46 protein-coding genes (1 of these 46 only partly in view) are annotated in these 50,691 nt (G+C 68.0%); 25 read left to right on the forward strand and 21 right to left on the reverse strand.

Annotation, left to right across the window (positions count from 1 at the left end):
- Window positions 1–189, forward strand: partial view of an MFS transporter gene (locus tag ACJ8AN_RS10590; protein ID WP_407755209.1) — the 3' portion only. The gene continues 1,044 nt to the left of window position 1, outside the view; 189 of the gene's 1,233 nt are visible here — the last part of the coding sequence; its start codon lies off the left edge, out of view; its stop codon occupies window positions 187–189.
- A 163-nt stretch (window positions 190–352) separates the two neighbouring features.
- On the forward strand, window positions 353–1,771 hold the full coding sequence (locus tag ACJ8AN_RS10595; protein ID WP_407755163.1) for a protein-disulfide reductase DsbD family protein: 1,419 nt from the start codon (window positions 353–355) through the stop codon (window positions 1,769–1,771).
- Here ACJ8AN_RS10595 and ACJ8AN_RS10600 read toward each other — a convergent pair.
- From ACJ8AN_RS10600 to ACJ8AN_RS10635, 8 genes are all read right to left on the reverse strand, one after another.
- Window positions 1,764–2,459 carry an epimerase gene (locus tag ACJ8AN_RS10600; RefSeq protein WP_407755164.1) on the reverse strand — a complete coding sequence of 232 codons (696 nt, stop codon included), beginning with the start codon at window positions 2,457–2,459 and terminating at the stop codon, window positions 1,764–1,766. The two genes, ACJ8AN_RS10595 and ACJ8AN_RS10600, sit on opposite strands and share 8 nt — an antisense overlap.
- A gap of 32 nt (window positions 2,460–2,491) precedes the next feature.
- A complete protein-coding gene (locus ACJ8AN_RS10605) occupies window positions 2,492–3,649 on the reverse strand; it encodes an MBL fold metallo-hydrolase (RefSeq protein WP_407755210.1) in 1,158 nt (385 codons plus the stop codon).
- A gap of 95 nt (window positions 3,650–3,744) precedes the next feature.
- Window positions 3,745–6,000, reverse strand: coding sequence for a S41 family peptidase (locus ACJ8AN_RS10610; RefSeq protein WP_407755165.1), 2,256 nt, complete (start codon window positions 5,998–6,000; stop codon window positions 3,745–3,747).
- A gap of 596 nt (window positions 6,001–6,596) precedes the next feature.
- Window positions 6,597–7,172, reverse strand: a complete 576-nt coding sequence (locus tag ACJ8AN_RS10615) for a DUF2378 family protein (protein ID WP_407755166.1) — start codon at window positions 7,170–7,172, stop codon at window positions 6,597–6,599.
- Window positions 7,173–7,190: 18 nt separating this feature from the next.
- Window positions 7,191–7,817, reverse strand: a complete 627-nt coding sequence (locus tag ACJ8AN_RS10620) for a hypothetical protein (protein WP_407755167.1) — start codon at window positions 7,815–7,817, stop codon at window positions 7,191–7,193.
- Window positions 7,818–7,828: 11 nt separating this feature from the next.
- Window positions 7,829–9,505 carry a hypothetical protein gene (locus tag ACJ8AN_RS10625; RefSeq protein WP_407755168.1) on the reverse strand — a complete coding sequence of 559 codons (1,677 nt, stop codon included), beginning with the start codon at window positions 9,503–9,505 and terminating at the stop codon, window positions 7,829–7,831.
- A 180-nt stretch (window positions 9,506–9,685) separates the two neighbouring features.
- Window positions 9,686–10,282 (reverse strand): tRNA-uridine aminocarboxypropyltransferase, encoded by a 597-nt coding sequence (locus tag ACJ8AN_RS10630; protein ID WP_407755169.1) that lies wholly within the window; start codon window positions 10,280–10,282, stop codon window positions 9,686–9,688.
- On the reverse strand, window positions 10,279–10,824 hold the full coding sequence (locus tag ACJ8AN_RS10635; protein ID WP_407755170.1) for a hypothetical protein: 546 nt from the start codon (window positions 10,822–10,824) through the stop codon (window positions 10,279–10,281). Before ACJ8AN_RS10635 ends, ACJ8AN_RS10630 begins: the two co-directional genes overlap by 4 nt.
- A gap of 210 nt (window positions 10,825–11,034) precedes the next feature.
- Here ACJ8AN_RS10635 and ACJ8AN_RS10640 point away from each other — a divergent pair, with 210 nt between their 5' ends.
- The gene (locus ACJ8AN_RS10640) at window positions 11,035–11,274 is read left to right on the forward strand and encodes a hypothetical protein (protein ID WP_407755171.1); all 240 of its coding nucleotides are present in this window, start codon (window positions 11,035–11,037) and stop codon (window positions 11,272–11,274) included.
- Between the two features lie 23 nt (window positions 11,275–11,297).
- Here ACJ8AN_RS10640 and ACJ8AN_RS10645 read toward each other — a convergent pair whose 3' ends face one another.
- The 3 genes from ACJ8AN_RS10645 to ACJ8AN_RS10655 all read right to left on the reverse strand — a co-directional run bounded on the left by ACJ8AN_RS10645 (window position 11,298) and on the right by ACJ8AN_RS10655 (window position 15,057).
- Window positions 11,298–12,164: an EamA family transporter gene (locus ACJ8AN_RS10645; protein ID WP_407755172.1), complete on the reverse strand. Its 867-nt coding sequence runs from the start codon at window positions 12,162–12,164 to the stop codon at window positions 11,298–11,300.
- Window positions 12,165–12,296: 132 nt separating this feature from the next.
- Window positions 12,297–13,646 carry a hypothetical protein gene (locus ACJ8AN_RS10650; protein WP_407755173.1) on the reverse strand — a complete coding sequence of 450 codons (1,350 nt, stop codon included), beginning with the start codon at window positions 13,644–13,646 and terminating at the stop codon, window positions 12,297–12,299.
- A 49-nt stretch (window positions 13,647–13,695) separates the two neighbouring features.
- A complete protein-coding gene (locus tag ACJ8AN_RS10655) occupies window positions 13,696–15,057 on the reverse strand; it encodes an MATE family efflux transporter (RefSeq protein WP_407755211.1) in 1,362 nt (453 codons plus the stop codon).
- A gap of 476 nt (window positions 15,058–15,533) precedes the next feature.
- Here ACJ8AN_RS10655 and ACJ8AN_RS10660 point away from each other — a divergent pair, with 476 nt between their 5' ends.
- On the forward strand, window positions 15,534–16,196 hold the full coding sequence (locus ACJ8AN_RS10660) for a DUF6310 domain-containing protein (protein WP_407755174.1): 663 nt from the start codon (window positions 15,534–15,536) through the stop codon (window positions 16,194–16,196).
- A 1-nt stretch (window position 16,197) separates the two neighbouring features.
- Complete coding sequence (locus ACJ8AN_RS10665) at window positions 16,198–16,956, forward strand: DUF5953 family protein (RefSeq protein WP_407755175.1); 759 nt, start codon at window positions 16,198–16,200, stop codon at window positions 16,954–16,956.
- Here the strand turns inward: ACJ8AN_RS10665 and rtcR are convergent.
- Window positions 16,945–18,585, reverse strand: coding sequence for an RNA repair transcriptional activator RtcR (rtcR, locus tag ACJ8AN_RS10670; RefSeq protein WP_407755176.1), 1,641 nt, complete (start codon window positions 18,583–18,585; stop codon window positions 16,945–16,947). The genes ACJ8AN_RS10665 and rtcR overlap by 12 nt on opposite strands.
- Before the next feature lie 141 nt (window positions 18,586–18,726).
- Here rtcR and ACJ8AN_RS10675 point away from each other — a divergent pair, with 141 nt between their 5' ends.
- The 7 genes from ACJ8AN_RS10675 (at window position 18,727) to ACJ8AN_RS10705 (ending at window position 27,949) form a co-directional block, all read left to right on the forward strand.
- Entirely contained in the window at window positions 18,727–19,965 is a 1,239-nt protein-coding gene (locus tag ACJ8AN_RS10675) for an RtcB family protein (RefSeq protein ID WP_407755177.1), read from the forward strand.
- A 216-nt stretch (window positions 19,966–20,181) separates the two neighbouring features.
- Window positions 20,182–21,198, forward strand: a complete 1,017-nt coding sequence (rtcA, locus tag ACJ8AN_RS10680; protein WP_407755178.1) for an RNA 3'-terminal phosphate cyclase — start codon at window positions 20,182–20,184, stop codon at window positions 21,196–21,198.
- 130 nt (window positions 21,199–21,328) lie between these two features.
- The gene (locus ACJ8AN_RS10685; RefSeq protein ID WP_407755179.1) at window positions 21,329–22,843 is read left to right on the forward strand and encodes an Ig-like domain-containing protein; all 1,515 of its coding nucleotides are present in this window, start codon (window positions 21,329–21,331) and stop codon (window positions 22,841–22,843) included.
- Between the two features lie 252 nt (window positions 22,844–23,095).
- Window positions 23,096–23,308: a hypothetical protein gene (locus tag ACJ8AN_RS10690; RefSeq protein WP_407755212.1), complete on the forward strand. Its 213-nt coding sequence runs from the start codon at window positions 23,096–23,098 to the stop codon at window positions 23,306–23,308.
- Between the two features lie 26 nt (window positions 23,309–23,334).
- Window positions 23,335–24,186, forward strand: coding sequence for a hypothetical protein (locus ACJ8AN_RS10695; protein ID WP_407755180.1), 852 nt, complete (start codon window positions 23,335–23,337; stop codon window positions 24,184–24,186).
- Window positions 24,183–25,091 (forward strand): DUF3396 domain-containing protein, encoded by a 909-nt coding sequence (locus ACJ8AN_RS10700; protein ID WP_407755181.1) that lies wholly within the window; start codon window positions 24,183–24,185, stop codon window positions 25,089–25,091. The genes ACJ8AN_RS10695 and ACJ8AN_RS10700 overlap by 4 nt, the downstream gene beginning before the upstream one ends.
- Before the next feature lie 218 nt (window positions 25,092–25,309).
- Window positions 25,310–27,949, forward strand: coding sequence for an ATP-binding protein (locus ACJ8AN_RS10705; RefSeq protein ID WP_407755182.1), 2,640 nt, complete (start codon window positions 25,310–25,312; stop codon window positions 27,947–27,949).
- A gap of 19 nt (window positions 27,950–27,968) precedes the next feature.
- Here ACJ8AN_RS10705 and ACJ8AN_RS10710 read toward each other — a convergent pair whose 3' ends face one another.
- Window positions 27,969–28,649, reverse strand: coding sequence for a hypothetical protein (locus tag ACJ8AN_RS10710; protein WP_407755183.1), 681 nt, complete (start codon window positions 28,647–28,649; stop codon window positions 27,969–27,971).
- Between the two features lie 237 nt (window positions 28,650–28,886).
- On the opposite strand from ACJ8AN_RS10710, the gene ACJ8AN_RS10715 reads away from it, so the two are divergent.
- The 4 genes from ACJ8AN_RS10715 (at window position 28,887) to ruvA (ending at window position 32,120) form a co-directional block, all read left to right on the forward strand.
- Window positions 28,887–30,023, forward strand: coding sequence for a response regulator (locus tag ACJ8AN_RS10715; protein ID WP_407755184.1), 1,137 nt, complete (start codon window positions 28,887–28,889; stop codon window positions 30,021–30,023).
- Window positions 30,024–30,098: 75 nt separating this feature from the next.
- On the forward strand, window positions 30,099–30,848 hold the full coding sequence (locus tag ACJ8AN_RS10720; protein WP_407755185.1) for a YebC/PmpR family DNA-binding transcriptional regulator: 750 nt from the start codon (window positions 30,099–30,101) through the stop codon (window positions 30,846–30,848).
- An 88-nt stretch (window positions 30,849–30,936) separates the two neighbouring features.
- Complete coding sequence (gene ruvC, locus ACJ8AN_RS10725) at window positions 30,937–31,512, forward strand: crossover junction endodeoxyribonuclease RuvC (RefSeq protein WP_407755186.1); 576 nt, start codon at window positions 30,937–30,939, stop codon at window positions 31,510–31,512.
- Window positions 31,509–32,120: a Holliday junction branch migration protein RuvA gene (gene ruvA, locus ACJ8AN_RS10730; protein ID WP_407755187.1), complete on the forward strand. Its 612-nt coding sequence runs from the start codon at window positions 31,509–31,511 to the stop codon at window positions 32,118–32,120. Before ruvC ends, ruvA begins: the two co-directional genes overlap by 4 nt.
- Window positions 32,121–32,218: 98 nt before the next feature.
- On the opposite strand, the gene ACJ8AN_RS10735 is transcribed toward ruvA, so the two are convergent.
- Window positions 32,219–32,374 carry a hypothetical protein gene (locus tag ACJ8AN_RS10735; RefSeq protein ID WP_407755188.1) on the reverse strand — a complete coding sequence of 52 codons (156 nt, stop codon included), beginning with the start codon at window positions 32,372–32,374 and terminating at the stop codon, window positions 32,219–32,221.
- A gap of 79 nt (window positions 32,375–32,453) precedes the next feature.
- Here ACJ8AN_RS10735 and ACJ8AN_RS10740 point away from each other — a divergent pair, with 79 nt between their 5' ends.
- Window positions 32,454–33,404, forward strand: a complete 951-nt coding sequence (locus ACJ8AN_RS10740; protein ID WP_407755189.1) for a RimK family alpha-L-glutamate ligase — start codon at window positions 32,454–32,456, stop codon at window positions 33,402–33,404.
- Here the strand turns inward: ACJ8AN_RS10740 and ACJ8AN_RS10745 are convergent.
- Window positions 33,395–34,042, reverse strand: coding sequence for a TraR/DksA family transcriptional regulator (locus ACJ8AN_RS10745; RefSeq protein ID WP_407755190.1), 648 nt, complete (start codon window positions 34,040–34,042; stop codon window positions 33,395–33,397). The genes ACJ8AN_RS10740 and ACJ8AN_RS10745 overlap by 10 nt on opposite strands.
- Window positions 34,043–34,288: 246 nt before the next feature.
- Here ACJ8AN_RS10745 and ACJ8AN_RS10750 point away from each other — a divergent pair, with 246 nt between their 5' ends.
- Entirely contained in the window at window positions 34,289–34,924 is a 636-nt protein-coding gene (locus ACJ8AN_RS10750) for a hypothetical protein (RefSeq protein ID WP_407755191.1), read from the forward strand.
- Window positions 34,925–35,064: 140 nt separating this feature from the next.
- Here the strand turns inward: ACJ8AN_RS10750 and ACJ8AN_RS10755 are convergent, their stop codons facing one another.
- From ACJ8AN_RS10755 to ACJ8AN_RS10780, 6 genes are all read right to left on the reverse strand, one after another.
- Window positions 35,065–35,616: a hypothetical protein gene (locus ACJ8AN_RS10755; protein ID WP_407755192.1), complete on the reverse strand. Its 552-nt coding sequence runs from the start codon at window positions 35,614–35,616 to the stop codon at window positions 35,065–35,067.
- Between the two features lie 236 nt (window positions 35,617–35,852).
- The gene (locus ACJ8AN_RS10760) at window positions 35,853–37,112 is read right to left on the reverse strand and encodes an IS701 family transposase (RefSeq protein ID WP_407755193.1); all 1,260 of its coding nucleotides are present in this window, start codon (window positions 37,110–37,112) and stop codon (window positions 35,853–35,855) included.
- Window positions 37,113–37,497: 385 nt separating this feature from the next.
- Window positions 37,498–38,187, reverse strand: a complete 690-nt coding sequence (locus ACJ8AN_RS10765; RefSeq protein WP_407755194.1) for a hypothetical protein — start codon at window positions 38,185–38,187, stop codon at window positions 37,498–37,500.
- Between the two features lie 275 nt (window positions 38,188–38,462).
- The gene (locus ACJ8AN_RS10770; protein ID WP_407755195.1) at window positions 38,463–39,941 is read right to left on the reverse strand and encodes an AAA family ATPase; all 1,479 of its coding nucleotides are present in this window, start codon (window positions 39,939–39,941) and stop codon (window positions 38,463–38,465) included.
- Between the two features lie 182 nt (window positions 39,942–40,123).
- A complete protein-coding gene (locus ACJ8AN_RS10775; RefSeq protein ID WP_407755196.1) occupies window positions 40,124–41,197 on the reverse strand; it encodes a hypothetical protein in 1,074 nt (357 codons plus the stop codon).
- Window positions 41,194–42,435 carry a zinc-binding dehydrogenase gene (locus ACJ8AN_RS10780; protein ID WP_407755197.1) on the reverse strand — a complete coding sequence of 414 codons (1,242 nt, stop codon included), beginning with the start codon at window positions 42,433–42,435 and terminating at the stop codon, window positions 41,194–41,196. The genes ACJ8AN_RS10775 and ACJ8AN_RS10780 overlap by 4 nt, the downstream gene beginning before the upstream one ends.
- 115 nt (window positions 42,436–42,550) lie before the next feature.
- Here ACJ8AN_RS10780 and ruvB point away from each other — a divergent pair, with 115 nt between their 5' ends.
- From ruvB to ACJ8AN_RS10815, 7 genes are all read left to right on the forward strand, one after another.
- On the forward strand, window positions 42,551–43,591 hold the full coding sequence (gene ruvB / locus ACJ8AN_RS10785; protein ID WP_407755198.1) for a Holliday junction branch migration DNA helicase RuvB: 1,041 nt from the start codon (window positions 42,551–42,553) through the stop codon (window positions 43,589–43,591).
- Entirely contained in the window at window positions 43,588–45,078 is a 1,491-nt protein-coding gene (locus tag ACJ8AN_RS10790; RefSeq protein WP_407755199.1) for a hypothetical protein, read from the forward strand. Before ruvB ends, ACJ8AN_RS10790 begins: the two co-directional genes overlap by 4 nt.
- A 432-nt stretch (window positions 45,079–45,510) precedes the next feature.
- Entirely contained in the window at window positions 45,511–46,440 is a 930-nt protein-coding gene (gene lpxC, locus ACJ8AN_RS10795) for a UDP-3-O-acyl-N-acetylglucosamine deacetylase (RefSeq protein WP_407755200.1), read from the forward strand.
- A gap of 60 nt (window positions 46,441–46,500) precedes the next feature.
- Window positions 46,501–47,589, forward strand: coding sequence for a thioredoxin domain-containing protein (locus ACJ8AN_RS10800; protein WP_407755201.1), 1,089 nt, complete (start codon window positions 46,501–46,503; stop codon window positions 47,587–47,589).
- 12 nt (window positions 47,590–47,601) lie between these two features.
- Complete coding sequence (locus tag ACJ8AN_RS10805; protein ID WP_407755202.1) at window positions 47,602–48,861, forward strand: DUF4388 domain-containing protein; 1,260 nt, start codon at window positions 47,602–47,604, stop codon at window positions 48,859–48,861.
- Window positions 48,858–49,583, forward strand: a complete 726-nt coding sequence (gene pyrF, locus ACJ8AN_RS10810) for an orotidine-5'-phosphate decarboxylase (protein WP_407755203.1) — start codon at window positions 48,858–48,860, stop codon at window positions 49,581–49,583. Before ACJ8AN_RS10805 ends, pyrF begins: the two co-directional genes overlap by 4 nt.
- Window positions 49,584–49,674: 91 nt before the next feature.
- Entirely contained in the window at window positions 49,675–50,283 is a 609-nt protein-coding gene (locus tag ACJ8AN_RS10815; RefSeq protein ID WP_407755204.1) for a hypothetical protein, read from the forward strand.
- The last annotated feature ends 408 nt before the right edge of the window (window positions 50,284–50,691 follow it).

A 50,691-nucleotide genomic window follows, 5' to 3' on the forward strand; every position in this document is an offset into this window, starting at 1 on the left:
AGCGTGGAGGTGCTGGGCAAGACACCGGGTGGGCCGCTCGGGGGCTTCCTGAAGTCGAGGCTGGGCTGGAGCTATGCGCAGCTGTTCCTGCTCGGCACCGTGCTCTCGGTGGCCTTCATCGGGCTGCTGCTGCCGGTGCGGCGCTCGGCGCCCGCGCCCGAGCCCCAGCCCGCCACCCCTCTGGTGTAGGACGCCTGCCCCCAGGTGGCTCCCCGGCCGCTGGGGGACGGGGCGGACAGAAGCTGGCACGCCGGGCTGGATTCCGTTACCTGCTCGCGTTCCGGGGCGGCCCCGGGTGTAACCGCCCGCCCCTCGCGCGTATATAGGGGCCCCGGCAGTACAGAGGAGTGACATGGACGCGAAGAAGAAGGTCGGAGTCATTGCGGCGGTATTCGGGCTGGCCGTGGCCGTGGTGCCCTGGCTCCTGCCGACGGGCCCGAGCTCGGGGCTGGACGCGGCGCGCTTCCTGGATGCGGGCAACCTCGCGCTCGGCGCGGCGGTGGTGTTCGCCGGGGGCCTGCTCACCGCGATGACTCCGTGCGTCTATCCGCTCATCCCCATCACCGTGTCCGTCTTCGGCGCGCGCAAGGCCGAGGGCCGGGGCAAGGCGCTGGTGCTGACGAGCTCGTACATCGTCGGCATGGGCGTGGTGTTCAGCGGGCTGGGCGTGCTGGCGGCGAAGACGGGGCAGGCCTTCGGCTCCATGTTGGGCAGTCCGGTGGTGGTGACGGGGCTGGCGGTGTTCCTCCTGGCGCTGGCCACGTCCATGTTCGGCGCCTTCGAGCTGGCGCTGCCCCAGGGGTTGCAGCAGCGGCTCAACTCGGTGGGCGGCGCGGGCCTCACGGGCGCCTTCCTCATGGGCAGCGTGTCCGGCTTCCTCGCGGCCCCGTGCACTGGCCCGGTGCTCACCGGCCTGCTGGCCTTCGTGGCGAAGTCGCAGAGCACGGTGCTCGGCGCGGCGCTGCTCTTCATCTACGCGCTTGGCATCGGCGTGCCCTTCTTCCTCATCGGCGTCTTCACCGTGCGCCTGCCCCGGGGCGGCGTGTGGATGGAGTGGGTGAAGAGCGTGCTGGGGATTGTGCTGGTGGCGCTCGCCATCTCCTACCTGAAGGACGGTTTCCCGGCGGTGGGCGGGGTGGTGAAGGGCGTGGCCGAGCAGCTCGGCCGCACGCCGGGCACGGCCATCGCCGTGGTGCTGGCGGTGCTGGGCGTGCTGCTGGGCGCCATCCACCTGTCCTTCAAGGAGGGGGCGCGCGACTTCACCCTCAAGGGATTCGGCGTGGCGCTGGTGGTGGTGGCCCTGGTGATGCGCGGCGGGGCCATGGACACCAAGAGCGTGGGCTCGCTGTGGGTGGCGCTCGGCGTGGTGGACAAGCCGAAGGCGCCCTCCTTCGAGTGGCACGCGGTGCTGCCGGCCAAGGGCAGTGGCTTCTCCGCCGAGTCCTTCGAGCAGGTGCTGGCCCGCGCGAAGAGCGACGGCCGGCCGGTGATGATCGACTTCTTCGCGGACTGGTGTGCGGCCTGCAAGGAGCTGGACCGCGAGACGTACCCGGCCACGGAGGTCATCTCGGAGTCGGGGCGCTTCGTCACCGTGAAGGTGGACGCGACGAACAGCGACGACGCCCTGGACGCGCTGATGGAGCGCTTCGGGGTGGAGGGCCTGCCCACGGTGGCCTTCATCTCCTCCAACGGGGAGGTGCTGCGCGCCCCGAGGGTGACGGGCTTCCTCGAGCCGCGCTCCTTCGTGGTGGAGATGAAGAAGGTCAACTAGCCGCTGGCAGGGAGGCCGTCGCCGCTTGGGCGGCGGCGTTGATGTCCGGGGTCTCCAGCACGCGCTTCGTGGCCCCCTGTCGAGCGACCTGGAGCATGGCCCGCCCGACCTGCTCCGTCGTCGTCACGTGCTTGCGGAAGAGCACCCGCAGGACGGGGTAGAGCCACCCCAGGAAGCGGTAGGTGGTCCTGTACAGGCCCGTCCGCGAGACGATGCCGTGCAGCGGTTGGATGTACCCGGGGCGGAACATGTACGCCGCCTTGAAGGGGAGCTTCAGCAGGGCGTTCTCCGTCTCGCCCTTGACCCGGGCCCACATGGAGAAGGCCTTGCCGGTGCTGTCGGTGCCCTCGCCCGACACGTAGATGAACGTCATGCCGGGGTTGAGCCTGGCCAGACTCCGGCCCGCCGCCAGGGCGATGTCGTACGTCACCGCCCGGTAGTCCTGCTCGCTCATCCCCGCGGCGGACACGCCGAGGCAGAAGAAGCACGTGTCGTAGCCCGTGAGCTCCTTCTCCACGGTGGAGAAGCCGGTGAGCTCCTTGTGCGCGAGCTCGCGCAGCTTCGGGTGCTGCTGTCCCGTCGCGTTGCGCCCCACGGTGAGGACCTGCTCCACGCCCGGGTCGAGCAGGCACTCGCGCAGGACGCCCTGGCCGACCATGCCGGTCGCGCCAAAGAGAATGACCTTCATGGTGTGGCTCCTGGGTTCACGCCGCGGGGGCGTCAGTTCAGCTTCGTGGAGACGATAGGGTCCTGCGCCCCCGTCTTCCAGGGAAGTTGTGGCCACCAGCGCTCGAGAGCTGGAGGGGCCTCGGGCTCGACGCTCTGGCCCGGCTTCGGCACGAGCACCGGCTGCCCGCTCTGCGCGGCCGCCGCGAGCACCCGCTCGATGGGCTCCGTCCAGCCATGGGGGGCGAGGGTGAACAGCCCCCAGTGCACGGGCAGCAGCACGCGCCCGCGCACCCACTGGTGGGCGAGCACCGCCTGCTCGGGGCCGATGTGCCAGTCGGGCCAGGCGCGGTTGTATTGGCCCACCTCGATGAGCGTCACGTCGAAGGGCCCCAGGCGCGCGCCGATGTCCTTCATCGCGGGAAAGAGTCCCGTATCCCCCGAGTAGTACGCGCGGTGCCGGGGGCCGAGCAGCGCGTAGCCGGCCCAGAGCGTGGCGTCCTTGTCGAGGCCGGTCCGCCCCGACGCGTGGCGCGCTGGCGTGGCGACGAGCTCGAGCCCGCCCACCCGCGTGCGCTCCCACCAGTCGAGCTCGGCGATGTGCGCCTCGGGTATCCCCCAGGACGCGAGGTGCGCACCGACTCCGAGCGGCACGACGAAGGTGGTGTCCCAGTCCTTCATGGCCAGCAGGGTCCGGTAGTCCAGATGGTCGTAGTGGTCATGGGAGATGACCACGGCGTCCACCTTGGGCAATTCCTCCAGCGCGATGGGCGGTGCGTACCAGCGGCGCGGGCCGATCCACGTCAGCGGAGAGGCGCGCTCGCTCCACACGGGGTCCGTCAGGACGCGGAAGCCGTCGAGCTCGATGAGCGACGAGGAGTGTCCGAGCCACGTGACGCGCAGGCCGGTGGCCGGGGGCGTCTCCCAGCGCCGGTGGTCGCCCGGGACGGTGGGGACGGGCTCGGAGGGGCTCACGTCGGGGCTCGCGTCGAACATGCCCGTGAAGGAGCCCCAGATGTCGTTGTAGAGCGGCTGGGGGTTCTCGAAGTGGCTGTCCTGCCACTGGGGGGAGTGCTCCATCCGCTCCCGCCGTGCGCCCTCGGCGCGGTGCCCGAACGCCGCGCGGGCCTGGGCCAGGACGAGGGTCAGCGCGAGGGCCAGCAGCGCTCCGGCCCACCAGGCCACGCGGGCCACGCGGCGCCCCAAGCTCATGCTCTTCACGGATGTTCTCCAGCGGGGCCTGGCCCGCGTGCACGTCCAGCGGCAGGCTACCAGCGCCCGCGCCGCCCCGGGGGCCCCTGGGGCCGTTACCGGACGGAGTCGCCGGCCACCGCCGCCGGGGCGTTGTTGCCCTTGAGGAACTCGAGCGCCTTGTCCAGCACCTCGTCCTGCCCGGACTGGAGGCCCTGGAGGGTCGGCCGCACGAAGACCTGGGGCCTCAGGCCCACCCGCTGCAGCTGGCGTCCATCCAGGTGCCGCACGTCGTGGCCGGTGAACACCAGGGAGATGCCGCCCGGCAGCACCAGGTCCGTCACGTCACCGTTGGCGCCCGCGCTGGGGCTGCCGATGAAGGTGGTGCCGTTGGCCGCCTCGAAGAAGAGGCCCGAGTGCTCGGACTGGCTGATGGCCCGCTCGTCGATGAGCATCACCGTGCGGCCGCGGTACAGGGGCACGTCGGCCCGGGGCAGCTCCTGGAAGAACTTGGAGCGCACGTTCGCCTCCTCCTCGGAGACGGCCGTGAGGACGTTGCGCTCGAACACCGCGCCGTAGCGCGCCTTGCGCGTGTTGAGGTACGGCACGATGGCCCAGGCCGTCCCCTTCGGGTAGCCGCGCATGTCGAAGACAATGGCCTTCGTGTTCTTCAGCTTCTCGAACAGGCCCGCCACCTCGGACGTCTGCAGGCGCGTCAGGTCCACGTAGCCGATGTTGTCCGGCAGCAGGCGCCAGGCCTCGCCCTTCGGGGGCTTCTGGAAGGACTTCAGGCTCCGGGTGAAGCGCACCTGCTTGAGCTGGCCCGAGGCGTCGCGCACGCCCAGCGTCCCCTGGGAGCCCTCGGGCCCGGACATGGCCTGCCGCATCAGCTTGTAGCGCAGGTGCGCGGGGTGCGAGGCCGTGACGTAGGGCTTGAGCTCCTCCATCCGCTGCGCCAGCGGCTTGCCGTCGAGTGTCTCGACCACCTGTCCCGGCACCAGGCCCGGGGCGGCCTCCGCGTCCCTCACGCCCGCCACCACCGGCTTGCCCTCGAGCTCCATCACCTCGAAGGGCGCCGGCACGCCCGCCAGGCCCCGCTTCTCCAGCTCGGGGTGGCCGCGCACGCCCGTGTGCCCGTCCTGCACCAGCGTGCTCATCTCCGCCACCGCGAGCGCGTACTCCGCGGCGTCCTTCGCCTTCTCGAACTTCGGCAGGAACGTGGTCAGCGCACCATCCCAGTCCCGGTCCAGCAGGTGCTTGTACGGGTAGAAGAGCTGGATGACGTTCCACATCCGGAAGAGCGCGAGCAGGCGGTACTCGCGCTTGGGGTAGAGCATGTCCGCGTACTGCTCGTCCGGCTGCCACCGGGCCGGGGGCAGCTCGGCCGCCTCGCGCGCCTTGCCCTTCTTCGCCGGCTTCTTCACCAGCTCGAGCGCCTTCTGGAGCGTCTCGTCCTTGCCCTCCGAGCGCGTGCGCCTGGGCAGCACCGCGTCCACGCGCAGGGGCATGCCCAGCTCGCTCAGCCGCACCACCGCCGTCAGCCCGGCGCCGAGCTCCACCTTCGTCGTGTTCACCACCGCGCCGTCGTCCAACCGGCCCTCGCTGACGAGCTGCGCCAGCCCCGCGGCCTTCAGGGTGAGGACGCGCGGGTCCACGGACGACTTGTCATCCAGCAGGAAGACGACGGGGCGCGCCTTGCCCTCGCCCTTGGGGGAGATGCGCTGGCCCGCCGAGGTGAGGAAGGACATGGCGTAGCCGCCGCTCGAGGACATGGACTGCGGGCGGTAGCCCGACTGGTACACCGAGCGCTCCCCCGGGACATCCAGCTCCTGGGTGAGCAGGAACGGCAGCACGTCCCCGAGCACCGTGCTCATGCTCCAGGTGGTGCGCTCGTCCAGCCCGCGGGCGCGCAGGTCGACGATGACGGCCTTGGCCTTGCCGAGGTCCGCGCCCAGGCCCGCGGGATTCTGCGCGGTGCGCAGGTCCAGCACGAGCACGTCCTTGCCCTCCCAGCCGCGGGGCTCGCGCAGCGTGGGCGCCTTCTGCGCGGCTTCCTTCTGCTCGTCCGGGCGCAGCACGCGCGTGGCCGGGTCCCTCAGCGCGTCCAGCATGTCCTGCACGGCCGCGGCGTAGGCGGCGCGGTCCTTCGCGCCCTCCACCTGGGGAATGGCCTTCACGAGGGCGAGGTCCCAGTCGACGTCCTTGTAGGCGAGGTACGGATGGCGGTAACGCACCTGGCCCCACAGGCGGGCCAGCCGGTCCAGACGCTCCTCCCGGGAGGGGAGGGGGGCGGGAGCGGGCTCCGCCGCCGACGCGGTCAGGGCGACGAGGCCGAGGGCCAGGGCGAGACTCGTGACAAGGGTACGCAGCATGTACCTTCCAGGGGGAAGAAGAGCCCAGGGGGGAAGAAGAGCGCGGAGCCTCAAGGGTAACGCACCACCCCACGTCTCCCGAAGCGGGGAGTGGGGCTTGGAGTGTGGGCGGCACGCCCGAAGCCCTGCCTGCCCGCACCCGGTGTACGTGCGGGCGGCGGGGGTGTGAACCATTTCACAGCAACGCAGTGAGCCGGCTCACAGCGCTGGGAGCCGGCTGGTGAGAAGGTGCTTTCAGAACACGGGGGACCGGTTCGGCGAGGCGAGGGGGACTTGCACCGCGAACCGATCAACCCTCGGGAGGCGCCTTTGCAGTCGAGGGGGGAGGCGCCTCCAGTTTCCGCGAGGTCCGGGGGGGCACGCGGGATTCTACGTGGCCCGCTTCTTGATGCCGGGGGGCATCGGGGAGCGGGCCGCGCTTTTTTCCGAGGGGGGCAGTCATGAGGATGCGCTGGAGGCCGCGCGTGAGGCGGCTGCGCTCCACGGCCCGTTGGCGCAGGTCGAATTCAAGGCCTGAAGCCCGGTCGCCGGGTCTCCGTCACTCCAGTGAGCCGTAGGCGCACGAGTCCGGCCGGAGAGCCCCGCCCGGCGGGGGCCTACTCCTTCCACGTGATGCGGAACGTGGCCTCGCCCGAGGCGCTGGAGGCGAGCGTCACCGAGAGCCCCGGGGTGCCCACCTTGTCCAGCGCCTCGGTGAGCAGGCCCCGGAAGTAGCCGGTGCTCAGCGCGTGGTTGAACCACAGCTCGTAGGTGCTCGGCCCCACCTTGCGCAGGCGCGTCTCGGTGTAGTTGTTCGCGCTGCGGAAGTTGCGGCTCATCCGCTCGAGCGTGCGGTGCGGCCCGATGACGCGCGTCACCGAGTACACCGCCTTGCCCATCAGCGTCTCCCGGTAGGCGCTCATGAAGGCCCGGCCCAGCTCGAAGCCGGCCTCGTCCCGCGACAGGCCCGGCCAGCGCTGCCCGGTGATGAAGCCCATGACCGCGGAGTACGTCTCGATCGGGTACGCCGGCAGCAGCGCCTGGCCCGGGTCGACGCCCAGTGCCGCCAGCCCGGTGCGGTGTCCGGGCGAGATCGGCTGTCCCAGCACCCGGAGCAGGCTCTGCATCGTGTAGTCGAAAACCAGCTTCTGCTTCACGGCGAGCAACCTACCACTGCCCGCGCGGGGGCTCATCGCGCGCCGCGCCTTGTGTCAGTAGACGATGCAGTCGAACTTTTCGATGACGGCCCGGAGCTGAGCCTCCGTGGTCCCCAGTCGCTTGGCCACCGAAGGGGCATGGTACGTCAGCGCCCTGGTCGAAGGAGGGTGGGTGTGCAACTCCTCGATAACGACGCTACCAAAGCGCTCCGGCCACTTGACGCTGCGTAGTTCAGGAGCCCGTTCTATGGGATCCAGGAAGGTGAAGCACGGCCATCGAGGAAATTTGAGAGTGCGGGTGTCACAGCCATGGACGCGGCACCCATCCAGGCGCGCTTCGGAGAAATCGCAAGCCTCAATGCCGCCGTGCTCCCTGCCGGGCGTTTGTGGGTACCGATGACCGAAATCGCACCCCGACAGCCGCCCGATAAACCGGCAGCCCACCAAGAACGCACGCGACCAGTCATGGTTGTTCAGCTCCTGCTTCACCTCGAAGGTGCAGTCGACAAACCGTGATCCTGCAAGGATATGGAGGCGCTTGGAGGACACCTTCAGGACGACGGTGCAGTGGCTCAGCGTCAGGTTTGGACCAAGAAAATAGAGGGAGCCTTTGTCGGTTAGTTCCAGCCGCTCGTTGTCGATTTCCTTGTCCTCGATCAGGACGTTCTCAAGCCACTCCATCTGCGCGCCTCTCAGAAGGTGATCATCCGGAAGAACTCGCTCGCCATGCGCCTGCCATGTCGCGCCAGATTCGACTCGGTGCCGGAAAGAATCTCGTACTGACGGCCTGTCTTCAGGTCAACCACGTCGACGCCTTGGTGGTTCCATTTGAGAATCCCGCGGAATTGTTCTTCCACCTTGCTGTGGACAAACCGCCCTCGAGCCTCGCGCTCCAAGAGGCGCGCTAGCCAGTGTCTCCCCCTGTTCGTCGCGTCTTTGATGGCGGCCCTCTCATTGGGGGAAAGTTCGTGCGGCCCCCATTCCTTCGCCGCCTTGGCGACCACCTCTTGGATCTGGTCCCCCACCTTGTCCTGGGCGGGGATGTCCGCGAGTGATTGGCCTCGTCGCAAGTGCCATCTTTGGCTATCATTGAGTTCCACCTGCTGGTTGCCGCCCCGGTGGCGGATGACCGTACGGGCCGAGCGGCCTCCCGGGGCCTGTCCCGCCGCACTGCCTGGCGCCTTCTTGAACATCACCACGGCCAGGGGGCCCTGGGGCGAGGTGGCCACCGTCTCCGCCACCGCCACGGCTCGAGCCAGCGCACTCTCCTGCGCCAGGGCCGTCTCCTCGGCCACGTCGGGCGCCAGGGCTGCGGCTCCGCCCTGCGCCTCCCACTGCGCCCCGGCCAGATTGTAGCCCGGCAATGACTTCACCCGCGCCACCACCTCGCCCAGCGTGCGCCCCGCGAGCGTGGACACCGCCAGAATCAGCGTCCGCGCCGCGTCCTCCCCCAGCACCCGGCCGAACTCCTCGCCCGCCGCGCGCAACTCCTCGAAGGTGGTGGCCTCATGGGCAGCGTTTGCCATGCGGGCCCAGCCGTCCATCAGCCCGTACACCGTCTCCAGCCCCAGCCAGCCCATCAGAATCACCGTCAGGCTGGCGGCCAGCAGCTTGGTCGTGGGCTCGGGCACTACCCACAGCATGCAGTACAAGGCCACCGTCCAGACGGCCATGGACACGAGCGCCTGGGCGTTGAGCTGGCGACCCAGAGCCTGCTGCGTCTCCTCCAGCACGCGGCCAAAGGCCAGGGCCAGGGCGAAGGTGCGCCGATCATCCGTGCGCAGGTACGGCCCATCGTCCAGCAAGCCCAGGCAATCGCCTCCGCCTTGGGACTCGCACCAGTGCAGGTACTGCTGCTTGAGGGCTTCCTCCGCCTCGGGAGTGAGGGACACCGGGCCCTCCTGTTTCGCCGGCACCAGGGTGTAGCCCCGGCCGGCGTACGTCTCCAGGTTCCACTCTCCCGCGCTCTCCACCGTCTCCACCTCCTGCGCCTGCTGCTTGGACATGTGCAGCAGCTCCAGGGCGGCCTGGCGTGGAGTACGACGCCCCAAACGCACATCCTCACTGAGGCGTTGGAAGGCCCGCTGGAACTCCGCCGTGCGGATGGGCACCGGGCGGGGGGCGACGGCACCGGGCTCCAGGAAGCCCACCTCGTACACGGTGGCCGCCCCGAGGTCGGGCTCCGTCGTGCGCTCCCTGGGTGCCGGTGGGGGAGTGGGCGACGAATAGCGGTAGCCCGGTGTGAGGCCTCCCCACGGGGCCCTCGTGGCGCAGGCGGCCTGAACGAAGAAGAAGAGGAGGAACCAGGCCCCCAGCGCGGGGCGCCACTGCGCGCCGGGGAGGCGTGGGCGGGGAAGACGAGGGAACACAGCACACCTCCAGCGGACCACACAGACCCCACTCCGGTTTTGCTGGATTCAACGGGAGTACGGGGGGCGGGTCAAGCTGTGAGGTTGGGAACCGCGGGGGGACTTGATAGGTTTCCTGGAGGCGCGAGCAGCGCGCTACGGGAACGTCACGCGAAAGCGGGAAGGCGGCTCAAAGGCGGTTCAGTCATCCTCGTCGTCGGGCAGCCGGCCCCGCGCGGCCATGACGCGATCGATCATCAGCTCGTGCAGCGCATGGAGCGGACGCGCGACGTGCTCGCCCTCGAGGAGGGAGAGGGCCGCGGCGATGGCCTCCACGGTGGACATGGCGTGGGGGTGGGGCGAGCGGCGCAGGCGCCGGGCATCCGGAGGGGGCGGCGGCAGGGCGAGCCCCGGCAGACGGCTGAGCGCGGGCAGGCGGTGGTACATGCGCCGCGCCTGCGCCCAGTTGCCATCCAGCACCACCACCCGCTCGGGCGGGGGCGTGCCGGGCGGAGGCGGCTGGGCATCCGGGAAGAGCAGCCAGGTGCCCGGGGCCTCGAGCACGGAGGGCTCGAAGGGCTGACCCGGGGCGCCATAGGTGAGGATGCGGCAGTGGGTGAGCGCGAGCCCCGCCAGCCGGGCGGTGTTGGTGGACTTGCTCGCCTCCTTGCTGTGGCGGATGACGAGGAAGTGGGTGCGCGTCTCGAGCCGAGGCACCTCGGCGCACAGGCACAGCGCGGTGGGCAGGTAGCAACCGGGACAGCGGCCGGCGAGATCCGCCGGGGTACGAGACCTCATTTGCCCTGACGATAACGCTGCATCAGCTCGCGGGCTTCGCGCAGCTTCGTCTCGACGAAGCGGTCCTCCGCGTCCATCTCCTCGTCCGTCTCCAGGGCGAGGTGGAAGAGGGCCGACAGGCTGGCCGGGTTGACGTCGAGCCACTCGGCGGTGCGATCCAACACGTTGCGGCGGCGGCCGGCGAAGGTCTCGGGGCTCTCGTCGGGCATGCAGCGGCACACGCGCGCCGAGTCACTGCCCACGTCCACGTAGAGCCCGAGCACCTCGGTGTCCAGCTCGGTGGCGATGGCGGCGGCGGCCTCGGAGACATGGGCGGCGAGCGCGTGCGCGGCGGAGCGCTCGGTCATGGAGCGCACCAGGTACACGCGCCAGCCCGCCTCGCCGAGCGTCCCGGCGGCCTCGAGCGGAGCGAGCTCCGCGGGAGGGGCGGAGATGCGCGTGAGCACGCGGCGCACGGGTGCCTCGATGTGCTCGAGCTGGGCGCTCGAGGTCGGGCAGAAGAAGACGACGCGGTACTCACGGCTATCGACGGAGGGTTCCATTCGGGGACTGCTCCCGTGGACGCGAACGGGGTCAAGAAAGAGGACCACTCCCCCAGCCCCGAGCGCAAGCGGGTATTTGAGGGGGGGCGGGCGGACTGCTACACGGGAGGCATGTCCATCACGCTCTATATCAAGAACGGTTGAACGGGTTGTAAGTCAGCGCGGGAGTTTCTCGCGCAAAAGCAGGTGCGGGCGGAAGTGCGGGAGTTGGTGAAGAAGCCGCTGAGTGAGGCGGAGGTGCGGGCGCTGGCGGCGAAGCTGGGGGGAGTCCACCCGCTGATAGCGCCCAAGAAGAAGGGAGAGCTGGGGGGGATGGGGGAGGAGGAGCTGGTGAAGCACCTGGCGGCGAACCCGAACCACGTGCGGCGGCCGCTCTTCGACACGGGGAGTCAGGTGCTGGGAGGCTTCACCGCGGAAACAAGGGCCGCCCTCGAAAAACAACTGAAGTAGGCCCCAGGCCTCCGTTCCATGGGTCACCCCGTACCCGTGGGCACTGGAGTCACCTGTGCAGGCGCGCGGGGCGCACTGGCGACCCAGACGCCGGAGACGAGGACGATCACCCCGCCGAGCAGGCTGAGGGAGCCGAGGGCCTCGCCGAAGACGAGCAGGCCGGCGAGGGCGGCGGTGAGGGGCTCGAGGTAGGTGAGGGCGCCGGCGGCGGCGGTGGGGATGCGGCGCAGTCCGGCATTGAACAGCGTGTTGCCGACGAGTCCGCACAGGACGGCGCCCGCGGCGACGAAGAGGAGGCGGGAGTCGAGGGCGGGGGGCAGGGCCGAGCGTCCGAAGACGAGCAGGAGGGCGAGGGCGGAGAAGGGGGAGTGGAGGGCGGTGATGGCCAGGGGCGAGTACGCGCGGGCGGCTTGCTTCGAGGCGAGCACGTTGACCATGAAGAACAGGGCACTGGCACCGCCGAGCACCGCGGTCCAGGGGTCCGCCATGCCCTGGGGCGCGCCGAGCAGGAGCGCGAGCCCGGCGAGAGTGAGGGGCGCGCCGAGGATGGCGCGGGAGGAGCGGGGCTCGCGCAACACCCACGGGGCGGCGAGGGCGATGAGGAGGGGGGCGAGGTAGTGGGTGAGGACGGCGACGGCGACGGGGCCGCGCTGGACGGCGGCGAAGAAGAGGGCGCAGTTGGCGGCGTCGCACAGGGCGAGGACGGCGAGCGCGAGGGTGGCGCGGCGGTCGCGGAGGGCCTCCCGGCGCCAGACGAAGGGGGCGGGGAGGGAGGTGAAGGCCATGGCGAGGAACGCGCACTGGATGCCGGAGAGCCCGGCGGGCCGCAAGAACAGGGACCAGCACCCCCAGAGGGTGGCCCCGAGCGCGACCATGACGAAGGACCTCACGTGGACTCCCGGCGGGCCAGGGCACCCGGGCCCCAGCGAGGGCGCGCAGAGTAACCGAGAGCCGCCGGGGCCGCGCGGAAGAGTCTCCGGAGCGCCCGCCGGCCTGCCTGGCGGAGGAGCGGGCGGAGCCGCTCAGCCGATGCGGCCGATTTCGGCGCCGCGCTCGTAGACGGTGATGGGGCCGTCCTCGGAGACGTTGATGGCGACGCCTCGGAAGCTGGCGCGCCAGGCGGCGAGCATGCGGGAGCCGGGCATGCTGGGCTCGCGCACGCCGAGCCGGGCGATCTCCTTGGGGCTGGAGATCATGCAGGCGATGTCCACCACGGCGCCGTCCTTGTCGAGCACGACGGCGCCATCGGTGGCGGCGGCGGCGGTGATGACCTGGCGCTGGGCCCAGACGGAGATGTTCTGGCCGCGGAGGCTGCGGCGCAGGTGGGAGTTGGCGGCGAGCGGGTGGCCGTGGTCGGGGATGAGGTCGGTGAGCTCCTGGCGGGACTCGAGCAGGCAGAAGAGGGCGCCGACGCGCTCGTAGGACAGATCGATGGCGGCGCGGAGCACGCCGATGACGACGTCCTCGCGGAAGCGGGCGGAGAGCCGCTCGTGGAGGGCCTCGTAGTCGAGCACGCGCCAGTGGCCGTGGCTCTTCTGGAAGACGGAGCCCTTGCCGCTGAGGATGAAGAGATCGCCCTCCGGGGAGGCCACGAGCGCGACGTCATGGGGGGCGTTGGCGAGCACGGCCTGCACGGGGACGAGCGTCTCGTGGGGGGCGTAGCGCAGGGCGGCGTCGTTGCGGTCCACCTCGGTGAGGGAGATGAAGCCGACGATGCTGCCGGAGTTCATGCTGCCGAGCAGGGCGACGCGGCGGCCGTCGACGACGGTGCGGATCCACTTCTCGCGCAGCAGGGCGTTCTCGATGGAGATGCCGCCGGGCAGGGGGATGAACTTGCTCTGCAGCTTCTGGACGAGCTTGGACGTCTTTCGGGCGATGACGAGGCAGTGGCGGATGTTGCGGCCCTCGTAGGTGAGGGCCATGGAGTCCTCCATGGCGCGCACCCAGTTGGACATTTTATGGGGCCGGTAATTGAGGAAGCGGGCGACGGCGCGGCGCAGGCGGGTCTGCTCGAGCGAGGCCCAGTGCTCATCCAGCGGCCAGGCGGCGGTGACGTGGGTCAGGTCGTCGTTGAAGACGCGGCAGAAGGAGCGGGCGAAGTGGCTGTCGCTGGTGCGCACGGGGCGGCGCAGATCGACGAGGAGGCCGGCCTGGGGGGCGGGCTGGCCGAAGTAGAGGAGGGCGGCGAAGCGGCGCTCGTCGAGCGGGAGCACCTTGGGCGAGAGGGCGGCGCGGGGGCCGAGCTCCTCCACGAGCGAGGCGAGCTCGGCCGAGGACAGCGAGGTGGTGGTGCTGCCCGGGAAGATGTCCTTGAAGGCGGTGGCCAGCGAGGCGAGTGCATCGACGATGACCAGGGGCCTGCGCGTTCGCATCGAGGCCATTGTAGTCAGGTCGCGAGACCGTCCCTCAAGGAGATTGGCCTCACCCGCCGAGCGCGACGGCTGCGGGGGCGGGCTGCTCGGGCTCGGGGGAGACGAGCGACTTGCCCTCCCAGGCGCGGCTGCGCCAGCGGAACCAGAAGACGATGCCCCGGGTCCACTCGTCCGCGGCGACGGCGAGCCACACGCCAGCCAGGCCCAGGTTCAGCTTGAAGACGAAGAGGTAGCCCAGGGACAGGCTGAGGCAGACCATGGACAGGAAGCCCATGTAGACGGTGAAGGTGGCATCCCCGGTGGCCCGCAGGGCGTTGACGAAGACGAGGTTGAAGGAGCGCCCGGACTCGAGGAGCAGTCCCAGGACGATGACCTGGGAGGCCATGCGGATGATGTCGCCATTGTCCGTGAACAGCGAGACGAGCGGCTGGCGGAACAGGATGGTGACCACGTCCACGAGCACGGTGATTGCCACGGCCCACTTCAAGCTTCCGAGCACCTGACGGTACGCCTCGTCCGTGCGGCGCGCGCCCACCAGGCGCCCGACGATGATGGAGGTGCCGATGCCGATGGCGAGGCTGAAGAGGAAGACATACTGGGAGATGGCCATCGCGTACTGCCGGGAGGCGAGGGCCTCGGTGCCGAGGTAGGTGACGTAGTACAGGAACACCGTCTGGCAGCAGTGGTAGGTCATCTGCTCGACGGCGGAGGGGACGCCCATCTTGAGGATTTTGAGGACGTACTCCTTGGAGAACGTCACGTAGTCCCGAGGCGCCATGCGGACGCTCATCACGCGGTAGAGCATCCAGATGAAGACGGCGAGCGCGAGGCAGCGGCTCATCACGGTGGAGATGGCGGCCCCGGCCACGCCCAGCTTCGGGGCGCCGAGCAGGCCGAAGATGAGCACGGCGTTGCCGAGGATGTGCACCACGTTCATTCCCAGCGACACGTACATGGATTGCTGGGTGAACCCATACGTGCGGATGAGGCTGGAGAAGACGTTGATGAGGGCCTGGACGAAGATGAATCCACCCGCGATGCCCATGTACGTCCGGGCATGGGCGAGCACGGGGCCCTGCAGGTTCATGTGGGTCAGGATGGTGTCGCCGAGGAGCAGCAGGCCCGCGCTGACCACGAGGCCGAGCAGGAAGTTCAACGTGATGGCGAGGGCGGCGATGCGGGCGGCCTCCTGGAATCGCCGGGCACCGATGTACTGGGCGACGACGATGGAGGCGCCGTTGCTGAGCACCTCCATGATGAGGATGCAGATGAAGATGTACTGATTGACGACGCCCACGGCGGAGACGGCATCATCGGACACGCCGCTGAGCATGAGCGTGTCCGCGGTGCCCATCAGCATGAACAGCAGGAACTCCAAGAAGATGGGCCAGGTGAGCCGCCACAGCCCCATCGCGGGGGCGCCCTGCGTACTCCCGGAGTCCACGGCAGCCTCTTCCAGATTCGTCACGCAGGGGCGTCTCTCATGCTCGCGCGCCGACGTCGAGCGCTCAATCAGCTACGGGCCCGCCTGCCTCCCTGCTTCAACCGGTACGCAGGCGGACTTGGTGGACCGGCGCCTCGTTCCTGCCTTGACCCTTCGCTCCCTGGCTTGCTTGAAAGGGCGTTCCCATGCGTCTTCGAGCCAGCATCGCCCTTCTTCTCCTGCTTCTCCCGGCCTGCGCTACGCCGGTGCCGAGCCAGAGTGAGCCAGTGACCCGGAGCCCGAGGCTCACCAACCTCCAGCGAGCGGCGGCGCTGCCCTGGAAGGACGAGGGACGGTGCGTCGTCCAGGAGGCGTCCCAGCCCTGGCCCGTGGTGGTGGAGCGGTGCTTTCACGCGCTCGACACCCGGAAGGTCCGCTTTCGCGATACCGGGCGGCGTTGTCCCGTGGCTTCGACGGATGTGGCCAGCCTGGAAACCATGGTGGGCATCTGCCTCTTGTCGCAGCCAGAGCTCGTCGTAGGGGCGGTGGTCATCATCGGCGTGGTGGTGGTGGCGGTCGCCATCAAGGAGGAACTGGATGCGTATGAGCTGAGAGGGGTCCGTCCCGAGGAGGTGAGGCCCGAGTCAGAGACGACGCCTGTCCCGATGGACGTGGCGAAGCGAAGGCCCAAGCCGGATCAGTCCCCCTCGGGCGAGGACTGGCCACCTCCGGCACCACCCGACCCCACGGGGAGGGAGCGCCGTCCGGAGTGCGAGCCCATCCCCGTGCCGCACCTGGGCGGGAATGGCACGCACAACGAATGCGCCGACAAGATTCCGCGAAACAGCTTTCCCGGCTGGGATGTGTTCGTCAATGGGAAGAACTTCGACGCGCTGCAACTCACTACGCGCACGCTCTGGGATGTCAAGACGGATGATTTTGAAAAACAACCGCCTCGTTCTCAGAAGTTCTTTGTCAGGATGAAGCTGCCCGAGCTGAGACGCGAAGCCAGGCTCGCTGAGGAATGCGGGTACGACTTCGTCATCGGAGTGCGAAGCGCCACGCATAAAAATGTGCTGTTCGAAGAGGAGCCCACCCTCAAAGTCGTCGTCATGGATTGGTGTTGAAATGACAGCCGCTCAAAAATACCTCGTCATCATCGCACACGCGCCTGCGCTCACGGTTCATGACGACCGCCCGACCGCCGTCATCCATTCCATGGAACGTACGCTGCCGGGTTTGCGCCTGGAGTGGACGACTTCGGAAAAGGAAGACCTCATCGCATTGTCTCACCGCGACGAATGGATGGTGGCCAATATGAGAGACGGAGGGTTTCCGTTCCTCTGCAACGATGACGACGACCACCTCGTGACGGTTGCCGGAATGGAAAACCCAAACGGTCTTGCGGCGGGGAGTCCGCCGCATTTTGAGGTTCATGCTGACATGCCACTCGATGCTGCCGGCATCGCGGCGGCTGTCGATGTACTTGAGGGCATAGGAGAGGGGGCTCGCGCCGTATGGGCGCATGCGTCACCAAATGGTTATGGTGGAGTCGTGGCGCAACAGTTTCGCCACCGCGGCGATTGGCCGCACTCTCCGCCCCATGGGCTGCCATCGCTCAGGCTCCCATGGGATTGCTCCATGCCCGAGGTTCCGCATTTCCTCGGGTGGCTGAACTACTGGTCGGCCGCGGCCGCACGGGCCATCGGGTTCCCAGATCCGGCCCGCGACGCGGACCTGCTCTCACGGGCACGGCGTACCGCGACGGGCGGGTGGGTCGTCCGGCTCACGGACGCGCCGCTCGACCTGGACAACCCCGCGCACCTGGACACGCTCCTGCGTGCCTACGAGCGTTTCCCAGAGATCGGTGGGCGCTCAGCTCCTTGATTCGTCGATTCCCTGCGTCGTCACGTCGGCCCAGTTCAGCTCGAAGCGGGCGAGGTACTTCCGCAGCCGGTCCGCGTCGTTGACGCTCTTCTTCTGCGCGCGTGACTGCGCGAAGAGGGCCCGCCCCGCGTCGGACAGCGTGCGCGCCTGCCGGCACACGGCGAGCACCTCCGCGAGTTGTGCCCGGTCGAAGCGGTCCAGGGCCTCGGCCCGCTCCTCCCCGAGCACCTCCACCACGAGGTCCACCATCGCCTGCTGTTTCGGCCCGCTCCTCGCCCAGGCGGCACGCAGTCGCTCCAACTCCTCGTCCACGCCCTCGCGGGTGATGCGTCCTCCGGGGGCGAGCGTCGCCATGCGCAGCACCGCCGCGTTGAGGTCGCGGAAGTTGCCGCTCCAGCGCGCCTCGGGCGAGGTGGCGAAGCGCAGGAAGTGCTCCTGCGCCTCCTTGTTCATCGTCACCCGCGTCCCGAGCGCCTGCGACGCCTGGTCCAGCTCGTAGAGGAGGTTGGGAGGAATGTCCTCGGGGCGCTCGCGCAGGGGCGGCAGGCGGAAGGTCCACAGGTTGATGCGCGCGAGCAGATCCTCTCGGAAGCGCCCGCGCTCCACGTCGGCCTGCAAATCCCGATTGGTGCCCGCGATGAGCTGGAAATCACTCTCCGCCTCCTTGTCCGAGCCCACCGGCAGGAAGCGCTTGTCCTCGAGCGCCCGCAGCAGCATGGCCTGCTCATCGGCGCCGAGCTCGCCAATCTCATCCAGGAACAGCACGCCCCCGTTCGCCTGGCGCAGCAGCCCCGGTCGATCCGCCAGCGCTCCGGTGAACGAGCCCTTCACGTGTCCGAACAGCGCGGACATGGCCCCATCCCCGCGCAGGGTGGCGCAGTTGAGGTCCACGAAGGGGCCGCTCACGTGCCGCCGCGTCTTCTTGAGCTGGTAGATGCGTTTGGCGAGCTGCGACTTGCCCGCCCCCGTGGGCCCGGTGAGCAGCAGCGGCGCGCGCGAGCCCGTGGCCACCTGTTCAATCCGCTCGATGAGCCGGTTGAAGGCCGCGTTGCGCGTGTCGATGCCGGCCTTGAGGAAGGACAGGCCCTCGCGCTGCTCCTGCTGGAAGCGCCGCGCCAACGTGTCGTACTTCGACAAATCCAGGTCGATGATGGTGTGCGCGCCCGGGCCGCCGTAGTCCTTGCCGCCCGCGGGCGGGGACGTCTGGATGAGCCGCGCGGGGAGGTGGCGGCTCTCGGCCAGGAGGAACATGGTGATCTGGGCGATGTGCGTCCCGGTGGTGATGTGGACGAGGTAGTCCTCCTGCTCGGGCTGGAAGGGGTAGGCCTTCGCGTAGTCGAGCAGCGCCGTGTAGGTCTCCTCCAAATCCCACGGGTTCTGGATGTCCATGGCCGTGAGGCGCACGCGCGTCTCGGGTGACACCTGGGCGATGTCCTCGGCCACCTGGCGCGCCATTTCGGCATGAGCGCTCTGATGGAGCAGCTCCAGCCGGTGCACGAGCAGGTCCTCCTGCTGACAGAGGGCCACCGTGGGGCGCCACTTCTCCCAGCGCTTGGGGCCCCGCCCCGTGTCGAGGATGGAGCCCAGCATCCCGATGACCACCATCTCGCGCGCCTGTGCCTTCGCCATGGGGATAGGACTTTATCCTGAGGGATAGGCGAACGGGCAGGGGATTCGAGCGCTCCCTCGGGGAGGAGGCTGGCACGGCGCCTGCTCTACCCCCTCGCGTGCCCGGCACGGACCGGGCGAACGATTCCGAAGGAGCAGGTCATGCAGACGACGCCGCGCAACTACGAAGTGCTGTCGAACGAGTCGGGTGGAGTGCCCATCAAGGCGTGGACGGTGGGGGTGCCCTTCGAGGACGAGGCGAAGAAGCAGCTGAAGGCGATGGCGGCGCTGCCCTTCATCCACAAGTGGGTGGCGGTGATGCCGGACGTGCACCGCGGCACCGGCGCGACGGTGGGGAGCGTGGTGGCGACGGCGGGCGCGGTGATTCCGGCCGCGGTGGGCGTGGACATCGGCTGCGGAATGATTGCCGTGCGCACCACGCTGCGCGCCGGGCAGCTCCCGGACTCGCTCGGGAAGGTGCGCTCGGCCATCGAGCAGGCGGTGCCGCACGGCCGCACGGATAACGGTGGCCGCAACGACCGTGGCGCGTGGCAGGACGCGCCCGCCCTGCACCGCGAGGCGTGGGCGCGCCTGAAGCCCGGCTACGACGCCATCATCGCGAAGCACCCGCGCATCGACCGCGGCCCGGACCTCGGGCACCTCGGGACGCTCGGCACGGGCAACCACTTCATCGAGGTGTGCCTGGATGAGGCGGGCCACGTGTGGCTGATGTTGCACAGCGGCTCGCGCGGGGTGGGTAACCGGATTGGAAGCCACTTCATCGAGCTGGCGAAGGAGGACATGCGCCGCTTCTTCATCCACCTGCCCGAGCAGGACCTGGCGTACCTGCCCGAGGGGACGGAGCGCTTCGAGGAGTACATCCACGCGGTGAGCTGGGCGCAGGAGTACGCGGCGATGAACCGCGAGCTGATGCTGCGCTCGGTGGTGGAGGCGCTGAAGGCGAGCGGTGAGCTGCCGGACTTCAGCCTGATGGAGGCGGCGGTGAACTGCCACCACAACTACGTGGCGCGCGAGCACCACTACGGGAAGAACGTCCTGGTGACGCGCAAGGGCGCGGTGCGGGCGCGCGAGGGGGACCTCGGCATCATCCCCGGCAGCATGGGGGCGCGCTCGTACATCGTGCGAGGGAAGGGGAACGCGGAGGCGTTCCACTCGTGCAGCCACGGTGCGGGGCGGGTGATGTCGCGCGAGGCGGCGAAGCGGCGCTTCACGCTGGATGACCACGCGAAGGCGACGGAGGGCATCGAGTGCCGCAAGGACGCGGAGGTGATCGACGAGACGCCGGGTGCGTACAAGCCGATCGACGCGGTGATGGCGGCGCAGGCGGACCTGGTGGACGTGGTGCACACGCTGCGGCAGGTGGTGTGCGTGAAGGGCTGAAGAGAAACGGGGGGACCCCGAGCATGGGAGGAGACACATGAGGGGATAGAGACATCGAGATGCCCGCTCTCTCCGAGGCTTCGGCCGCTAGGATGAGGGAGCGGGCATCGCTACGTGCGGGAACCCCTCGAGGGCCACTCCCTCTCCCCCGGGAGAGGGTCGGGGTGAGGGTATCGAGGGCCCCGTTTCATCACCGACTGTGTGGGAGTACTGGGAATGATTCGCATCGATGGTTCGAAGGGAGAGGGCGGGGGACAGGTGCTGCGCACGTCGCTGGCGCTGTCGCTGGTGACGGGGCAGCCCTTCGAGATGGTGAACATCCGGGCGGGGCGCTCGAAGCCGGGGCTGTTGCGGCAGCACCTCACGGCGGTGAAGGCGGCGGCGGCGGTGGGAGACGCGGAGCTGGAGGGAGCGGAGCTGCACTCGAAGGAGCTGACGTTCCGGCCGAAGAGCCTGAAGTCGGGGGAGTACCACTTCGCGGTGGGGACGGCGGGGAGCGCGACGCTGGTGTTGCAGACGGTGCTGCCGGCGCTGCTGAGCGCGAGCGGGCCGTCGATGCTGGTGCTCGAGGGAGGGACGCACAACCCGGCGGCGCCGCCGTTCGACTTCCTGACGAAGGCGTACCTGCCGTTGGTGCGCCAGATGGGGCCGAGCGTGGAGGCGACGCTGGAGCGGCCCGGTTTCTTCCCGGCGGGAGGAGGGAAGTTCCTGGTGAGCGTGGAGCCCGCGCCGCTGAAGCCGCTGCACCTGCCCGAGCGGGGGAAGGTGCTGCGTCGTCAGGCGACGGCGATGATTTCGCAGGTGCCGTTCGAGGTGGCGAAGCGGGAGTTGGAGACGGTGGGGAGGAAGCTCGGGTGGTTCCCGGACGAGAGGAAGGTGGAGGAGGTGAAGCACGCGGTGGGGCCGGGGAACGCGCTGTACCTGGAGGTCGAGAGCGAGCACGTGACGGAGGTCTTCACGGCCTTCGGGGAGAAGGGCGTGCGAGCGGAGTCGGTGGCCGAGGCGGTGGCGGAGGAGGCGCGGGTCTACCTGGAGGCGGGAGTGCCGGTAGGGGAGCACCTGTGTGACCAGTTGATGCTGTTGCTCGCGCTGGCGCGAGGGGGCTCGTTCCGGACGCTGCCGCTCGACGGACATGCGCAGACGCAGTTGGAGACGTTCGCGCACTTCCTGGATGTGAAGGTTTCGGTGAACGAGGTGTCACCGCAGGTGCGCGAGGTGCGGGTTTCATGTTGAGCGCTGGGTTCGTTCGGGCCTCGGGGGTTTTACGAGCAGACATGAAAATATTGGCCTCGCGTTGGATGCGCCTCCAAGCTGACCGGTTGTCATTACACCGTGTCCCTGTCGCATCCCCGAGGAGATGTACATGACTCATCCGCTGCAATCCGCTCGTTCAGTATCCCCTTCACGTCGGCGCTTCCACGTCGCCGCATTATTGCTCGGCATACTGGCGTCGGGTTGCGGCGATCCGGCCGACCCGGTGGCGAGCGTGTCGATCGCCAATAGCGTCACGCAGCCGATGGAGCGCACGTTGACGACGTCGCTGGTCGCGACCACGCGTGACGCCTCGAACAACGTGCTCACCGGCCGGGTCGTGACCTGGAGCAGCTCGGCCCCGGCCATCGCTTCGGTCGATGCCGCGACTGGCGTCGTCACCGCGCTCGATCGCGGCAAGGCGACGATCACCGCGACGTCGGAGAGCAAGACCGCGACGACCGAAATCGAGGTCATCATTCTCTACCGGTCCATCACGGCCGGCGCGGGGTTCAGCTGCGATCTCGGCAGCACCGGCATCGCGACCTGCTGGGGCACGAACGGCGGGCAGGATGGACGGCTCGGCAACGGCGCGCTCGACAATGCCTCGCTCGCGGACAGCCCGATTCAGGTCAACGTCCTCGGCACGCAGCGGTTCACCGCCATCACGTCCGGTGAGCGGCACAGCTGCGGACTGACCGCGGCGGGAGCGGCTTACTGCTGGGGAAGCAACGGCGACGGGCAGCTCGGCGCGCCGAGCATTCCGTCGTGGGCGCACCAGCCGGTGGCCGTGGCGGGTAATCTCGTCTTCACGCAGATCAGCGCCGGCGATGCGCACACCTGCGCGTTGACCGCCGCGGGCGCGGCGTACTGCTGGGGCGACAATGGCGTCGGACAGCTCGGCAACGGCACGCAGACCGATGCGACGTCACCCGTGGCGGTCTCTGGCGGCATCGTTTTCACGCAGATCAGCGCCGGCACGAGCACCGGCGGTACATCGAAGACCTGCGGCGTCGCGACGGACGGCCGCGCCTACTGCTGGGGCAGCGATACGAATGGCGAGCTCGGCGACGGCGGCACGATCTCGTACCTGACGAGCGACTTCAAGAACACACCGACGCAGGTGTCCGGTCCGACGAATTTCAAATCGATCGCGGTCGGCACGTCGCACGTCTGCGGCGTGCTGACGACGGGCGCCGGCTACTGCTGGGGCGACAACGGCAGCGGCAAGCTGGGCATCGACAGCGACGCCACCGGCGTCAGCTCGCCGACCGCGCTGGTGACCTCGCAGTCGTTCCTGCAGATCGAGGCCGGCTATCAGCATTCGTGCGGCGTGACGACCACGTTCGCGCTGTACTGCTGGGGCGCCAACGCCAACGGCGAATCCGGAAGCGCGAGCATGGTCGGGCAGATCTCGAAGGTGCCAGCAGTCGCCGCACCGGGCGAATGGATCGAGGTGAACCTGGGCGGAGCGGCGGCGCATACCTGCGGCATCCTGCGGACCCGCCTGAGCGTGCGTTGCATGGGGCGCAACGACGTCGGCCAGCTGGGCAACAATACGACGACGGCCTCGACCGCCGCGAATGAGACTCCAGTTCTGGTCACGAAGCAGCAGCCGCTTCCCTGACCGTCCGACGGGCTGAATGAAAACGGCGCCAGTCATTGCCACTGGCGCCGTTCCGTTTTCCGCCAGGCTCAATCAGGACCGTCTGCCTGATGCCGCACCGCGGCGCTCTCCGCGCCACGGCGTCACCGTCCAAGGACTCGGAGTTTCCGCGAAGGGAGCGAGAAGGTCCGCTTCGTTGGAGACGGCAGGGGGGCGGACGTCGCGCCCCGCTCCTGCTTGAATGGGGCCGTGGCCGACCTGACCGAAGAGCAGATGAACTCCGCGCTCCGCCGCGCCAGCGAGGAGCTGTCCTTCCCCGACTACTACGAGGCCTGCGTGCGGCCTCTGCTGCGCAACCCCGAGGGGCACTGGCCCCGGTGCTGTGCCGGCGGTTGCGAGCCGTGCGCGCAGACGCTCATCAAGGTGGCGCTGCGCACCCTGGAGATCCTCGGGACTCCGCGCGTGACGCCGATCCCGGAATGGTGAGCTCGGAGGAGGGGCAGGTGAGGTGCGTGGCCACCCGTCTCATGGGCTTGCGCCCCGGCCGCGCGCGGTCGCGGCCAGGGTTGGGCGTGTTCTCCATCGCGGTGCTCGTCGCCCAATCTGCATGCGTGACCGCCGCGCCGGGCGGGCCCCACAGTACCTCGCCTGGGCACTATGCTTACAGCACCGCCCCTGTGGGTATCGACTCCCCTTCGGCGACCTGCCGCAACAGCCTCTCCGCGTGTGCTGCCCTCTACGGGAAGGAGGCGGCTACCACTGCCGCCGTCCTGAAGGTGGTGCTCGACGAGACCGCCAGGAAGTCCATCGAGGAAGCGCTGTCCAAATGCGCCGACTCAGCCCGCACCGAGGTGCTCCTGCGGCATGAGGGGCAGTTCGAGCGCGTGTTTCCAAGTGCCGACGAGTGCAGGCAGATGACCCAGAACAAGGGCCGGAAGATGTCGTGGGCCCAGCGGCTCGGCGAACAGATGCACGAGGTGGCCGAGGCGTGCGCAGACAAGGCGCTGGGCGCGCTCCGGAAGGGACGCTACAGCCTGGAGCAGCGCTATCGCATCCTCGACCCGGAGACGGGGGAGAAGAAGCTGGTCAGCGCGGAGGCGGCGGAGGCCTTGGTGGAATCTGGCAATGCCGGGGAGTTGACCGGGACGCTGGTACCGGACGTCGTCATTCACGAGGGCGACCCGCTCACTGCCCAGGCTGTTTATGACTTCAAGTTCCCTTGCGTGAACACCGATAGGGCGCCGGATTGGAACTGGTATCCCGACGAACATCCTTTCGAGGGTAAGACCCAGAAAACCGTCTACCAGAAGTACATCGCGCCGATTGTCGCGCGCGTCGTCCCCTGGCTCGGAATCGTCCCATGAGCACCCCCTACCCGCGAATCCGCATTCACGCCAGGAATGGATATCTCCTGGTCAGAGACGGCCTGATCCTGACCTTCTATCTCCGCCGCTCTCATCACGAGATTTCGAAGTCCATCGGCCATGCGCTCGATGCCTACGTACGTGCGGTGGGAACAGCCGCACTCGGCCTGTACTCCGATCAGGAGGGCAACTGGCAATCGCTCGACGAGGCGGGCTGGGCGGCTGTCCGCGATGAATTACACAAGCCACGCAGCGCCCATGTTCACCTGACTGATGCATCGACGCAGGAGCAGCGCTACGATTTCCTCTACCAAGGCAGACGTCTGGATGCTCCGTTTCTCGTGAAGGACGCGGTGGCGACTTCAGCTGTCTCCTTCTGGCTGCCCACGGAGTTCCTCGAGCAGCACGGGCCCGGGCGGGTTCGGGACCTGGCGGTGGAAGTGGCTTCGCTCTTGCCCTTCTGCTCTGGCAACGCGGGTTTGTCCTTCAATTGCGACACGTCCCTGCTTGGCGTTCGGGACGCTGTTCACGAACTGCGCTTCCGCTACCCGGGCATGGACGTTCCCAATATGGATTGGGACTCGTTGCACATCGGTACTCGGGTACGGGGTCCCTCCTGGATGACCTTCCTCGGGCAGCCGGTGCTGGGCGAGTTGGGCGGAGCCTGTGGACTGCGTGCTCGGTTGCACCATCCAGAGAGTTCGGTCCACGAGTTGGAGGGCGATCGCGCCGTCGTCACTCTGGGCCCGTGGCCCGAAGCGGGCGACACCGAGCAGGGCTACAACCTGCCTGCGTATCGGGAATTGGCGCGCGTGCTGGAGCCCTGCCTCTACCAGGAGCCACAGTTCCATGTGTCCGCGCCCATCGAGGACACACGCCGCTGGGAGCGCCGGTTCCTCGATTGATCCACAGCGCGTAGGCGAGGGCCCTGCGGCTCTCCCGCTGCCCGCTCTCCCGGGCCCACGGTTGTTGCTCGCCTGCCCGGTGGGCATGGCGCAATCAGGCCGCTCCTCTTCGCCTCCCCGGCTCCTGAGCGTAGCTGGCTGCTCGGGCCACAGCGGAAGGGACGGACGCTGCGCGCATCCGTCTGGTCGCTGTCCGGCTGCGGTCTTATCCAGGAGGGATGGACGAGCATGCGAACTCCAGCGGAGAGCGCCAGGAGTCCTTCTGGCGAGCACGGCAGCCCTCCGACCGCACGTTCCGGCGCCTCTTCGAGGCCGTCCCGGGCCTCTATCTGGTCCTGGACCCAGACCTGACCGTCGTCGCGGCCAGTGACGCCTATCTCCACGCCACGATGACCCGGCGTGAGGACCTCCTGGGACGCCCGCTCTTCGAGGCCCTGACGGATGATCCGGACGATCCCCATGCCACGGGGCCTCAGAACCTTGGCGCTTCGCTGCGGCGGGTCCTGGCGAACAAGCTCCCGGACACCATGGCGGTGCAGAAGTACTCCGTCCGCCGACCCGCGCCGGAGGGGGGTGGCTTCGAGGAGAGGTATTGGTCCCCGGTGAATTCCCCGGTGCTGGATGAGTCAGGCAACGTCTCCTTCATCATCCACCGGGTCGAGGATGTGACCGACTACGTCCGGCTCAAGGAGCGGGGAATCGAGCAGCACAGGGTCACGGATGAGCTCCAGAGCCGCGCGGAGCGGATGGACGTGGAGATCTACCGTCGAGCCCAGGAGCTCCAGCGGACGAATGAGCAGCTCGAGCGCCGCACCCGGCAGCTGGAGATCCTCACGACCGCCGCGCAGGACATCAACTCGAGTCTTCAAATCCCAGACATCATGCGGCGCCTGGTCCGGCTGTCGTTGGAGCTGGTGGATGCGTCCGAGGGGACCTGGGGACGGATGCTCGATGGCCGCATGACCTTCACGGAGTACCTGCGGCGCGAGGGCCAGACCCTCGAACCGCACTTCATCGTCTTCGAGCGGGAGATGGGGGTTCCTGGCCATGTGATGGTCACGAAGCAGCCGTACATCTCGAACGACGCGGCGAACGATCCCCATGTCCTGCCGTATCTCCAGAAGGCGATGGGCTTCTACAACCTGATCGACCTGCCCATCTTCAGCCGCTCCGGGGAGTTGCTGGGCTGTTTCGAGCTCCACAACAAGCGGGGGCGCCAACCCTTCACCCAGGAGGACCTGGAGCTGCTCAAGGCGCTGCGCGCCTCGGCCGCGGTGGCGCTGGAGAACGCGCAGCTCTACCAGGCGGTCCAGGCCGAGCGCAGGACGCTGGATGCGATCGTGCAACAGATGCCCGCGGGCCTCACTCTCGCCGAGGCACCATCAGGCCGGCTCATCTATTACAACTCGGAAATGGAGCGCATGCTCGGGCATCAGGCGCTCCTGCTCGAGCACCATGAACAGTATGCGCTGGCGGGGGCCGTCCATGAGGACCTCTCCCCGTACAGGTCGGACGAGTACCCGATCGTGCGGGCCCTCCTCCGCGGAGAGATCGTCCAGGACGAGGAGATGCTGTACCGGAGGGGGGACGGAAGAGTCGTGCACCTGTCTGTCACGGCCGCGCCCATTCGCGATGCGGAGGGACGCATCACCCAGGCCGTGAGTCTCTTCATCGACATCTCCGCGCGAAAGGCGGCGGAGGCGGCGTTGCATGACGAGCGCATGTGGTTGGAGGCGCTGCTGGATCACCTCCCGGTGCCCTTGACATTGATTGATCCATCCTCGGGAGCGGTGACCTTCCGGAACGAAGAGGCCAAGCGCTTGGGGTTCGCCATCCCGAGAGACCTCATCCAGGTGGATCAAGACCAATACTTCGCGACCGATGCGCAAGGCAGGCGGATCCCCCTCCTGGAGATGCCGAGATTCAGGGCCGCTCGAGGCGAGACATTCTCGGGGGTCGAGCTGACCTGGCACTCGCCGGACGGCTCCAGGCCGCTCATCATGAATGGCGGGTTGATGCCCGCGCTCCACGGGCGGGCCTCCCTGGCGATGATGATCATCCAGGACATCTCGGAGCTGAAGCGGGTCGAGGAGGCGCTCGCCCGGAGTCTCTCCAGTGAGCAGGTGGCCCGGGAAGAGGCGGAGACGGCGCTGATGCAATTGCGGCTCGAGAGGGATTTGCGCGAGCAATTCGTGTCGGCCCTCAGCCATGATTTGAGGACGCCGCTGACGGCGGCGAAGATGAGTGCCCAGCTCATTCCCAGACAGACCCATCTGCCCGACAAGGTCTACTCGCTGGCGGCGCGGGTGAAACAGAACATCGACCGGGCGGACCAGATGATCACCGACCTGCTGGACGCGAGCCGGATCCGCGCGGGACAGGGATTGCCCATCGCGGTGGCGCCATGCGAGCTGCGCGAGGTGGTGGCCGGCACGTTGGAGGATCTCGCGACGGTCCACGGTGAGCGGTTTTCCCTACGAGGGGAGGGGCCGCTTCACGGCCACTGGGATGCGGATGCGCTGCGCCGGCTCACCGAGAACCTTTGCAACAATGCCATCAAGTATGGAGCTCCCACGGGCCGGGTGACGGTGACGCTGAGCCAGGACGGCTGCCAGGTGGAGCTGGCCGTCCACAACCGGGGAGTACCCATCCCCGAGGCGGAGCAGGCGGGGCTCTTCCAGCATTTCGGCCGCACGAAGAGCGCGGAGGACAGTGGGAAGAAGGGCTGGGGAATCGGGCTCACCCTGGTGAAGGGCGTCGCCGAGGCGCACGGAGGCAGCGTTCAGGTGGAGAGCACCCCGGAGCACGGGACGACCTTCCGGGTGCGTCTTCCCAGGCACGCGAAGCCCCCCTCGTGAGGCGGCCCGAGGCGGGGCGTCAGAACAGGCGCACGCCCAGGCCCAGGCGCACCCCGTAGCCCAGCCGCGTCTGCGTCACCCCGCGCAGCTCCTTGAACACGTCCACCCCGAGCTCGCCCACCGCCGACAGCGACAGGTCCTCGCCCAGGTAGACCTCCGCGCCGCCTCCCGCCATCGGCTTCACCCGCCACGTCCCGCCCGGGCTCAGCCCCACGTCGTACGGCACCTCCACCAGCCCCACCGCCGTCACCGTCTCCGCCACCTTCCAGCTCGCCACCAGCGCCGGGTTCACCCGCAGGAACCAGCCCTCCAGGTTCTGCTCGTCGAAGTACCGGCTCCCCGTGTTGCCCGTGATTCCCAGCCCCAGCTCCGGCGCCACCGCCCACGCTCCGCTCGTCCACAGCTGCCGCCGGGCCACGCCCTCGCCCGTCACCGACAGCCGCAGATAGTCGAAGCGCGCTCGCGCCCCCACCTCCCAGCCCCCCATGCCCTGGCGGTACGCCACCCCGAGCTCCGGCACCCCCACCCACCCGGACACCGCCGTCGCCCCGTCCGGCAGCGCCGCCGGCGCCACCACCGCCCCGAAGTTCTCCCGCTTCGCCTCCTGCCGCACCGCCTCGGTCAGCGGCGCCGGCTGCGTCTCCTGCGCCTTCGTCCCCTGCGCCACCGCCACCCACGGCATCAGCACTCCAACGAGCATCCATCGCGTCATAGGCCGCGCACTCTGGCTCCCCGCCCCCCGGCCCGTCGAGCGTTTCCTTGTCCTTCCGCCTGCCACTTGCCCAACAATTTCAGGTGCTTGGCTTCCAGTGCTACCCTCCTATCGGATATACCGGGGGGAACTCGCATTTCCTGGTAGTCTTTTTTCTCTGAATCTCGTAGTTTTTCACGTGTAGTGGATTCCCGGTACCCCGGAACCCCGCTCCAGGAGTTTCGCATGGCCCTCAACACGCCCCGCGCCACCGTCCTCGAGCCCGCCGCCTCGTCCGCCTCGGCCGACGTCAGCCCGCGGCAGCGTTCCAAGCGTTTCCGCCCCCGCGTCCTGCTCGTCGAGGCCGACAAGGACGCCCGTGCCGCGCTGGCCCTGGAGTTGGTGGGCGCCGGCTTCGAGGTGCTCGCCGCCCCGGCCCTCGAGGATCTCCTCGGGGAGCTGGGCGAGGGCCGCCCGTTGCCCCACCTCGTCATCGTCCCCGCGGAGGCCTCCGGGGAGGGCATGGACGGCTTCACCTTCTGCGAGCGGCTGCGCGCCGACGCCCGCACCGAGCACCTCCCGGTGTACCTGCTCTCGCGCCACGAGGCGCCCGGCCACCGCGCCCGTGCCGACGCCGTGCGCGCCGATGACTACCTCCTGTGGCCCGTGCCCGCGCAGGTGCTGGTGTCGCTCGCGCGCCTGAAGGCGGGCCGCAGCGCCTTCGCCCCCGCCTACGAGGCCCATACCGTCCGCATGCCCCTGGCCCAGGTGCTCCACGCGCTGCTGTGCGGCTCGCGCGCCGGCCGCATCGAGCTGCGCGACAACGAGGGCTGGCTCTCCTTCCGCCAGGGCCACGTGGTGGACGCCTCCTTCGAGGGCGAGCGGGGGCTCACCGCCATCCGCCGCCTGCTGCTGTTCGGCTCGGGGGCGTACGCCGTGTCGTTCGCGGAGGAGCTCGCCGGGGGCAAGCTGCTGCTCAACCTGAAAATCTACGCCTCGCTGTTGATGCCGGCCGCCGAGCGCTTCGCGGCCCTGTGTGCCCGGGGCATTCCGCTCTCCGCGCGCCTCACGGCGGATTTCAAGCGGCTGGCGGACGTGCTCCAGTCGCTGCCGGACGACGTGGGCCAGGTCATCCGCCTCTTCGATGGCCAGCGCACCGTGCACGTGGCCCTGCTGGAGTGCCGCCTGCCCGAGGTGACGACGTTGGAGGTGGTGACGTGCCTGTACGCCCAGGGCGTGCTGGTGCCCGCCAACCTCATCGCCGAGCGCGAGCCGCCTCCCCAGTCCATTCCGCCCTTCTTCGAGCCGGTGCTCGGCGCCGGGGAAGAGGAGGAGCCGTTCTCCGACGCCTTCGAGGACTCGGAGCCCTCGCGAGCGGCCTGAGCCAACATCGGGTGTTTGACTCCGCCGCCTCGTCCGAGGCACAAGGCGCGCATCCTCCAGGAGCGGGAGTCCTCCATGTCTGGTCACAACCGATGGTCGAAGCTCAAGCGCTACAAGGCCGTTCAGGGCGCGAGCAAGGGCAAGCTCTACTCCAAGCTGATCAAGGAGCTCACCGTGGCGGCGCGGCTGGGGGGCGGCAACCCGGAGGGCAATGCCCGGTTGCGCGTGGCCATCCTCGCGGCGCGCGAGGCCAACATGCCCAACGACAACATCCAGCGCGCCATCAAGAAGGGCACCGGCGAGCTGGAGGGCGAGAGCTACGAGGAGATCGTCTACGAGGGCTATGGCCCCGGCGGCGTGGCGGTGGTGGTGGAGTGCCTCACGGACAACCGCAACCGCACCGCCAGTGACATGCGCAACATGTTCTCCAAGGAGGGCGGGAACCTGGGCGCCGAGGGCTCGGTGAGCTGGATGTTCCACAAGAAGGGCGTCATCACCGTGAAGCCGGGCCCCAGCGAGGACCAGGTGATGGAGAAGGCGCTCGAGGCGGGGGCCGAGGACGTGCTCAACCACGGCACGGACGGCTTCGAGGTGCGCACCACGCCGGCGGACCTGCACGCGGTGGCGGCCAGCCTGGAGCAGGCGGGCCTGGCGCTGGGCGAGCAGAAGTGGACGTACATTCCGCAGAACAGCGTGCGCCTCGAGGGCGACACCGCGAAGAGGATGCTCAAGCTGATGGAGCTGCTCGAGGACAACGACGACGTGCAGAACGTGCACGCCAACTTCGAGATGGACGACGCGCTGATGGAGTCGCTCTCCGCGTAGTGGGGGAGACGGGCACATCGACACGGGGGCGGCCCGCGCGTTATAGGGCTGGCTGAACCCCTGTTCCGTTGTCCCTCGGAGAGGAACCTTGCGCGTCCTAGGCATCGACCCCGGCAGCCGCTTCATGGGGTATGGCGTGGTGGAGGAGCGGCGCGGCCGGCTGGTGCACGTGGGCCACGGCGTCATCAAGGTGGACCCCGAGGCCCCGCTGGAGCTGCGGCTCAAGGAGCTGCACGCCGGGCTGCTCACGGCGGTGAAGCTCTACAAGCCCCAGGCGGTGGCGGTGGAGGGCGTCTTCACCTTCCGCAACGCGCGCAGTGCGCTGATTCTGGGACATGCCCGCGGGGTGGCGCTGTTGGCCGCGGCCCAGGCGGGGCTCGGCGTGCACGAGTACCCGCCCGCCCGGGTGAAGCGCGCGGTGGGCGCTGGCGGGGCCGCCGACAAGGACGCGGTGGCGCGCATGGTGTGCACCTTCCTCGAGGTCGAGGTGCTCGAGCGCGCGGACGCCAGCGACGCGCTCGCGGTGGCCATCTGCCACCTCAATCATGGCCGGGCCGCCATTCCGGTGACGGGTGGCAAGACGTCCAAGACGCGCCGCAAGTCGGCGCAGGCCCAGCTCACCGACAGGTTGACGCCGTCCTACCGGCGGCCGGAGGCGCGATGATCGCGGCACTGCGCGGTACCCTTCAGGAGAAGAGCCTCGACGAGGCCATCATCGACGTGGGCGGCGTGGGCTACCGCGTCTTCTTCTCCTCGCTCACGCTGGGGAAGCTGCCTCCCGAGGGCGAGGGCGTGCAGGTGCGCGTGCGCACGGTGGTGCGCGAGGACGCCTTCGAGCTGTTCGGCTTCCTCTCGCGCGCCGAGGAGGAGCTGTTCCTGCTGCTCAACTCGGTGTCGCACGTGGGGCCGAGGCTCGCGCTGGCGGTGCTCTCCGGCATGGAGGTGCCGGAGCTGGTGGCCGCGCTGAGCCGGGGCGAGGTGGCGCGCCTCACCAAGATTCACGGGGTGGGGAAGAAGACGGCCGAGCGGCTCGTGCTGGAGCTCAAGGAGAAGGTGAACACGCTGCACCTGGAGCAGGTGGCCGCGCAGGCCAGGCCGGCCACGTCCGTGTCCGGGCACATGGCGGACCTCATCTCGGCGCTCGTCAACCTCGGCTACAAGCAGCCCCAGGCGGAGAAGGCCGCGGAGTCCGTCACCGAGCGGCTCGGCGGCGAGGCCACCTTCCAGGTCCTCTTCCGCGAGGCCCTCAAGGTGCTGCGCACCACCCCCTGACCTCCCGGCTCGTTTCCGCGCCGACTGGTACGACCATCGGACCAGTTGCGGGAAGAAGTGCCCGGGAGGGTCTCCGTCGCGGCGCCTGCTCCGGCGGCTCAGCGGGGGCTGCCTCCCTCCTCGCCCACGGCCATGCTCGTCAACCGGTCCTCCGGTTTGGGCTTGTCGGGCTTGCTCGCCTGCTTGTCGGCGGGCTTCTTCGGTCTGGGCAGCTCGAATTTGATGAAGGGCAGGCCCTTTCGCGTCTTCGTCACATCTGCCTCCGTGGATGTTCATCCTCAAGGTAGCCACGGACGGACCCCGTAGGCGGGTCCCATTCCCGAGGGGAGTGCGTTGAGGATTGGCATCTTGGGCGGTGCGTCGGATGTGCAGTGCCAGGCAGTGGCGCGCGAGGCGGCGGTGCTCGGCGCGGACTCGCTGTTCATCGAGCCCGATGCGCTGGAGCGGGGCCTGCCGCTGTCCCAGCTCGACGGGCGGAGCTTCTACCGGGGCGAGCCGGTGGACGACCTCCGGGGCTTCTACCTGCGCTCCATCCCCGCGCCCTATGCGCCCTGCGTGGAGCGCGATGGCGAATGGGTGCTCTACGAGGACTGGTTCACCACCTTCATGCACACGCGCGAGCGGGCCTCGTACTTCGTGGCGTGGTTGCTCCAGCTCGCGCACCAGGGCGTCACGCTGGTCAACGGCCCGCATGCCGCGAGCGTCATGCAGTACAAGCCCTTCCAGCTCCATGCGCTGCGGAGCCTCGGGGCGCGGGTGCCCCGTACGCTCATCTCCAACGACCCCACCGCCATCCGCGCCTTCCACGCGAGCGTGAAGGACGTCATCTACAAGCCCATCATGGGCGGGGCCATCACCCGGGTGCTGGATGACGAGGCGCTGGAGCGGCTCGAGGACGTGACGGCCTCGCCCGTCATCTTCCAGGAGCGCGTGCCGGGAGAGGACCTGCGCATCATGCTGGTGGGCGACGAGCTCGTCTCGTGCGTGGCCATCGAGACGCCCGAGCAGCACCTCGACTTCCGGGCGGACCCCGTCTACAGCGGGGGAGGGGCCGCGTACCGCGAGGTGTCCCTGCCCGAGCCCGTCCAGCGCTTCTGCCGCGAGGCGGCGCGCGCGTGCGGCCTCACCTTCGCGGGCATCGACATCAAGCACCAGGGAGACGCGTGGGTGTTCCTGGAGCTCAACAGCTCACCCATCTACCTGGATGTCGAGCTGAAGCTGGGGCACCCCATCAGCCGCGCCATCGCCCGGCGCGTGGTGGAGGGGGCGCGCGCTCAGAAGTAGGTGACGTTCACCTGGGGCTCGGGAGTCTCGGCCGGCGTGCCCTCGCGCTTGCGCTGGCAGGCGGCACAGCACTCGGCCCAGGGGACGACCTGGAGGCGCTCCAGGATGATGGGGGTGCCGCAGTCCTCGCACTGCCCGTACTTCGTGGGGTCCGTGGCCAGCTTCTGGAGGGCCCGCTGGACGCGCGGATGGAGCACGGGGTCTCTCTCCTCACCCGAATCGGCGGCGTCCCGGAGCTGCGTCTGCTGCTCCTCGTCGAGCGACGTCCACACCCAGTCCGGGGGCCGCTGGCCGGAGAGGACGTAGTTGAGCACGTGGAGCTGGTGGTGGGCCTCGCGGCGCTGGGCCTCGCGGCGCATGCTCAACAGGCCCGGGTGCTCCATCAGGCGCGCCAGGCGCTTCTGGACCTCGCGCCGCATCCCGGTGTCCTGGGTGATGAGCGCGATGTAGGCCTGGGGGGTGACGCCGTGCGGCTCGCACACCTGCTTGAGCACGCGTTCGAAGAGAGGTTCGATGCCGACCGTCGCGGCGGTGGGAATCCAGCCCGTGGACGAAGCCAGTGCATCGAGCGTGGAGAGGACCGTGCGGTGGATGTCCTGCCACGGCGGCGGGGGACCTTCTGGGGAACCGATCGTCATGCCTGGAAGCATTTAATCACAGCGGAGCCGGGGGGCCTACGGTGGCTTCCCGTTCAGTGCGCGGGCTCGGGGCCGGGCGTCCTGGCCTGGACGCTCCTCCTCCCGGGAAGGAGGCCGGGGAGGGGGGATGACGCGGCATGGAAGCGCCTCACGCGCGGCGTTGGAAGGCCGGGGGACGGCTTCGCTTGAATCCCGGTGGGCTCCCGGGCCAGATACGGGCAGGGAGTGCCAGGAGGGAGTGCTGCGATGTCCGGTGCTGCGCGGTGGTGGGAGAGCGCGAAGGAGTGGGTGGGGAAGTTGCCCTCGGGGTTGTCCGGCGAGGTGTCGGTGGACGTGTCCCGGCGGCGGGTGCGGCTGTCGCACGCCCGGGTGGAGGCCCTCACGCGCAGGGCGCTCCAGAACGTGCGCGCGCTCACGCTGGGGGACTGGGTCAACCTGCCTCAGGTGTATGACGTGCGGCTGGCCGTCGCCGGCTGGAAGCTGCGCGTGGAGGTGGCCCTCGAGCGGGTGGAGCTCGCCTCGGGCCGCTACCACCTGACGCTGCTCACCCCGGGCCGGGTGGACCTGGAGGAGTCGCGGGCGGCCTCCATGCTGGTGCAGGGCGTCATGCGCATGGGTGGTGGCAAGGCCGCGCTGCGCTCGATGCTGGATCCGGTGATGCCCAAGGGGATGAGCTGGGACGGGCAGCGCCTGCGGGTATCCGGGCCGCTGCCGAAGGAGGGTGTGGTGCCGGCGCGCCTCTTCGAGTCCTCCTCGCTGACCATCAACGCCGAGCACACCTCGGAAGGGCTGTGGTTGTCGGCCGAGGCGTGGCCGGGCCTGATGGACTTGGTGCAGGCCGCGCTCTACCTGGATCTGCCGCGCAAGCCGCCGGGCACCTGACGGGCGGGCGCTCCGAGGTGGCGCCCCCCCGCCGCGGTGGAGGGCAAGGAGGGCAAGGTCCCGCGCCCGGCGCCGGTGATGGAGCGGGTGGACCGCACGCCGCGAACGAGCCTCGCTGACGCCCGCACCGGGCGCTCCGCTCAGGTCCTGTCGATCGTGGCGCGCCCGCACGTGGGTCCGCATTCAGGACCGTTGGGCTGGAAGAGCTCGTACGAGACCGTGTCGTGCTCGTCGACGAACCTCGCCCCCTGCGCGTCCGTGACGGTCACGTCGTACACGTCCCCGTCGTGGAACTCCTCCGTGAACCACGGCTCATACGAGAACTGGAGCTGGTAGCCGCCGCTCGCGAGACGCTCGGCCAGGATCTGGATCAGCGGCGTGTGCTGCATGTCGCGCTGCGACAGGTCGGGGAAGCGGACGGAGCCGCTCGTATCCGGAGGGTGAGACTCCTGGAGGGTCGCCAGGCTGCTCGAGTAGCAGACGCCGTTGCGGCACACGGACACAGTGCTGGCCCGCAGCACCTCGAAGCTCACGGTGAGGGGAGCCTTCAGCGTGAAGCGGGAGAAGCAGCCCACCAGCGTGCACATGCGGCCCGAGTCGTCGGGCCCTGGCCCATCGAAGAAGTCGGCGTAGAGGCACGCCGAGAGGAGCAGGGACAGCATCACCGGGAACACGAGAACGCGTCGCTTCATGGCAGGTCCTCCCGCAGCGGGTGCCGCACCGTTGTGGCACCAACCACTTCGGGCTTCAGCGCCGGGGTTCAGGGGTTCGTGTTCTCCACGACCGCGGGCCTAGTACTACAGTTGGACTTTAAGGCGAGGGTCTCTGCGCCGGTAATGGCAGAGTTTGGCGATGGCTTGATGGCGGCGTCGCCAGCGGCTCCAGTGCAGGATAAAGTCCAGGGTCGGCCGCATCACCCATGCGATTTTCAGCAACAGGCGCCGGAGCTCCTGGATGGAGAAGCGGATGAGTCCAGGCCCTGGCGCCGACGAAACCGGAGCATCCGGCGAGGGCGACGCGTCAGGCCCAGCACTTTTGGGAGCAGTGCGGCCTCCTCGTTGTTAGCCAATACCCGCGAGGCAGCCAGAAACGCATGCGCCACCATGCACAATGTCATATGGCGATACCAGCCTGTGTAGCTGCGCACTTCGTACTCGTCCAGGCCCACCTCGCCCTTGGCCGATTCGAAGCATTCCTCCACGGGCCAGCGGCTACCGGCGGCCTTCACCATCGCATCCAACGAAGCGTTGGCTGGCGCATGCACCAGATAATGCGCTACCTCGTCGGCATCCGTCAGGCTCCGGCGAAACAACAGCCAGCGTGTCAGGGTTCCTGTGTGCGAATTGACTTGCACACGAGCCCACTCATACAGCCGGGGGCCCTTGGTACCCTTACCGGCTGACAGGACTGTCCAGTCCTTCGGCTTCAACTCCTGGAGGACTTCACCCGCCGTCACCTGAGCCATTCCCCGCCACACGTAGGTATTGGAAGCCACCGCCAACACGTAGCGCTGGTGGCGCTGCTCCAGGAAGTGTCGCAGCGTCCCATCCCGGCCGTACACCTCGTCGCCAGCCACCCAGGAGGGCGTCAATCCCGCTTCGAAGGCACGCTCGAGCATGGCACGGGCCAGCTCGGGCTTGGTGCGAAAGGCCACCGTGTCCTCAATCCCAGCTCGGCGACACCTGTCCCTGTCCTGCGTCCATTCCTGAGGCAGGTACAGCTCTCTATCCACCAGGGTATGTCCACGAGGCGTCACGTAGGCCAGGAACACGCCTATCTGGCAATTTTCAATCCGGCCCGCTGTTCCCGAATACTGGCGCGCCACCCCCGCTGACTTGTTCCCCTTCTTGAGAAAACCCGTCTCGTCCAGCACCAGCGCGCCTCCCTCGCCCAAACGCTGGCGTGCGTAGGCCAGCACGTCATCGCGCACCTCATTCGCTTCCCACCGAGCCCCAAGCAGTAGATGCTGGAAGGCGTAGGGGTCCTGCTTGCCCGCCTCTTCTGCCAACCCCCAGGAATTCTTGCGCTCGGCACGCGAGAGCAGCGCTCGCACGAAGGCCCCGGCGGAGCTCTGTGTCTCCGGACGGCAGAAGTGGGGCTTGAGCCAGGTCAACACCTCCTCCCACTCCGCGGAGAGCTTCTGGATGATGCTGACCTCCCTCTTGTCGAACGCGGCTGTGACGGACATGCTCTCCCCGCTGGGCGTGCTACTTCTCCCATTGGGTTCAACCACTCCACCTCCGCAGTCACTCCCTGCGTCCTCCCCCCTGGTTGTCCCCCAGTCAGGTAGCAGCGTTGGCTTACTCCGGGAAGTTGCGCGTCAAGGCGGCGCCGTTACTCCTACGAGTGACGAGGTCCGCCTGCCGGAAGGCGCGGTTCCGCCATGATGTCGAGGCCAGCACGACGCCTCTCAATCTGTTTTGGAAGTACAACTGTAGTACTAGACTGCGCGGGAGGGGGGCTCTGCGGTAGTGTGCACGAACTCGGCTCCGAGCAGCACGGCACTCGTCCAGGCCCCCATGGTTCGTGCGCTGAGGGACTTGTCGGTGTTCCTCTTTCGTAGACGAACCCGATTACTTCAGCTTGTGAGTCGTAGAGACCGAACGTAGTTGGCTCTCGCCGTCTTGTGTTTGAGCGTCGAATTGTCGCATCGAAAATGGACACTCCCTGAAGACTTCGTCCCCTTCGAAAACTTCTAGGCCAACATCTAGCAAGCAGACGAAGTTTCCGAAGCGGACATATCTGTAGTGCGCAACTCTGGAGAAATCAGCATTTTGTGAGATATGTATTTTTATTTCGCTAATTCCTCCTTGGCGCAGGTTGCTTGCTAGTGCTTGTGCGGACGCAAGAATATCGGCAGCGGAGCGGTTAACACTGGCCGTGAATATTTCCACGATACGCCCCGTCATGCCAGCATCCACTCCCGTGAGGAATTTTCTTAGTCCGCTAAACCCGTCACGTCTCTCGAGATGACGCTCCCCTGCATAACGATCGACAATCGTTACGTTTCCATCGGCATGTTTCGCCAGATGTAAGAAGCGCTCTCTCCAGAGTAAGGATACTTTCTGATTGGCTCGGATTGGCTCAGAGGAAAGTCGTTTTGAGAGATTGAAAGATTCGCTCTGATCCACGCAATCGAAACGGCACAATTCTACGGTTGGATTTCCCAATCGGATGGAGCACTCGTCCGTTGGAACCCCTACCTCCATTGCACGAACTTCATCCAAAGCCAGCAGATCGGTTTTTCCGAAATAATGGTGCAACTGTGATGGAGCGCTCAATTGGTTTAGTGGAAGCCAGTTAGGGCTTCCAGATCGAAATTTCCTTTTTTGGAGGACAAGCTCCCATCGCTTTCTGAGCTCTTGGGGGAGGCGCTCAATTGCAGATACCAGTTCTGGTAGGTCCTTGTCTTTGTCTGCAATGAGAACGCCAGATCGTAACCAAAAGTCAAGAAATCGCCTGTGAATGGCGCGATGGGTTACTATGTCCGCGTAACTTGTTCCCAATGCGTCAGGATCGATACTGAAGAGCACAAGCATTAGTCGCCCAGGTCGAATTGCTCTCGATAGCCCTCTTCAAAGAACCCATGGGGCCACTCGTCGATAAACTCACCATCCTCATTGAGTCTCAACGGTATTATTCGGCTTCCTCCTTCTCCAGCGGGGTCAACATAAATCACGGAAACATCGGTGTTTTTGATTGCTTTTTGCCGAATGCGTCGCTGGATGCGAAGCATCAGTGCTTCGCTATGGGTTTCTATGATCCACTGGTTGTCTCGGCTCTGAAGATGGCGGTCTTGTTCGCGGTCTGTAATCCCAGCCGTTTTTATTAGAAGATCTGCCACTGATGCTTGCAACCTGGGATGGAGATGAATCTCAGGCTGCTCGACGCAAAGAATTCTATTTCGAGATACGACTCCCTCGACAATGATGGGCAGGAGTTGGCCAATCCCGAAGCCCACGTCTGCGGGAGCGACTTCCACATTGGTTCTTCTATCGAGAAGCGACATTGCAATTAGTTCGCCGGTAACTTCATTCCCGATAGAACTCACCCTTAAGTGGTACGGAATCCCAAACTGCTCAAACCACTCGTTTACCCTTTTTTCTATTTGGCGCCTGTATTGAAATATCACTTGTGGAGCGTATTCTCCCTTGGCACCTACGGTGTCTGCCTTCCCCCCGATTGACAGGTAGTGGCGAGCAGGGTGGCTTCTCAGTGGTCCTAGGTAGTAGATTGAACCTAGTAGCGAGTAGTATTCGGCTGTTATGCCAGTCAGGATTCTCTCGGCCTGAAATTGCACATAGTATGATTCTTGGGTATTCACGTCCCTTCGGTTGGAAAGGCGTGAAGGAAGGCCTTCTGGTGCAAGAAGAACGCTTTTGGTGATGATATTTTCGTAATTTTGTGCTGTAAACCGTCTTTCTCTTGCGAGTAGTTGATATTCATAGCTGTCTGTGTTCTGCGTGAGATAGTGAGCTAGTGAGCGCACTGATGCCGAGTTGTCCCAATGAAAAATTACGGCATCAGAAGGCCAATTCAGATCCTCTTGGGTTTGCTGTTTTGCCTTGTGAAGGTGGAGGTCGAGATTCTTTGAACCGGAGAGTTTGTATGTTACGTGAGCGAGTTCAGAATCGTGCTCTGTGCGTAGGCTTCGGCTTCGGGCCGCACGATATGTTGTGGTGATCTCCCTGGTGATGTCTGCATCTGGAGGCTGCGGAATGATTTGTTTTCGAGTTTCGAGTGCGTCATATTTTAGGGATATTTTGAATAATCTTTGATTTTCATGTTTATGTAGTATTGAATTGACGCTCCCTAGATCAATATAGGGCCCGCGCGTCATGAGGCCATGTCCCAGGAAGCCGAGAGGGTCAAGTGACTGCTTCATTAGGACCAGTGCTTGAATGATGGAGCTTTTGCCCCCTGAGTTGGGACCGTAGATTAAAGTGATTTTTGATAGGGGAAACCTTTGTTTTGAGCTGAATGGCTTGAAGTTCTCTAGTTCTATTTCTCTAAGCATTGGGGCGTTCGCCGCTTTGTGGGAAGCGTGATGGGTAGTTACATTCTCTTCATCTCGAATACGTGGGCGGGTTGTTCCTCCGAAGTTTCTTTGAAGTACTTACGCGCTTGTTCGATTTTTGAGGGACTAGTGAAGTGTTGTTAAGGCTTTGCTCTAGAGGGACAATGGCTCGTGAGCCTCCTTCACGCCGCTCGGCGGGCGGCCGTGGTCCGACGGATGTCGCCGTGGTTCGGCGAGGGCAGGGTGATGGTGGGCGACAGGCCCGGCGCCACCAGCGCGCTCGTCAGCAGCGACGAGGGATGGAAGTTCACGAACGCGCCCTCGACTCGCGACGGGCCCGCGAACACCTTCTCGACAATCATTGACGTGTACTGCTCCAGCGAGCTCTCGCGGGTGTTGCCATTGAGCACCACCTCCCAGCCCATCTGCTCGGCCCAGGCGCGCACGCCGGGGATGCTCGACTGCAGCGGCGTGTAGCTCTCCGTCGCCACGCCGTTCTCGCTCACCACGAACACCTCCTTGTCCGTGGCCACCGCGAGCGACATGTTCCCCATCGTGTGCCCCGGCGTCGACAGGATGGCCGCGCCCCGGCCCAGCCACGCGTCTCCGTCCAGCAGCACCACGCGCTCCTCGGGCACGCCCTCCGTCCCGCCCGGCACGTACCAGACCTTCTCGAACGGGTGCAGGTTCTTCACCGACTCCCATTCGGCCCGCTGCACCAGCAGCTTTGCCCTCGGGAAGTACGCCGGCTCGCCGTCTCCGCCCAGCCACCGCCGCACGTCCTGCACGTGCAGATGGTCGAACGCGATGTAGTCCACGTCCTCGGGCACCAGCCCCAGCGCCGCCAGGTGGCTCTGCACCGTGGCCAGTCTGCGCGTCATCAGCTTGTCGGAGATGAAGTCGCCGTACTTCTCGCGCAGCGACGCGTAGAAGGGCGCCGCCTGGCCGCGCTCGTAGTCGCTCGGGTTGAAGAGCAGGGTGCGCGTCGCCCCGTCCTCCATGTACTGCACCACCTGCATCCGGTTCGTCATCATCACGTAGGGCGCCGGAGACAGCGCTCCTCCGCTGAAGGCGAACTGCGTGGGGTAGGGGAACGTCACCAGGTCGCACGTGGCCAGCGCCGCCACCGGGCCCCCGGCGGTGAAGGCCTCGCGCGCCTCCTGCGCGGCCCGGCGGAGCTTCTGCAGGCGCGGTCCGGACACCGGTTCGGCGCGGGCCTCGGCGAGGAAGGGGAGGGGACGGAACGAGGAGTTCATGGGTTCACCCTGAGGTCGAAGACGGTCTTCACGGACTGGTAGCGGCCACGCGCCAGGTTGGCCTCGATGGCCTCCTGGTAACGCGCGAGCGGAAAGGTATGTGTCACCAGCATGCTCGGGTCCGGACCTTCCCGGCGGGCGAGCAGTCCCAGCACCAGGTCGAAGGTGTGCTTTCGCTCGCCCCGGAAGCTCTCCGGGCCGTACACGTAGGAGCCGAGCACCGTCAGCTCATTGCGCCACACCGTCGTCCAGTCGACGCGCTCGAGAATCCCCGCGGCCCCCACCAGCACCACCTTCCCCAGCGAGCGCGTGTAGCGCAGCGCGTCCCGCACCGAGGCCCCGCTGCCAATGCAGTCGAACGTCACCTCGAAGCCGCCCATGAGCGCCGGCGGGCCGAGGATGGGGCGGTACACCTTCGCACCCGTGCGCCGCGCCACCTCCTCGGCCTCGGCGGTGTCGTCGCGCATCACCCGGAAGGCCTCGTCCGCCCCGAGCCGTTTCGCCAGCGCGAGTTGGTAGTCCTCGGCCGCGAGCAGCGTCACGTGGCAGCGCGAGCCCAGCGCGCGAATCGCCCACAGGCACGCGAAGGCCACCGGCCCTCCGCCAATCACCAGCACCCGGTCGTCGTCCTTCAGCGGCACCTTCAGCACCGCGTGGAGGCTCACCGCCAGCGGCTCCACGAGCACGCCCGCCGTGTCGCCCACCCCCTCCGGCAGCGGGTGGAGCTGCGAGGGGTGCGCCACCATCTCCGTCCCCATGCCCCCGGGCAGGTCCTTCTGGAAGCCCAGCATCTGCCCCGGCGCGAGGCAGCCCTCGGCGGTATTCTCGCAGCCGTTCTCCTGGCCGGACGCGCACGGCTTGCAGGGCGGTTGGATGCCCCGCAGGCGGCAGGGCAGCAGTGGATTGACGGCCACCTTCTGGCCCACCTCCACGCCTCGGGCCTGGGGGCCCAGCTCCGTCACCTCGGCGAGCACCTCGTGGCCCAGCACGGCGGGGAAACTGTTGAAGGGCTCACTCTGGGGGCTCATCTTGAAGAAGAGCGTCCCCATGTCCGAGCCGCACAGTCCGCTCAGCAGGGGGCGCAGCCGCACCCAGTCCGGCCCGGGCAGGGTGGGGGAGGCCAGCTCGCGCAGGGAGAGGCAGCTGCCGCGCCCATAGTGCACCTTCGGGTACATGCCCCCAATCCCCTTGGCGAGGACGTACTTGGGGATGGAGAGTTCGAAGACGAGTCCCTTCACGGGGGCAAGCTCCCTGGGCAGGCGGGCTGACGGCGGGGGGCCGGAGTCTAGCGCCGCGAGAGGAGCCGCGACACCGGGTCCGTTCTGGTAGGGTGATGACAGAGGGTTGAGAGGTATGGCGAAGGCGAAGCGGAAGTCCGACGACACACTTTCCGGAGAGGCGCTCAACGACGAGGTGCGCGTCGAGGCGTCGCTGCGCCCGCGCACCTTCGACGAGTACGTGGGGCAGAGCGCCGTCGTCGAGAAGCTCAAGGTGTACGTCCAGGCGGCCAAGAGCCGCGGGGAGGCGCTCGACCACTGCCTCTTCTCCGGGCCTCCGGGTCTGGGCAAGACGTCGCTGGCCTACCTCATGGCCACCGAGCTGGGCGTGGGCATCCACGTCACCAGCGGCCCCGCGCTCGAGCGCAAGGGCGACCTGGCCGGCCTGCTCACCAACCTCAACGAGCGCGACATCCTCTTCATCGACGAGGTCCACCGCCTCAACGCCGCCATCGAGGAGTACCTCTACCCGGCCATGGAGGACTTCCGGCTGGACATCACCATCGACACCGGCCCCGCCGCCCGGGCGATGAAGATTGATCTGCCGCCCTTCACCCTCATCGGCGCCACCACCCGCACGGGCCTGCTCACCTCGCCGCTGCGCGACCGCTTCCAGATTCAGGAGCGGCTCGAGTACTACGAGCCCAAGCACCTGGAGCTCATCCTCAACCGCTCGGCGCGCATCCTCGGGGTGCAGCTGGAGCGGGAGGGCGCCAGGGAGATCGCCACCCGCGCCCGCGGCACGCCCCGCATCGCCAACCGGCTGCTGCGCCGGCTGCGCGACTTCGCCCAGGTGGAGGGCGATGGCCGCATCACCCAGGCGCTCGCCGCCCAGGCGCTCACCCGGCTCGGCGTGGATGCCTCGGGCCTGGACGCCATGGACCGCAAAATCCTGCTCACCATCCTCGACAAGTTCGGCGGGGGCCCGGTGGGCGTGGAGACGATCGCCGCCGCGGTGGGCGAGCAGCGCGATACCATCGAGGACGTGTACGAGCCGTACCTCCTCCAGGAAGGCTTCCTTCAGCGCACGCCGCGGGGCCGCACGGCCACGCACCTGGCGTACAGCTATTTCAACAAGAAGGCGCCCACCTCGGGTGGGCAGGGGTCCCTCTGGTGAGCACCTCCGCCACCGCCGTCCCGCCGCCTCGCGTGTCTCGCGTCCCCCGTGACTTCTACGAGGAGCTCGTCCGCTCCACGCAGGGCAACCGCGGCGGCTTCCTCGCCGAGCGCGAGCGCTGGTTGCGCGCCCTGCCCGTGGAGGCCCGCGAGGAGCTCCTCTTCGAGTTCGAGATGCTCCTGCGCGCCGTGGAGCGCTACGTCCACCTGCACGACAACGGCGTCATCGACTCGCAGGAGCAGCCGCTCGTCACCCGCGACTTCCGCGAGGAGCTCAAGGACGTGCGCGCCACGCTCAGCCAGGCCATCCGGCTGGCGCGCCACCTGCTCGACCCGGACTCCACCCAGAAGCTCCAGTTCCGCCGCTACGTGGAGACGCAGCTCGCGGACGACAACATGCGCCGCTCGCGCATCGAAGGCGAGCGCGACCAGGAGACGCCCCAGGAGAGCCTCTTCGTCCTGCGCCAGTCCTTCGAGTCGCTGCGCAACCTCATCGACCACCTGCTGCAGCTGCCGGTGTGCGGGCTGAGCCTCTTCAACGACGTGGGCAACCTCGTCCTGCGGGAGATCGTCCTCAACCGCTACTTCCGGCCCTTCCGCCTCACCGAGTTCCGCCTGGAGTATGACCGGCTGCGCTCGGTGCGCCTGCTGACGCTGCTGTCCACGGTGCCGGCCGAGACGCGGCCGCTCTACACCACCGCCTACCTGGGCCTGTTCCGTCTGCTGCACTACCTGGCCTACGTGAGCCAGGACGCACAGGGCCCCATTCCCCGCCGCGTGCGCGTGGTGCTCGCGCTGGTGCGCAGCGAGGCGCTCGGGCTCGTGGGCTACCTGAAGAACGAGCTCGCGCCCAAGGCCGGGCCCAAGCCCCTCCAGGCCGCGTGCCTGCGCGCCGCCCGCGACATCGCCCGCGAGACGGAGCGCATCGCCCGCGACATCCTCGTGGAGCTGGACCGCGACCGCGCCGCCGCCGCCCGCGCCTCCTACGCCTTCACCCAGGTCCTCCAGGCCCAGGTGGTGGCCCTCACCGAGGCGCTCGCGCCCGGCTCCGCCTCCGGCGAGGCCCCCTTCGAGCAGCTCGCCTCCCCCATGGAGGCCGCCGAGCGGCTGCGCAAGGACCTGTGGGTCTTCTCCCAGCTGTGCCGCGGCGCCGAGGGGCACCTACGCAACGACGACGTGGCGTCCGCCGAGGCCGTCATCTCCAGCATCGTGGCCTTCCTCGGCTACTTCCAGGACGGCAGCTACCAGCTCTTGCGCTACGTGGACTACGAGGCCTTCGACCGTTTCAGCGCGCTGCTCACCGAGCTGCCCTGGCCGCCCGAGGGCCCCGCCGTGCGCACCCGCCTCATCGAGGACCTGCGCGGCTTCTCCATGGTGCTGGAGAACACCTTCGCCGCCGTCAGCCGGCGCGCCCAGCTCCGGGGCTTCAACTTCGACCGGGCCGAGGCCGAGCTGCTCCGCGATCGCTTCCTGGCTGCTACCCGCTAGGCACCCGCCAGGCACCCGCCAGGCGGGGCCGCGAGGGATGCATCTGTAAGGAATCCGTCACCGCAAGTACGCGGCATGTCACGGATTCGTCCGTCAACCGTTTGATTCCGGGCAGCCGCCTGCGTTATTGGGTCGCTCCATGACGCGCCCGGACGACGAAGGGCGGCATGTGGAAGTCCGGACACATTTGTCACGGTGGTGGGGTAGGTGCACAGCGAGTCGAGGGGGAAGGGGGGGACCGGACGCTTCGGTGCCCCGCGCAGGCCAGCCAGAAACCCGAGGGATTCCGAGCGGTTGGGACTCCCTGGAGGCCTCGGAGGTCCCCCTCCCAGGTGGGGTCTTCATGGCGTGTGGTTTGCATCGATACGCGGCGCGTCAGATGGGCAGTGAACATTGACGGAAGTACCCGCATCGAAGAGGCGACACGGAACCATGGCTCACACCTCCTACAACCAGCGCACCCTCTCCCAACCCGTTCGTTGCCAGGGCGTGGGGCTCCATTCCGGCGCGCCGGTGAACCTCTCGCTGCTGCCCGCGCCGGTGAACCACGGCATCGTCTTCGTGCGCACGGACACGTCCCGCCCGGTGGCCATCCCCGCGCTGACGGAGTTCGTGGTGGACACCTCCCTGGCCACCACCCTGGGGAAGGACGGCGTCAAGGTGAGCACCGTGGAGCACCTGATGTCCGCCCTGGCCGGCATGGGGCTGGACAACGTGCGCGTGGAGCTGGACGGCCCCGAGGTGCCCATCATGGATGGCAGCGCCGCGCCCTTCGCCGCCCTCATCGCCGAGGTGGGCGTGCGCGAGCAGGAGGAGCCCCGCCGCCTGCTCGTCATGAAGAAGACGGTGTCCGTGGTGGACGGGGACAAGGAGGCGAGCCTCTCTCCCTCCAGCCGCTTCCGCATCTCCTGCACCATCGACTTCAAGCACCCGCTCATCACCGAGCAGTCCTTCGAGCTGGAGTTCTCCGACCGCTGCTTCGCCAAGGAAATCTCCCGCGCGCGCACCTTCGGCTTCCTGCGCGACGTGGAGATGCTCAAGAAGATGGGCCTGGCGCGCGGCGGCTCGCTGGACAACGCCATCGTCGTGGACGAGTTCTCCATCCTCAACCCCGACGGCCTGCGCTTCCCCGACGAGTTCGTGCGCCACAAGATTCTGGACGCCGTGGGTGACATCTCCCTCTTCGGCCGCCCTGTCGTCGGCCACCTCAAGGCCTTCAAGACGGGCCACGCACTCAACCAGAAGCTGGTGAAGGCCGTCCTGGCGGATCCCACCAGCTACGAGCTCGTCCCGGCGCGCAAGCTGCTGGAGCTGCCCGAGCTGCGTCTGCCGGAGCTCGGCCTCGAGCCGCTGGTGGCCTGAGACGTGGCCTGAGAAATTTCTTTGCGGGTCCGGGGTTTTCTCGACTAAGGACCCCTTTCCATGCTCATGCGCTCTACTTCCACCCTCCTGGCCGCGCTGCTGGCGGTCTCCCTCTTCTCTGGCTGCAACAAGGGCCAGTCTCCGGCCACCAACCCCAACCCCTCGCCCACCTCCGCCACCCCGGCCGAGCCCACGCCGGACACGGTCGTGGCCACCTACGGGGACGGCCAGAAGGTCACCTACGGCGAGGTCAACGAGCGCATCAAGGATCAGCTCGCCAACCTCGACAAGCAGCGCTACGAGATGCGCAAGCGCGGCGTCGACAACGTCGTGACGGAGAAGATCGTCGAGGCCGAGGCCAAGAAGCGCAACATGACGCAGGAGCAGCTGTTCAAGGCCGAGGTCGACGACAAGGTCCCGCAGCCGCCCGAGGCGGAGATCAAGAAGCTGTACGACGAGGCCAAGGAGCGGCTGCCCCCGGGCACCACCTTCGAGCAGGTGAAGCCGCAGATCGTCGACTTCCTCACCGGCTCCAAGAAGCAGGAGCGCGCGCGCGAGTTCGTCGGCGAGCTGAAGAAGAACGCCAACGTGCAGATCACCCTGCCCGAGCCGCCCAAGGCCCCCGTGGAGCGCAAGCAGGTGGCCGCCACCGGCCCGGCCAAGGGCCCCGAGGGCGCGCCCGTCACCATCGTGGAGTTCAGCGACTTCCAGTGCCCGTTCTGCAGCCGCGCCATCGGCACGGTCGAGGAGGTCCTGAAGGCCTATCCCGACAAGGTGCGCCTGGTGTTCCGCCAGTTCCCCCTGGAGTTCCACAAGCAGGCGCCCAAGGCCGCCGAGGCCGCGCTGTGCGCCAATGACCAGGGCAAGTTCTGGCAGATGCACGACACGCTCTTCGCCAACCAGAAGGAGCTCGAGGTCCCCAAGCTCAAGGAGTACGCCAAGAAGGCGGGCCTGGACTCGGCGAAGTTCGACAAGTGCCTGGACTCGGGTGAGAAGGCCGCCGCCGTGCAGGCCGACATGGCCGACGGACAGAAGGCGGGCGTGAACGGCACCCCGGCCTTCTTCATCAACGGCATCCTGATCTCGGGCGCCCAGCCCTTCGATGAGTTCAAGAACATCATCGACGACGAGCTGAAGGGGAAGAAGTAGGAGCCCGCGCGCGTGGCGACACGGCCCAAGGCCACGCCTCGCCTGGGGTTGAGCGGTGAGCCGGGCACGCTCGAGCTGGAGCGCCCGCTCGCCGCCAACCTCTCCCCCCACCATCCCCTCGCGGCGCACTTCCATTCGCCCGAGGGGATGGTGCTGTTGCGGGAGTCCTCCTCCCTCTCCGGCTTCTTCGCCGGCAGCCTCAGCTCGCTGGCGGTGGAGGAGGTGCTCGGCCACATCCTCTCGGGCATCCGCAGCGGCCAGCTCGTCGTGCAGAGCGGCCTGGTGCAGCGCACCGTCTCCTTCCGCGACGGGCAGCCCGTCTTCGCCGTCTCCAGCGTCCCCCACGAGCGGCTCGGCGCCGTGGTGGTGCGGCTGGGGCTCGTCACCCCCGAGCAGCTCCACCATGCGCTCGGCAAGGTGACGCCCACCCTGCGCATCGGCGCGGTGCTCACCCGCGAGGGCTTCCTCTCCGAGGCCAACCTCTACAGCGCCATGACGTACCTGGTGCGCGAGGTGATGCTCAACCTCTTCGAGATGTCCGAGGGCAGCTTCCTCTTCCTCGAGGGCCGCCCGCCCGAGGCCGACGCGGTGAAGCTCCAGGAGCGCGGCAAGGACCTCGTCCTCCAGGGCATCAAACGCGGCGAGGGGGTGGCGCGGCTGCGCAGGCACTTCCCCGACGAGACGCCCGTGGTGGCCGGCTCCGAGCTTCCACCCCCCGGCGAGGAGGCGCTGCTCGCCCGGGCCGCCCACGGCACCACGCTGGGCGCGCTGCGCTCCTTCTGGGAGGGCAGCCTCTTCTCCTTCCTCACCTGGGTGGAGGAGCGCTCGCGCGATGGGTCGCTCGTGCTCCAGCAGAAGGCCGGGCCCCCCATGCCCCGGCGCGCCTCCGGCACCTTCCTCGCCGTGCCCCCGCCCCCCGTGGCCCCCCTCAGCCCCGAGGAGCGCTTCAACGTGCTGCTCGCTCAAATCCACACCGCCATCCGTCTGGCCGGCGCCAACCCGGACCTGCTGCGCGGCTTCCTCGAGTCGCCCCAGCCCGGACTGGAGACGGCCTACGAGGGCGTGACGCTCGGCCCGGACGGCCGGGTGGACGTGGCGCGCATCCGCCAGAATGTCTCCGGCGGGGACGGGGCCCTGGCGCGCGCCATGACGCTCGAGGCCATCGACGCCTTCGTCTCCTACGCGCTCTTCTCCGCGCGCAACGTGCTGCCGGGCGAGATGTCCGAGCGGCTCTACCGCAGCTACCGCGAGCTCCAGGAGGGACTCTCGTGACGGACATTTCCCAGGCGCGGGCCCGGCTCGCGCTCGCCGCGGACCTGCCGCTGGAGGACGGCCTGCGCCTCTACCAGCAGGTGGCCCCCCATGTGGCCTACGCCAAGGTGGGCCTGTCGCTCTTCGTCGAGCACGGCCCGGCCGCCGTGGCCGCCTTCCTGAAGCTGGGCGCCAGGGTGTTCCTCGACCTGAAGCTGCACGACATCCCCAACACCGTGGAGCTGGCGGCCGCGCGGGCCGGGGCGCTCGGGGCCTCGCTGCTCACCGTGCACGCCGCCGGGGGCGAGGCCATGCTGAAGGCCGCCGTGAAGGGCGCTCGCGAGGGGGCCGCTGCCCGGGGCCATGCCGCGCCCAGGGTGCTCGCGGTGACGGTGCTCACCTCCATGTCCGCCGAGGACGTGGCCTCGGTGGGCCTCTCCGGCGCTCCGGACGAGGCGGCGCTGCGGCTGGCCCGGCTGGCCGTGCGCGCGGGCGTGGACGGGCTGGTGTGCTCGCCCCGCGAGGCCGAGGCCTTCCGCCGCGAGCTCGGCCCCACGCCCTTCCTGTGCACCCCGGGCATCCGCCCCGCGGGCGCGGCGAAGGGAGACCAGAGCCGCGCGGAGACGCCGGCCTTCGCGGTGCGTGCGGGGGCGGATCTGCTGGTGGTGGGCCGTCCCATCCACACCGCGGCGGACCCGTTGGCCGCTGCACGTGCGATCGCCGACGAAGTTTCCGCCGCTTGACAGCCGCCCCCGGCGCGTGAGCTGGCCCCCTGGCCACGCCTGCCCCCCGTCCCCACGTTGGGCCCCAGGCCATCGGGCCGGGGGAGAACACATGGACGCAAGGCGGTTGTTGGGGTGGGGCCTGATCGCGCTGTGCACGGCATGCAGCGGGGCGAAGCACGCGGTGCGCGAGCCGGCGGACACGGGCACGGGTGGCTCCGGTGTGGCGGCCCGGGAACAGTCCCTGGGCTCCGAGGAGTCCGGCTCCCGACACTACGTGCACCAGGCCCTGGGCTTCGAGCTCACCCAGCCCGGCGGGGACTGGATGCTGGACGAGACGGATGAGCAGACGCCCGAGGGGCTCGCCATTCCCGTCGTCCTGCGCCACCGCACCAGCGGCGCCCAGGTGGTGCTCCAGGTGGCGCCCGCGGTGGCCTCTCCCATCCAATTCGCCGAGAAGCTCACCCTGGGCCTGCGCAGCCAGCCGGGCTTCGTCACCAGCGACCCCGAGCCGCTGGCCATGTCCGACAGCGCCGTGGGCTTCGACTTCGCCGTGGGCGACAACGTGCGCGGCCGGGTGGTGGTGCGCGACGGCAGCCCCGGCCACGTCTTCATGATGCTCGCCACCTGGCCCACGACCGCTCCGGACGAGGTGCCCCAGGCGGTGAACGCCCTCTTCGAGAGCGTCCACCCGCTGCCCGTCGCGCCCGAGCAGACCTGAGCCCACCAGACCCTCCGGGCCAGCTCCTGCCAGGGGGGAGGCACCGGTCGCGTTTTCCCGCGACTGGTCCGATGGTCGTACCAGTCGGGACGAAACTCGACCGGAAGGTGCCTCGTTCCTACCGCGAGAGCACCCCTGAGAGGACTCTGCCCACCTAAGCCATAGGAACTAAGTTCTTTCAGGGGTCCGGCGAGCAGGACGGAGAAGAGTCCGGAGCACGCCGGGCCGGCTCAGCTGCTGTAGGCGACTGACGGCCTGAGCATAGAAGGAGTCGCGCTTCTTCGTCAGCATGCGACTGAAGAAGGTGTCCTTGGTGTGGCCCCAGAAGCCCTCAATCCAGTTGAGACTCTCGGACGTGTACTTCGGCAGGAAGATGGGGGTTACCCACTGCCGCGCCGCCTCGAGTGC

The sequence above is a fragment of the Archangium sp. genome (assembly GCF_045802675.1).
Taxonomy (GTDB): Bacteria; Myxococcota; Myxococcia; order Myxococcales; family Myxococcaceae; genus Archangium.

Excerpts from the sequence above, each read along its gene's own strand:
- ACJ8AN_RS10690 (WP_407755212.1), top strand. The coding sequence starts at position 23,096 with ATGAACTCCGCGCTCCGCCGCGCCAGCGAGGAGCTGTCCTTCCCCGAC.
- lpxC (WP_407755200.1), top strand. The coding sequence starts at position 45,511 with ATGGCTCACACCTCCTACAACCAGCGCACCCTCTCCCAACCCGTTCGT.
- ACJ8AN_RS10615 (WP_407755166.1), bottom strand. The coding sequence starts at position 7,172 with ATGAGCCCCCGCGCGGGCAGTGGTAGGTTGCTCGCCGTGAAGCAGAAG.
- rtcA (WP_407755178.1), top strand. The coding sequence starts at position 20,182 with ATGATTCGCATCGATGGTTCGAAGGGAGAGGGCGGGGGACAGGTGCTG.
- ACJ8AN_RS10630 (WP_407755169.1), bottom strand. The coding sequence starts at position 10,282 with ATGAGGTCTCGTACCCCGGCGGATCTCGCCGGCCGCTGTCCCGGTTGC.
- ACJ8AN_RS10745 (WP_407755190.1), bottom strand. The coding sequence starts at position 34,042 with ATGACGATCGGTTCCCCAGAAGGTCCCCCGCCGCCGTGGCAGGACATC.
- ACJ8AN_RS10655 (WP_407755211.1), bottom strand. The coding sequence starts at position 15,057 with ATGGGGCTGTGGCGGCTCACCTGGCCCATCTTCTTGGAGTTCCTGCTG.
- ruvA (WP_407755187.1), top strand. The coding sequence starts at position 31,509 with ATGATCGCGGCACTGCGCGGTACCCTTCAGGAGAAGAGCCTCGACGAG.
- rtcR (WP_407755176.1), bottom strand. The coding sequence starts at position 18,585 with ATGGCGAAGGCACAGGCGCGCGAGATGGTGGTCATCGGGATGCTGGGC.
- ACJ8AN_RS10750 (WP_407755191.1), top strand. The coding sequence starts at position 34,289 with ATGTCCGGTGCTGCGCGGTGGTGGGAGAGCGCGAAGGAGTGGGTGGGG.
- ACJ8AN_RS10775 (WP_407755196.1), bottom strand. The coding sequence starts at position 41,197 with ATGAACTCCTCGTTCCGTCCCCTCCCCTTCCTCGCCGAGGCCCGCGCC.
- ACJ8AN_RS10605 (WP_407755210.1), bottom strand. The coding sequence starts at position 3,649 with ATGAGCTTGGGGCGCCGCGTGGCCCGCGTGGCCTGGTGGGCCGGAGCG.
- ACJ8AN_RS10720 (WP_407755185.1), top strand. The coding sequence starts at position 30,099 with ATGTCTGGTCACAACCGATGGTCGAAGCTCAAGCGCTACAAGGCCGTT.
- ACJ8AN_RS10595 (WP_407755163.1), top strand. The coding sequence starts at position 353 with ATGGACGCGAAGAAGAAGGTCGGAGTCATTGCGGCGGTATTCGGGCTG.
- ACJ8AN_RS10675 (WP_407755177.1), top strand. The coding sequence starts at position 18,727 with ATGCAGACGACGCCGCGCAACTACGAAGTGCTGTCGAACGAGTCGGGT.
- ACJ8AN_RS10635 (WP_407755170.1), bottom strand. The coding sequence starts at position 10,824 with ATGGAACCCTCCGTCGATAGCCGTGAGTACCGCGTCGTCTTCTTCTGC.
- ACJ8AN_RS10770 (WP_407755195.1), bottom strand. The coding sequence starts at position 39,941 with ATGCTTAGAGAAATAGAACTAGAGAACTTCAAGCCATTCAGCTCAAAA.
- ACJ8AN_RS10685 (WP_407755179.1), top strand. The coding sequence starts at position 21,329 with ATGACTCATCCGCTGCAATCCGCTCGTTCAGTATCCCCTTCACGTCGG.
- ACJ8AN_RS10705 (WP_407755182.1), top strand. The coding sequence starts at position 25,310 with ATGGACGAGCATGCGAACTCCAGCGGAGAGCGCCAGGAGTCCTTCTGG.
- ACJ8AN_RS10715 (WP_407755184.1), top strand. The coding sequence starts at position 28,887 with ATGGCCCTCAACACGCCCCGCGCCACCGTCCTCGAGCCCGCCGCCTCG.
- ACJ8AN_RS10710 (WP_407755183.1), bottom strand. The coding sequence starts at position 28,649 with ATGCTCGTTGGAGTGCTGATGCCGTGGGTGGCGGTGGCGCAGGGGACG.
- ACJ8AN_RS10600 (WP_407755164.1), bottom strand. The coding sequence starts at position 2,459 with ATGAAGGTCATTCTCTTTGGCGCGACCGGCATGGTCGGCCAGGGCGTC.
- ACJ8AN_RS10815 (WP_407755204.1), top strand. The coding sequence starts at position 49,675 with ATGGACGCAAGGCGGTTGTTGGGGTGGGGCCTGATCGCGCTGTGCACG.
- ruvB (WP_407755198.1), top strand. The coding sequence starts at position 42,551 with ATGGCGAAGGCGAAGCGGAAGTCCGACGACACACTTTCCGGAGAGGCG.
- ACJ8AN_RS10610 (WP_407755165.1), bottom strand. The coding sequence starts at position 6,000 with ATGCTGCGTACCCTTGTCACGAGTCTCGCCCTGGCCCTCGGCCTCGTC.
- ACJ8AN_RS10700 (WP_407755181.1), top strand. The coding sequence starts at position 24,183 with ATGAGCACCCCCTACCCGCGAATCCGCATTCACGCCAGGAATGGATAT.
- ACJ8AN_RS10620 (WP_407755167.1), bottom strand. The coding sequence starts at position 7,817 with ATGGAGTGGCTTGAGAACGTCCTGATCGAGGACAAGGAAATCGACAAC.
- ACJ8AN_RS10665 (WP_407755175.1), top strand. The coding sequence starts at position 16,198 with ATGACAGCCGCTCAAAAATACCTCGTCATCATCGCACACGCGCCTGCG.
- ACJ8AN_RS10760 (WP_407755193.1), bottom strand. The coding sequence starts at position 37,112 with ATGTCCGTCACAGCCGCGTTCGACAAGAGGGAGGTCAGCATCATCCAG.
- ACJ8AN_RS10650 (WP_407755173.1), bottom strand. The coding sequence starts at position 13,646 with ATGCGAACGCGCAGGCCCCTGGTCATCGTCGATGCACTCGCCTCGCTG.
- ACJ8AN_RS10800 (WP_407755201.1), top strand. The coding sequence starts at position 46,501 with ATGCTCATGCGCTCTACTTCCACCCTCCTGGCCGCGCTGCTGGCGGTC.
- ACJ8AN_RS10755 (WP_407755192.1), bottom strand. The coding sequence starts at position 35,616 with ATGAAGCGACGCGTTCTCGTGTTCCCGGTGATGCTGTCCCTGCTCCTC.